Consider the following 57671-nt stretch of genomic DNA (forward strand, 5'->3'; position numbering starts at 1 on the left):
AACAAGACAAAATAATTGATTTGCTTACTTTTTTACAGTAAAATTGGAACAATCGCTAAGTTAATAATGAGTATCACTATTAATTTAGGTCTAATTAATTCGGAAAAATAAATTAGACTGAGACCTTTACTCTTACGATCGATTGGTCTGCTGTCATTAAAGGACCTTAAAGGAGGAATTAAAATGACAAATCTTTATATTTTACTTGTTTTAACAGTATTTTTAGCAATTTTATTCATGTTTTATCGCATGCAAAAAAAACATGTGGCATTTTCAAAACGAGTTTTCTTAGCCTTAGGTGTTGGGGTAATCTTCGGAACAGTGATTCAATTAGTTTTTGAGCGTGAATCAGTTGTAACTACTAAGGCAATTGATTGGATTAATATTGCGGGTAATGGCTATGTCTCATTACTACAAATGTTAATCATGCCGTTAATTTTTGTTTCAATTGTCGGAGCCTTTACTAAACTAGAAGGTACAAAAAATTTAGGTAAAATTAGTGTAACGGTTTTAGCTACATTATTAATTACGACAGCTGCTTCAGCTTTAATTGGTATTTTATCTGTCTTTTTATTTAAGCTTCAAGGAGCGGAATTTACGAAAGGAGCAGCTGAAACAGCCCGTATTGCTGATTTGGCAAGTCGACAAGAACTTATCCAAGATGTTACGATTCCACAACAGATTGTATCGTTCATTCCAACTAATATTTTTGCTGATTTATCAGGTACGCGGGCGACAAGTACCATTGCTGTTGTTGTTTTCTCAACCTTTGTGGGGATGGCATATTTAGGTGTCAAACGTAAAAGTCCACAAGAAGCAGAATTTTTTGCAAAATTAATTGAGAGTTTATATAAAATAACTATGAGAATTGTAACGCTAGTGCTACGTTTAACTCCTTACGGGATTGTGGCACTGATGACGAAGGTTCTTGCAACTAGTAATTTCCAAGCTTTAGTTAACTTAGGTAAATTTGTCTTAGCGTCATACGTGGCGTTAATAGTTGTTTTCCTGATGCATATGGTGATTTTACTATTTGCAAAAGTGAATCCGGCTATTTATTTACAAAAAGTCTTCCCAGTTCTGAGCTTTGCTTTTACTTCACGTTCAAGTGCAGGTGCGTTACCCTTGAATATTGAGACACAGACAAAAGCTTTAGGGGTTGATGAAACAACTGCTAATTTTGCTGGTAGTTTTGGAATTTCAATTGGTCAAAATGGTTGTGCCGGTGTTTATCCAGCTATGTTAGCAGCGATTGTCGCTCCAACTGTTGGGATGGATATTTTCAGTCCAATGTATATTCTAACCATTATGGCTGTTGTAACAATCAGTTCATTTGGTGTGGCAGGCGTTGGTGGTGGTGCCACGTTTGCTTCCTTAATTGTTTTAGGTAGTTTGGATTTACCAGTAGAAATTGTTGGATTAGTTATTTCAGTTGAACCTTTAATTGATATGGCTAGAACAACGGTCAATGTTAATGATAGTATGTTAGCTGGTATTGTAACCAGTCGTCGCATTGGTGAATTAGATGATAGGGTCTTAAATGATCCGAAAGCAGTTGTGTCTTCAAGTCTGTAATAAAAAAGAGTGGTTCTTTTCAAAGAAGAGCCACTCTTTTTTTTATTGGTCTAGTTGAGTTATTAATTTTGATTTGTTAATAAATATCAGTTATAATATGTTCAGACTAATAAAGAAAGCGTTTTTTTAATCATTTTTATTTTTATTGGTATAGATGTATTTCACAAAATCAGAAAAGGGGTTTAGGTATGTTGAAAGGGTTAAACGTTAAGATTTATTCAGATGGTGCCGAGATTGATAAAATGAAACAAGTCTATAATGAAGGGATAGTATCTGGTTTTACGACTAATCCAAGTTTGATGAAGCAGGCAGGTATAACAGATTATGTGGGATTTGCTCGCGAAGCTGTTAAAGAAATTCCTGATATGTCACTTTCATTTGAAGTTTTTGCTGATGATTTTGAAACGATGGAAAAAGAAGCTGAAAAAATAGCTAGTTTCGGTAAAAACGTTGCTATCAAGATTCCTATTATGAATAGTTTAGGGGAGTCAAGCATTCCCTTAATAAAAAAATTATCAGCTCGTGGCTATACCTTAAATGTCACAGCGTTAATGACAATTGAGCAAGTAAGAGAAGCTGTTGAGGCACTTGCTCCAGGAACAAAAAATATTATTTCAGTCTTTGCTGGGAGAGTTGCTGATACCGGTGTTGACCCAACAGAGTTAGTAATCGAATCAGTTGCTGTTTGTCACGAAAAACCAGGAACTGAATTATTATGGGCAAGTACACGGGAAGTATTAAATATTTTCCAAGCAGATAAACTAGGAGCTGACATCATCACGGTTCCGCCAAGCATTATCAAAAAATTAGAGGGTGTAGGTAAAGATTTACTAGACTTATCCCAAGAAACAGTTAAAATTTTTAATCAAGATATTCAGAGTTTAGGTTTTACAATTCTATAATTATAAAGAAAAAGATTCAGCATTTTTGCTGAGTTTTTTTTTCGTTATAAAGTCATTATTTTTTCTTTATATACTTAGTCATAGAAAATATGAAGGGGGAATAAAGGAATGACATATTATATTAACACTAAAAATTTAACGAAGGTTTATGGAGATGAGGCAGTATTAGAAGGAATTGATCTAGCTGTTCGTAATCAAACAATTTATGGTTTATTAGGACCAAATGGTGCAGGTAAAACTACCTTATTAAAAATATTAACTGGCATTATCAAACCTTCGGCAGGTGAAATAAAAATTCAAGGTCAGGTATGGAAAAGAGAGGATTTAGAAGGGATAGGTGCCTTAATTGAACAGCCCGCCATTTATCCTAATCTAACAGCGTATGAAAACTTAAAAGTTCAAGCTATTTTATTAGGAATAGCAGATCAAAGAATTTTAGAAGTTTTAGCACTGGTCAATTTAACCAATACGGGACGTAAAAAATCAGGAAAATTTTCATTAGGCATGAAGCAACGTTTAGGTATTGCAAGTGCTCTTCTAGGCTCACCTAAGTTATTGATTTTAGATGAGCCGACAAACGGGTTAGATCCCTTAGGTATTCAAGAACTACGTGAGTTGATTAAAGATTTACCTTTACAAGGTATCACAGTTATTTTATCAAGCCATATTTTATCGGAAGTTCAACAGATAGCTGATGATATTGGGATCATCAGTCATGGTAAATTAGGGTATCAAGGAGTTAATCACCAAGAAACAGATTTGGAGCAATTATTTTTAGAGGTTGTAACACATCATGCCAAAGAAAGGGGTGAGAGTTAAAATGTTAGTCTATTTGAAAGCGGAGAGATTGAAGAACAAGCGGAGTCTAGTTGAAAAAATGTTATACGGCGTGCCAATCATTTTCGTTTTGTTTTGTTTAGCATTATCAGGTTTAATGTTTGGTGGCACTAAAACGGATTATTTTATGGCGATTGTTTATAATTGGTTTCCAACGACATTTATCCCGATTATTATCGCGCTATTGACAAACCAATTGGTCACTCGTGAAAAGAATAGTGGTTATGCGCTCTTTTTTAAAAGTCATGATATTTCTTTTAGAAAGAGTTGGCTAGCGAAAGTTATCAATACAGTTGCCAATTTGGGGATGATGCTGCTGATTAATTATTTGCTAACTATTTTATTAGAATACTTTTTTTTGCACGAACAAGTTAGTTATTGGCAAATGTTCAAAACATCTGTTGTTATCTGGTTATGTAGTTTGACCTTGATTCCACTTTCATTATATTTGGTAGAAAAGAGTGCGCCGATTATTGTGATTATTTTGAACTTCGTGATGGGAATAGTGGGTGTAGTGGTATCAACAACGGCTTATTGGTGGCTGTGTCCTTGGAGTTGGAGTGCGCGCCTTACTGCACCTTTGATGGGGATTGCACCGAATGGCTTATTTTTGCAACCTAATGATCCATTATGGCGTACAGATGTCATTTTTAGTGGCTTATTAATAGCACTGTTAAGTTTTGTGGGTTTGACCTACCTGACCATGTTTTTATATGACAGGAGAAAGGAGCAAGCTGATGATTAATTACTTTAAGAGTGAGTGTTACCGACAAGTACATAATAAGAGGAATTGGCTATTCATTCCCCTCCCACTGATTTATGTTTGCTTGCTATTTGCTTATATCTGGTGGCGAAAAGTTTCCTTAGGTAATGAGGTTAGTGGGTTAAGTTATACGATTTATTTTGAGTTACTTAATCTAGCCCTTGTAATGATTTCAGGAGTTTTTATAGCAGTAGATATTGAAGATGAGTATGAGGCGACTAAATTTAATCCGATTTTGGGTCACTCTAAAAAAATGAGGATCTTACTCGGAAAAGAGTTTTTTTACTCAGTAGTATTATTACTGACTGTTTTTATCACAAGTTTGATATACATTAGTTTGCATCAAGTATTTTTGCCTTTAGACAAGATATACTTACTATTATTTATTGAAACCAGTTGCTGGTTAGTCATCACAAATGCAAGTTATTTGATACTTTATATCGTTATCAGTTATTCTTTAGGTATTATTGGAACCGTGAGTTCAGCTGTCTTTTTCAGTATTGTCAGCTTGATTTTGGGCGGAACTAACTTGGGAGATTCCTTGTGGCCTTATTTGCCATTTGCTTGGGGAAGTCGTGTAGTTTTATTGATTAATCAAGAAACTGATTATATAATCCGATTAGTATTAATCGTTGGTGTTGGCAGTCTAATTTGTCAGTTAGTGGCACTTACTTGGTTTAGTAAATGGGAAGGAAGAAAACAGTTTTAATTAGAGGTATCAAATTTTGTTAAAAGGAGGAGGCAATCAATGGTGGCTAACATACTTGTAATTGATGATGAACAAGATGTCTTACATCTGATTAAGAGGATATTAGAAAAAGAGGGACATTGTGTGAATGTAAGGGATAGTGCTTTAGCTGTACGACCTGAAGATTTAACAGAAAGTCAGTTGATTATTTTGGATGTGATGATGCCGGGGGTGGACGGCCTAAGTTATTGTCAAAAAATTAGGAGTCAAGTAGCATGCCCAATTATATTTCTGACAGCCAAAGCAAATGAACAGGATTTGTTAGATGGTTTCGCCTCAGGAGGGGATGATTATATAACAAAACCGTTCTCATTAAAAGAATTGATTGCCCGTGTCTCTGGTCATTTGAGGCGGGATCAAAGAAAACAAAGACAAGGGTTAAATGATGGTCCAATTGAACTTCTTTTAGGAAAACAGTTATTTTTAGTAGCTGGTAAAGAGGTGAAGTTAACGCGGTCAGAATTCCATATCTGTCAACTACTATTTAGGCACAAAGAACAAGTTTTTTCTAAAGAGATGATTTATGATAGTTTGTATGGAATAGATGCGTTAGGTGATAGCCAAACAATTATCACAGAGCGAGTTAAGAATATTAGACGGAAATATAAAGAACAAGGTGAACAGCCGATTAAAACAGTCTGGGGGATAGGATACCGATGGGAAAGAGAAGCCTAAAAAGTTTTTTTATCCGAAACCTATTAGCTGTAAGTATTTGGTCAGTTTTTTTTGTCCTAATCATGATTGGGAGTGTCCTCTTGCTGATGTTGACACCGGTTGAAAAAAGTGTGACTAATTCTTTTATTAGACGAGCTGATTATTTGGAGAAAAAGTTACCGGAAGTAATCGCTCAAATAAATGCCAGTACCTCCATTGAAAATATTGAAATACCGGAAGATTATCGCTATTATTTACTCAGTGAAGATAAGAAAAAAGTAATTGGAAACATGACAGACCGTGAAGTGCAATTAGTTGAGGACACTTTAAACAAAAAAACTAAGATGAATCATTTTAACAAGGTAATGGAAAAAAGAGAGACTCGATACGGTACCTTATTTGTCAGTTATTATTTGATGTCAGATTTTAATTCACCTCTTTTAAGAAAGTTCTTACCCCCGGTCGAAGTATTGGAGTTACTGTTATTAATTATTAGTTATATCTCAGGTCTAATGATGATTAGTGGCTATTACTCTAACAAGGTGACGCGCGAATTAAAAAAGATAAGTTATACAACGGCACAAGTCAAAGAGTTAAATTTGGATTTTCAAGATCAAGAGTCTATGATTAAAGAAGTTAACGATATTTTAATGGCTATGGATCAGATGAAAAATAGTTTAAAACAATCTTTAGAAAAACAGTGGCAATCAGAGGAAACACTTAACTTTTCTTTACAAGCACTAAGCCATGATTTAAAGACACCCCTGACGGTCATCAAAGGAAATACTGAGTTGTTGGAGCTAACTGACTTAACAACGGAGCAATCTGAATATTTGGCGTATTTATCACAGCATATCACTAGGGTAGAGACTTATATGGAAGACTTGGAGCACTTGGCATACCCTGTGGAAGAAATTGTCCCACAACCATTGGTTGCAGTTACCACACTAATTGACGAGGTTAACGTATTGGTAACTAGTTTAATGGAGCCAACAACATACGACCTACACTTTCAATTAAATAACGACTGTCAAGTTAAAGATGATTATGTCAGAATAAGTTTGAAATCATTTAACCGAAGTATTCAAAATATTTTAAGTAATGCAATCAGATTTAATTCTGAAGGCAAGGCTATCGTGGTTGAAATTCAGCTTATTGAAAAATTTTTTTCAGTTTCAATCAAAGACAACGGTCCAGGTTTTTCAGCTGAAGGACTAGCAAAAGGGACGCAGCGATTTTATACAGAGGAGACAAGTCGTCGTCAAGGCGTTCATTATGGTTTAGGATTAGCTATTGCCACTCAATTAATACAACAAGCAGGTGGACAATTATCACTTGCTAATTATCAGCGAGCTGATGGAGGAGAATCCGCGAAAGTGACGGTTTGCTTACCTGTAGTGGTAGTAAAAAATATTTAATAATTTCAGGAAAGGAATGATTAAATCCAGATGACGATAGAACAAAGTAGTGATAAAGTTATTATGAGTTGGCCGAGCTTAGTAGAAGAGTATTATTTACCGTTAGGTTTTTCAGTAGATTTTATTCAGTTGGAATCGCAAAATGAGGAGTATGACGGTCTGTGTTTTAAATTAGAAGGCAGAAGTGTGAGGTACCGAACAGCAAAAACCACACCTAAAAAAGTGGGTCAATTTGTGGCTTTCTGGGAAAAAAATGTTGAAAATAAAAATGAAGCATTTAAAGCCGAAGAATCTCCAGATTACCTAATAATCACAGTTTATGACAACCATCAGTGGGGACAATTTATTTTTCCAAAGGAAATTTTAATTAAGAAAAATATCTATCAAACTTTAGGTAATAAGGGTAGGATGGCAATGAGACTCTATCCAGACTGGCTTACAGAGTTAAATGCGACAGCTAAAAAAACTCAAGCTTGGCAAAAAGAATATTTTATCAATCAAACTGGTGGGGTTAATAGTGACAAACTCAAAGAAAGATTACAACGATAATCTAGTGGCAACCTATTTATAAAAAAACAGAGTGCTTACTTTTTATCCATAATATAGTAAAGTAAGAAAATTTGGATAAAGTATCTTATCTCTGGATGGTAGGTATTTAAGGATAAAATTGCTATAATTATTCTTGAAAGAGGAGTGTGATTATTTTGTCTATTTTACAAACCCTAACCAATACTACTGTAAGAATACAAGCTAATACAGGAGCTGTGGCCACTGGTTTCTTTTATATGTTCGTAACAAATGACGAACGTGGGTTTATTCCAACGTTGATAACCAATCGTCGTGCTCTTGTAGGGGCAACTGAACTAGAAGTGGCTCTACAGATAAAAGAGCCCCATGAAATAGAATTCGAAGAAGTTATTTTTGATTTGAATAAATTGGCGCAGAATATTGTGGTTCATCCCGACGAGTCAGTGGATTTAGCTGCTGTACGTATTACGCCAATTATTAAATATATTGAAAAAAATGGCTTGCAATCATCTATTCATTTTTTAGATGAGGGAATTTTACCAACTCCAGAAGATACGTTTAATGCGATGGAGGATGTGGCGGTGATTGCTTATCCAAACTCAGTAAATGAACTGGGAGAGCATGAAGCCTTTATTAGTTGTGGTATGACCACAACAGGTATCGATCAATCTTATCGTGGCGCAGCTAAATTTCTTGTCAATACAACAATGTATCCAGGCTATGCAGGAGGCCCGGTCTTTACATATGATCGTGAAAACTTAGCTAACCAAGATATTTGTTTAGTAGGTATTACGTCTGATGTTTTTCGGTTAACAGAAGCAGGTTTGATGGAAGAACATCCAATTGATACTATGATTCCCGCTACAACAGAAAATCAAAGTAATATGGGCATTATGATTCAAGCAACGAAGATTCGTGATCTGGAAACAATTTTTAAAAATATGTTATAAAATATGCTAAAAAAGAGCCTGAAAAATCAGGGTCTTTTTTTTTAGAGAAAGATGACAAATGAAGAAAGTTAAATAGACAGGTTTGTCTAAAGGGTAGTGACAAGATGTCACAAACAAGAATAATTATTACATAGTAATGCTTTCTTGAAAAAAACCAAATAAAAGAGTATTATAAGATTAATAGTAAGAAATGGGGAGAAGAGATGACGCAATTAAAAGTTGATGAAGCGATTCAACAATTGAAAGAATCTGATATTAGGATCACACCACAACGTTATGCTATCTTAGAGTATCTAATTGAAAGCCATACACATCCAACAGCAGATGATATTTACAAAGCATTGGTTGAAAGATTTCCAAGTATGAGTGTCGCGACTGTTTATAATAATTTACGCTTGTTTACGAAAATTGGATTTGTTCAAGAGATGGCATATGGAGATGCTTCTAGTCGTTTTGATTTTAGCTCACAACGACATTATCATGCAATCTGCGAAACCTGTGGAAAAATAGTTGATACGTATTACCCAGGTCTAGAAGACGTAGAAGCTGCCACAGAACAATTAACAGGATTTAAAATAAATGAGCATAGAATGGAATTATACGGTTTGTGTCCAGATTGCCAAGAGGCAGCTGAAAAAAGCGCTTCGTAGGTATCCTAATGACTCTAATAAAAAGAACCTCAAAATTTGAGGTTCTTTTTATTAGAGTCATTAATTCAAACATAATATAGTAGAAAAAAATTATTTTTGAAAAAATCAGGAAAAAGTGTTAAAAAGACTTGCAATTTTATAAAGCAGTTGGTATATTAATACATGTCCTTAAGAGACACACAAGGACGTTATGATCTTTTTAGATTAATTTAAAAAGATAGTTTGAAAAAATTGTTATATCATTATTTCAAAACTGATAAATTAATTTTGAAAAATAGTTGACAACAACAACTAAGCGTGATATTATGATTAAGTTGCTAAAACAAGTCGCAAGACTTCGTTGAAACAACTCAAAAAAATATTTTAAAAAGTTGTTGACAATGACAACTAAACATGATATTATAAATGAGTTGCTAAAGCGACAAGATTTAGACCTTTGAAAACTGAACAAAGTAAGACGAACCAAACGTGTAGGATGTTATCTTTTAGTAAGATAACAACACAAAAATTTTTATCAGTTTTATATTAAAACTGTATAGTGAAGTAATTCGCTAGCAATCATTAATGAGCTAAAGACTTCGGTCTTAATCATAACTTTTATTGAGAGTTTGATCCTGGCTCAGGACGAACGCTGGCGGCGTGCCTAATACATGCAAGTCGAACGCTTCTTCGAAAGGTGCTTGCACCTTTCATATAAGAAGAGTGGCGGACGGGTGAGTAACACGTGGGTAACCTACCCTTCAGCGGGGGATAACACTTGGAAACAGGTGCTAATACCGCATAATTGGTTTTGCCGCATGGCAGAACTATGAAAGACGCTTTCGGGTGTCACTGAAGGATGGACCCGCGCCGCATTAGTTAGTTGGTGAGGTAATGGCTCACCAAGACGATGATGCGTAGCCGACCTGAGAGGGTGATCGGCCACACTGGGACTGAGACACGGCCCAGACTCCTACGGGAGGCAGCAGTAGGGAATCTTCGGCAATGGACGAAAGTCTGACCGAGCAACGCCGCGTGAGTGAAGAAGGTTTTCGGATCGTAAAACTCTGTTGTTAGAGAAGAACAAGTGGGAGAGTAACTGTTCCCACCTTGACGGTATCTAACCAGAAAGCCACGGCTAACTACGTGCCAGCAGCCGCGGTAATACGTAGGTGGCAAGCGTTGTCCGGATTTATTGGGCGTAAAGCGAGCGCAGGTGGTTCTTTAAGTCTGATGTGAAAGCCCCCGGCTCAACCGGGGAGGGTCATTGGAAACTGGAGAACTTGAGTGCAGAAGAGGAGAGTGGAATTCCATGTGTAGCGGTGAAATGCGTAGATATATGGAGGAACACCAGTGGCGAAGGCGACTCTCTGGTCTGTAACTGACACTGAGGCTCGAAAGCGTGGGGAGCAAACAGGATTAGATACCCTGGTAGTCCACGCCGTAAACGATGAGTGCTAAGTGTTGGAGGGTTTCCGCCCTTCAGTGCTGCAGTTAACGCATTAAGCACTCCGCCTGGGGAGTACGGTCGCAAGACTGAAACTCAAAGGAATTGACGGGGGCCCGCACAAGCGGTGGAGCATGTGGTTTAATTCGAAGCAACGCGAAGAACCTTACCAGGTCTTGACATCCTTTGACCACTCTAGAGATAGAGCTTTCCCTTCGGGGACAAAGTGACAGGTGGTGCATGGTTGTCGTCAGCTCGTGTCGTGAGATGTTGGGTTAAGTCCCGCAACGAGCGCAACCCCTATTGTTAGTTGCCATCATTAAGTTGGGCACTCTAGCGAGACTGCCGGTGATAAACCGGAGGAAGGTGGGGATGACGTCAAATCATCATGCCCCTTATGACCTGGGCTACACACGTGCTACAATGGATGGTACAACGAGTCGCAAGGTCGCGAGGCCAAGCTAATCTCTTAAAGCCATTCTCAGTTCGGATTGTAGGCTGCAACTCGCCTACATGAAGCCGGAATCGCTAGTAATCGCGGATCAGAACGCCGCGGTGAATACGTTCCCGGGCCTTGTACACACCGCCCGTCACACCACGAGAGTTTGTAACACCCGAAGTCGGTGAGGTAACCTTTTGGAGCCAGCCGCCTAAGGTGGGATAGATGATTGGGGTGAAGTCGTAACAAGGTAGCCGTATCGGAAGGTGCGGCTGGATCACCTCCTTTCTAAGGAATATAACGGAATCCTACAGGTAAGTCACTTTGTTCAGTTTTGAGAGGTCTACTCTCAAACTTATTGTTCATTGAAAACTGGATAGTTAAAGATATAATTAATCAAAACAAACCGAGAACACCGCGTTGATGATAAGTACATTAGTACTATTCATAGAGTTTTTAAACAAAGTTCAAAACGCTGTTTAAAGGATTGATGGAGCATGTATCGCTACATGTGGAAGTCAAAAATCTAACATTAATGTTAGTAAATTAGGTTAAGTTAATAAGGGCGCACGGTGGATGCCTTGGCACTAGAAGACGATGAAGGACGGGACTAACTCCGATATGCTTTGGGGAGCTGTAAGTAAGCTATGATCCAGAGATTTCCGAATGGGGAAACCCGGCAGCTGTCATAGGCTGTCATCATATACTGAATACATAGGTATATGAGGTGAGACGCAGAGAACTGAAACATCTAAGTACCTGCAGGAAGAGAAAGAAAATTCGATTACCTTAGTAGCGGCGAGCGAAACGGTAAGAGCCCAAACCAAGAAGCTTGCTTCTTGGGGTTGTAGGACTCAAATATGGTAGTTGTGATGGATAGTCGAATCGACCTGGAAAGGTCAGCCGTAGTGGGTAAAAGCCCCGTAGGCGAAATTGATCACACACCTATGAGTATCCTGAGTACGGCGGAACACGAGAAATTCCGTCGGAATCCGCGGGGACCATCCCGCAAGGCTAAATACTCTCTAGTGACCGATAGTGAACCAGTACCGTGAGGGAAAGGTGAAAAGCACCCCGGGAGGGGAGTGAAATAGATCCTGAAACCGTGTGCCTACAACAAGTCAAAGCCCGTTAATGGGTGATGGCGTGCCTTTTGTAGAATGAACCGGCGAGTTACGATAGCATGCGAGGTTAAGATGAAGAGTCGGAGCCGTAGCGAAAGCGAGTCTGAATAGGGCGCTTGAGTATGTTGTCGTAGACCCGAAACCATGTGATCTACCCATGGCCAGGTTGAAGGTGCGGTAAAACGCACTGGAGGACCGAACCCACGTACGTTGAAAAGTGCGGGGATGAGCTGTGGGTAGCGGAGAAATTCCAATCGAACTTGGAGATAGCTGGTTCTCTCCGAAATAGCTTTAGGGCTAGCCTCGGATTAAGAATGATGGAGGTAGAGCCACTGTTTGGACTAGGGGCCCATCTCGGGTTACCGAATTCAGATAAACTCCGAATGCCATCCATTCATATCCGGGAGTCAGACTGCGAGTGATAAGATCCGTAGTCGAAAGGGAAACAGCCCAGACCACCAGCTAAGGTCCCAAAATATATGTTAAGTGGAAAAGGATGTGGGGTTGCACAGACAACTAGGATGTTGGCTTAGAAGCAGCCACCATTTAAAGAGTGCGTAATAGCTCACTAGTCGAGTGACCCTGCGCCGAAAATGTACCGGGGCTAAACATATTACCGAAGCTGTGGAATGTACTTTTGTACATTGGTAGGAGAGCGTTCTAAGGGCGTTGAAGGTAGATCGTGAGGACTACTGGAGCGCTTAGAAGTGAGAATGCCGGTATGAGTAGCGAAAGACAGGTGAGAATCCTGTCCACCGTATGACTAAGGTTTCCTGGGGAAGGCTCGTCCTCCCAGGGTTAGTCGGGACCTAAGCCGAGGCCGATAGGCGTAGGCGATGGACAACAGGTTGATATTCCTGTACCAGTAGTATTTGTTTGACCAATGGAGGGACGCAGTAGGCTAAGAAATCCACACGACTGGAAGTGTGTGGCCAAGCAACAAGTCTTGATGTGAGTAAAATGCTTACGTCTTTAAGGACAAGTTGTGATGGGGAGGGAAATAAAGTACCGAAGTTTCTGATGTCACACTGCCAAGAAAAGCTTCTAGTTAGAATACAACTGCCCGTACCGCAAACCGACACAGGTAGTCGAGGCGAGTAGCCTAAGGTGAGCGAGCGAACTCTCGTTAAGGAACTCGGCAAAATGACCCCGTAACTTCGGGAGAAGGGGTGCTGGTCTCCGGACCAGCCGCAGTGAATAGGCCCAAGCGACTGTTTATCAAAAACACAGGTCTCTGCAAAATCGAAAGATGACGTATAGGGGCTGACGCCTGCCCGGTGCTGGAAGGTTAAGAGGATGGGTTAGCTTTATGCGAAGCTCAGAATTGAAGCCCCAGTAAACGGCGGCCGTAACTATAACGGTCCTAAGGTAGCGAAATTCCTTGTCGGGTAAGTTCCGACCCGCACGAAAGGCGTAACGATTTGGGCACTGTCTCAACGAGAGACTCGGTGAAATTTTAGTACCTGTGAAGATGCAGGTTACCCGCGACAGGACGGAAAGACCCCATGGAGCTTTACTGTAGTTTGATATTGAATGTTTGTGACACATGTACAGGATAGGTAGGAGCCGTAGAGCTCGGTACGCTAGTATCGAAGGAGGCGTTGGTGGGATACTACCCTTGTGTTATGACCATTCTAACCCGCGCCACTTATCGTGGCGGGAGACAGTGTCAGATGGGCAGTTTGACTGGGGCGGTCGCCTCCTAAAGAGTAACGGAGGCGCTCAAAGGTTCCCTCAGAATGGTTGGAAATCATTCGTAGAGTGCAAAGGCATAAGGGAGCTTGACTGCGAGACCTACAAGTCGAGCAGGGTCGAAAGACGGACTTAGTGATCCGGTGGTTCCGCATGGAAGGGCCATCGCTCAACGGATAAAAGCTACCCTGGGGATAACAGGCTTATCTCCCCCAAGAGTCCACATCGACGGGGAGGTTTGGCACCTCGATGTCGGCTCGTCGCATCCTGGGGCTGTAGTCGGTCCCAAGGGTTGGGCTGTTCGCCCATTAAAGCGGCACGCGAGCTGGGTTCAGAACGTCGTGAGACAGTTCGGTCCCTATCCGTCGCGGGCGTAGGAAATTTGAGAGGAGCTGTCCTTAGTACGAGAGGACCGGGATGGACACACCGCTGGTGTACCAGTTGTTCTGCCAAGGGCATTGCTGGGTAGCTACGTGTGGACGGGATAAACGCTGAAAGCATCTAAGCGTGAAGCCCCCCTCAAGATGAGATTTCCCATTTCTTCGGAAAGTAAGACCCCTGAGAGACGATCAGGTAGATAGGCTAGGAGTGGAAGTACAGTGATGTATGGAGCGGACTAGTACTAATCGGTCGAGGACTTAACCAAGAATTTAAACGTAGGATCAAGGAATGTTTTGATTAAGCTTTAACATCCAGTTTTGAGTGAGCAATTACTCAATTTAATAAATATCTAAGAGTGTGGTGATGATGGCAAGAAGGATACACCTGTTCCCATGCCGAACACAGAAGTTAAGCTTCTTAGCGCCGATGGTAGTTGGGGGTTTCCCCCTGTGAGAGTAGGACGTCGCCACGCTTAGATATTATTCCGGCATAGCTCAGTTGGTAGTAGCGCATGACTGTTAATCATGATGTCGTAGGTTCGAGTCCTACTGCCGGAGTAACTTTAAAATAGATTCAAGGAAAAATCAACCTGGAGAGTTGTCCGAGAGGCCGAAGGAGCACGCTTGGAAAGCGTGTAGGCGGGAAACTGTCTCAAGGGTTCGAATCCCTTACTCTCCGTTTTAAAGTAATAAGTGTCTTAAGGCCCGTTGGTCAAGCGGTTAAGACACCGCCCTTTCACGGCGGTATCACGGGTTCGATTCCCGTACGGGTCATTCAATATTAATTTTAATATTGATGAAAATTATAGTGGTTTGGTAGTTCAGCTGGTTAGAATGCCTGCCTGTCACGCAGGAGGTCGCGGGTTCGAGTCCCGTCCAGACCGCCATTTATATTAAATATGAATATTTATAATTTTCAAATTAGGCTTGATAGCTCAGTTGGTAGAGCACTTGATTGAAGCTCAAGGTGTCGGCAGTTCGATTCTGTCTCAAGCCACCATTTGGAGGAATAGCGAAGTGGCTAAACGCGACGGACTGTAAATCCGTTCCTTAGGGTTCAGTGGTTCGAATCCACTTTCCTCCATTACATGTTAGGGGTATAGTTTAGCGGTAGAACTACGGTCTCCAAAACCGTCAGCGTGGGTTCGATTCCTACTACCCCTGTTTTAAATATTAAATATGGCGGATGTGGTGAAGTGGTTAACACATCGGATTGTGGTTCCGACACGCGTGGGTTCGATTCCCATCATCCGCCCTTTTTTTTAATATTAAATATGGCGGATGTGGTGAAGTGGTTAACACATCGGATTGTGGTTCCGACACGCGTGGGTTCGATTCCCATCATCCGCCTATTTCATTTTGGGCTATCGCCAAGCGGTAAGGCAACAGACTTTGACTCTGTCATTCGTTGGTTCGAATCCAGCTAGCCCAGTTTTATATAAATATGGCGGTATAGCCAAGTGGTAAGGCAGAGGTCTGCAAAACCTTTATCATCGGTTCAAATCCGGTTACCGCCTTTTTTATTAATTAGCCGGTGTGGCGGAATTGGCAGACGCGCTGGACTCAAAATCCTGTGACCGCAAGGTCGTGCCGGTTCGACCCCGGCCACCGGTATAAAAGATACAACAACGTTTTCGGAATGTTGCTGTATCTTTTTTTTGTTTTTCATAATACATTGACTAATAGAAGTAGAGTTGCTAGTATTATATTACTAGGTAGTTTCTTGATGGATAGACAGTTTTGTGTTACCAGAATAGGAGGAGAGTTATCATGAGTAGTAAGCAATTAAATTTAACAATTTTAATTTATGTATCTGTTGTAATAGTTCTTTTATTTCTATCATATTTTTATAATAACTGGAAAATACTTATTAGTGGGACAGGTGTCTTTTCTATTTTGATGTACTATCTTTTCGTTAAGCTAAAAAAACCTGAAAGTAATTAAATTTAATGAACAAATTATTTTTTAATATAATTTAATGAATTGAAAAGAAGTGAGATAGGTTGAATATTTTAAATATTAATAATGTGACTAAAAATTATAAAGGTTCACCAATTTTAAATTCTGTAAATCTCACTATTAAAAAAGGGGATATCACATGGATACAAGTAGAAAATGCCATTAGTAAAACATTGATATCAATATTTTCAAACCAAGAATCTGTTACTAGCGGCGAAATAATAAATGAGTCTTCTAAAACAATTTATATCTATTCTGAAGATAAGTACTATGAAAAATTAAGTGTTAATTGTTTTATTAATTTTTGTGATGAAGTAAATATTGGAGCAAGTTTTAATAAAGAGAAATTATTTAATTTATTTTTTTTATCAGATGTGAGGTATGAAAGAATTAGCAAGCTTAATTTGGGACAAATAAGAAGAGTTCAATTACTAGCTTCATTTATTAGACATGGAGATTTGTTTCTTATACAGAATCCTTTACTAGATCTTACTGTAAATCAAGTTAAAATGTATCTAAATTGTTTAGAAATTTTATCTAGCTATGATATTTCGGTCATTATCTTTTTGCCTACAATAGAAATGTTAGAAGAATTTAAATGTGATAAATTATTACTGCTAAATGAGCAAAGGAAATTTATAGAAATAAAGCAGATACAAAATAAAAATGAGATTACTAAAATATTAAGTAAGAAAAATGGAGTCACTTATTTTATTAATCCGAGTGATATAAATTTCATTGAAGTAATAAATTCAATATGTTATATATATTTAGATGAATCAACATATGAGACAACATATTCAATTTCAGAACTTGAACAAAAACTAGAACATTTTGGTTTTTTTCGTAGTCACCGGTCTTATTTGATTAATTTTCAAAAAGTTATAGAAATGAGAAGTTATACAAAAAATAGTTCTACCTTAGTTTTATCTGACAAAAATAATTCTCAGGTTCCACTTTCAAAAAATAAAATGTCAGTCTTGAAAGAACAATTTAATTGGATATAGTATTTAGTAACATTAATTTAGAATTACTTTAAAAATGTGTTTGAGGCTTAACGTGAAAGTTATGCTTTGAACACATTTTTTATTTTTATGGTGTTAATAACAACATAAAAAATATGATAGAAATATAAAAAAGTATTTTTTGAGAAGTAGTCATCAGATACTGTTTGCTCACTTTTATTCGTATTAATGATCTTTGGAATTGCTAATATGTGAATTTTAATGCTCCTCTTACCTGTAATCTTCCTCTTTTCAAGTGAATAATATCTCTTCCTACGGTTAAATGGTGTACCAAAGGTTAATAAATCAGGTATATTTAAATTGTTAAATGAAAATGAAACGGAGGGAAAGAGTTGATGGATATAATTAAAGTGAAAAATTTATCTGTTAAGTACGGGAAATTTAAAGCATTAAAAAATATTTCATTAGAAATAAAGAGGGGAGAAATATTTGGCTTAATAGGTCCTTCAGGATCAGGAAAATCAACATTCTTAAATTCATTATCAGGATTAATTAATTCTTTTGAAGGTGAAATTCAAATTCTGGATGAATCAGTATTAGAATTAAGTGTAGCAACAAAAAAAAAATTGGTATTCAGAGTAGCTTTTCTGGTTTGTATGAAGATATTACGGTATTTCAAAATCTTATGATGTTTGGAGAGATTTATGGAGTGAAAAAAGAAAAAATTCTTAATTTAATGGATTCTGCTTCACTTTTACCTTATAAAAACAAAAAAATTGGAAGCTTATCAACAGGCATGAAGAAAAGGGTGACTTTTCTTAAATCTATAATTAATTCACCTGAGGTACTTTTTTTAGACGAGCCGACTAGCAGTCTAGATCCAATTACAGCAAAAACAATAGAAAAGATTATTCAAGATTTAAAAAATAAAGGAAGCACAATTATTTTAGCGACCCATAATATGTCTGCTGGATCATTTATTTGCGATCGAATTGGTATGTTAAATGAAGGGAGTTTAATTGAAGTGGGGACGCCCAATGAAATTTGCATTAAACATATGGAACAAAAGGAATATACTGTTACTTTACAAAAAAATGAACAGCTAATATTTAGACAAAATCAATCAGATTTATTAAATTTATGTAATTTAATAAAAGAAAATAAAATTTTAACGATACATTCAAATGAGCCAAATTTGGAATCTGTTTTTGTTAAATTAGTAAAAAAGAAGGAGAGACTTAATGAAATTTAAACTTAAGAAAATATGGGTATTAAGTAAATTAAAATTTGTTTTATTAATGAAAAACTTTCAAGCAATTATTGGTTCCGGAATGGCAATAATTGTAGTTATCACGTTAAAGTATTTGATGGAAGATTCACAAGCTGGAGCAGAAATAAATATTCCAGCTTTTGTATTGAATTTTGGTTTAACATTCAATTCAATTATGTCAGCCATAATGATTACTAGCCTTCCAATAACAGAAGATAAAGAAAAAAACACCTTAAGGTCATTAGTTTCATCAACTTATTCATCAACTGAATATATTATTAGCTCTATCCTTCCAGCGTTTATTATTATTTTCTTGGTCAATCAACTTATTATTCCGTTAAGTGGGGTAAACTTTACTTTCACTAGTTGGCTTCTATACACAGTTTTAGCATCTATAATGGCACTTACTAGCCTTGCAATTGGTAGTGCAGTTGGAATTATATCTAACAAAGTACAAGTTACTTCAATGATTACTGTGCCAATTATGCTTCCGTTAGTGATTATTCCATCGCTAAAAATGGTTAGTCCAGTGGTTAAGAAAGTTTCTCATTTTCTTTATTCTGGAATCATATCAGATAAAGTTGATAGATTAGTTAATAATTATTCCATCAGTTTTTCACTGTTAGATTGGACAGTTGTTTTGGGACAACTATTTTTATGCTTTGGCATTTTTTATGTAGTTTTTAGAAAGAAAGGAATTGAAATTACTAAATAATATTGGAGGCTTATATGGATATAGAAAAACTATCATCAGACAAAATTGGATTGATGAAAAATATAATAGAAATCCCCAACGTATTAGGCGAACCAAAATATAGAATATTTTCATCGATGCTTGGAGATATTAGTCAAATAAACTTGCTAAAAGATCACAATTTTGGGAAACCGATGGTTTTAGGCGGTGCTGGGGGAGATAAAAATGCTGAGATGGCAGTATTAAAAGCTAGTGTAGAAACATTGGAAAGATATTGTAACTGTTTTTATACAGAGTATTATTTGAAATAAGTTAAGTCGTATTAAGGTACACCAAAGTCTTTTAAATCAAAGGATATAGAGTAAAAGCGTTTTAAATAATAGCGATCAAAATCCTGTGACCGCAAGGTCGTGCCAGTTCGACCGACCCCGACCACCAATATAAAAGATACATCATTTTCGTTAAGCTAAAAAAACCTGAAAGTAATTAAATTTAATGAACAAATTATTTTTTAATATAATTTAATGAATGATGACTCACCAATGGTAAGAAATTTTTTCTTTTATTCATTATTCAGTAAAAAAAGTAGGTTACAATTTTATTTTATTTTGAATTAAACGAACGCTCATAGTTATTTAATTCGATAATTCTTTTTTTGAAGAGATAAGAATACAGAAAGCTATAAAAACGTTTTTAATTATTTTGTGATTAAGGCTTTACATTTTAATAGTCATGGGTTATACTAAGAGAGTAATATGTTTGATACAACATATAAGAGTTAACTTCTACATTAATTTGTACTGAAACACCTCTTTTGTAGCATCGACATTTATTGCAATATAAAGCGCTTTGCGCAAAAGGAGATTATACACATGGCTCAAGGAACAGTAAAATGGTTTAACGCAGACAAAGGTTTCGGTTTCATCACTCAAGAAGACGGTTCAGACGTGTTCGCACACTTCTCAGCTATCCAAGGTGAAGGATTCAAAACTTTAGAAGAAGGTCAAGCAGTGACTTTCGACGTAGAAGAAGGTCAACGTGGATTACAAGCGACTAACATCGTTAAAAACTAATCCCATTTATTGATTATTTAACAACTAGGCTTTGGCCTAGTTGTTTTTATTTTGATTGACTATATAAAAAGAAGCCTAGAACTTTTAAAAGTTCTAGGCTTCTTTTTAATTTAAAATTTTCGAACCTGAAAGATATAATTTATTAGTTCTGCTGTCCCCATAAAAATAAGTAGTCCACCAAAAATTCTTAATAAGAGAATAACACTTTTGAAGGGTTAAAGATTAAGATACATCCTGCTAATATCAAGATAATACTATAAGATATGATACTAATTCGATAGCGTGGGTTAACTTCTTTGACTGTAGAGCCACTCCCTAAATGTAATAAACCGTTTAGGACTGTCAATAGTCCCAAAACAATAGGTAAGAAACTAATCAGAGGTTTTGAAAAAACAAACGCGATAATTCCTAAAAGAAGGTACATACAGCCAGTAATGAAATCATAACTTACCCAGCTACTATGATGTTCTTTTAGCGCCTTTAAGATATTGAGAATAGCTAAGACTACTAAATAACCACTAACGATATAAACAAAACTTTTGATCACTAATTGTGGGTTAGCTAATAATAAAACACCTAAGCTAATAAAAAGTATGGTTCGTAGTATGGCAAAGCGTTTGAATTGATTTAAAACATTATTCATAAAAAATCTCCTAACTTTAGTATTTTACTTTATTTTATAGTAAAATGAAGTAGTTGGCTACTCTAAAGAAACTTAAAATTATAGAGTTAGGATAGAAATAAAAAATAAAGTACGTTGTAAGAGTATTTAAAGGAATATATAGAAAATGAGGGTTAAGCAATGAGTAAAAAACAAGCAATTGGTTTTATTGATTCTGGTGTAGGTGGATTAACTGTGGTTAAAGAAGCTTTGAAACAATTACCAAATGAAAAAGTAATTTATTTAGGGGACACGGCACGTTGTCCATATGGACCGCGACCTGTAGAACAAGTAATTGAATTTACTTGGCAAATGACCTCATTTTTATTAAAAAAGAATATTAAAATGTTAGTGATTGCCTGCAATACAGCGACAGCAGTTGCTCTTGAGGAAATAAAAAAAACAATTGATATTCCTGTTGTAGGTGTTATACTGCCTGGTAGCCGTGCGGCTTTAAAACAAACTAAAAATAATCATATTGGGATTATTGGTACAGAAGTGACGGTGAAAAGTCATGCTTATTCTGAGGCGCTACTCAAAAAGGCCTCTCACTTGAGAGTGGATGAATTAGCTTGTCCTAAATTTGTACCAATTGTTGAGAGTAAAAGATATCAATCTTCTTTAGCAAAGATGGTTGTGGCAGAGACTCTAAAACCATTAAAAAAAGAGCAAGTGGATACCTTAGTTTTAGGTTGTACTCATTATCCATTGTTAAAACCATTAATTCAAAATTATATGGGGGATAATGTACAATTGATTGATTCCGGAGCTGAGACAATTGGAGAAGTCAGCATGCTATTGGACTATTTTAATATTGCGGCGGAAGAAGATGAAATCAAACCGCAACATGATTTTTATGCGACAGGATCAGTTGAGATGTTCAAAGATATTAGTGAAGATTGGTTAGATTTATCTGGTATTACAGTTAGTAAGATTACATTAGATAATTAATTAAAAACTTAGAAGTTAAGACCATCAAAAGTAAGTTAGGAGAATTCTCTATGAGACATGATAAAAGAAAAGCGAATCAATTGAGAACAATAAACATTGAAACTAATGTATTAAAGCACCCGGAAGGTTCTGTAATGATTAGTTTTGGTGACACCAAGGTAATTTGTGCAGCAACCTTTGAAGATCGTGTTCCGCGTTTTTTAAAAGGTAAGGGGACAGGCTGGGTTACAGCCGAGTATAGTATGTTACCAAGAGCAACTAATACACGTAATATTCGTGAAAGTGCTAAAGGAAAATTAACAGGTAGAACAATGGAAATTCAACGTTTAATTGGTCGATCATTACGGACAGTTGTTGATTTAGAAGTTTTAGGAGAGCGTTCTTTGATTGTAGATTGTGATGTGATACAGGCAGATGGTGGCACACGAACAGCTAGCATCACAGGGGCTTTTGTTGCTTTAAAATTAGCAGTTGATAAGTTATTAACTGAAGGAAAGTTAACCGAAGATCCTATCAAAGAACATCTTGCTGCTGTTAGTGTGGGTGTGTTACCAACAAAAGAGGTTGTTTTAGATTTGGATTATGTAGAAGATTCAGCAGCAGCTGTTGATATGAACATTGTTATGACCGAATCAGGTGAATTTGTTGAATTACAAGGAACTGGCGAAGAGGCAACATTTAATGCTAAAGAACTAGCTGATATGTTAAGCTATGGACAAGCAGGGATTGAGACGCTAATTAAGCAACAAAAAGAGGCGCTAACTCAGGAAGCGAAATCAATTACAGTAGAAAGTAAAGAAGTTAAAAAAGAAGCACCTAAAACGATTGTGATTGCAACAAAAAATAAAGGAAAAGCGAAAGAGTTCGAAGCATTATTTGAAGCGAAAGGCTTTAAAATAAAAACCCTATTAGACTATCCTGATTTACCAGATGTTGAAGAAACTGGTAAGACGTTTGCTGAAAATGCTTGTTTGAAAGCAGAGACAATTGCTAATACGTTGGAGTGTTTAGTACTAGCAGATGATTCAGGACTAAAAGTAGATGCCTTAGATGGACGACCAGGTATTTATTCCGCGCGCTTTGCTGGGACCGATAAGAGTGATGCTGCCAACAATGCCAAACTGCTGCATGAATTAACAGGTATTCCTAAAGAAGAGCGTCAAGCTCAGTTTCATTGTACTTTAGCTGTAGCAGGACCTGGTAAAGAAACCTTAGTGGTTTCTGGTGAGATTGAAGGTGATATTTTAACAATTCCTCGTGGAGACGAAGGGTTTGGTTATGATCCGTTATTTTATGTTTCTAAGTTGGGCAAAGCAATGGCTGAATTAAGTGGCGATGAAAAAAATAAAATTAGTCACCGAGCAGTCGCTCTAAAAGAACTAGATCAATGCTTTTCTAATTGGTTAGAGGAGGTAAATTAAATGAAATATCTAGTGGTGAGTGATAATCATGGTGACCGTGATTGTTTAGTAGATTTAGCAGATTATTATCGTGGAAAAGTTGATTGTATGTTTCATTGTGGCGATTCGGAACTAGAACCGACTGATTCATTATGGGACGACTTTGTTGTAGTGACAGGAAATTGTGATTATGATGAGCGTTTCCTGAAAGAGCAGCTAGTTAAAACAGATGAAGATAGAATCTTAATGACTCATGGTCATTTGTATAATGTCAGACAGACCTTATCTAATCTGGTTTATCGTGCGCAAGAATTATCTGCTTCAATTGTCTTATTTGGTCACACACATGAGTTGGGGGTTGAAATGATTGAGGAAGTTTTAGTTCTCAACCCAGGTAGTATTTCACTGCCACGCGGTCAGTATATGATTAAAACCTATGCTATTATTGAAAATCTGGCTGATTCTTATCAAGTGAGCTATTATCGTGATAACCATGAAAAATTATCACACTTAACTGTCTCATGTACTAAGTAAATTATAAAGGAATGATTAAGTTAGAGGTTAAATACTTAAAATATTTTGAATTAAGAGTAGAATTACTGATTTTTACCAATATTTTAGGTAGAATTAGGGTGAGTCATAGGAAATTGGAGGAACTCTAAGATGATAAGTGATGCAGTAAAAAAATTGCTTTTAAAAAACGAAGATACTTTTTTAATTCCTGATGAAAAAGTTGCTCATGTCATGAATACTAATCCGCTTAATCACGCTTTACTAGTCCTGACTAAAGTTGGTTATACTAGAATCCCGGTTTTAAATATAGAGGGAAAAATAGTTGGTTTAATCGGATTGGCAGATATTGTACCAACAATGTTTGATTTAGCTGATATTCAACCCGATAATATAGCTGAATTATTAGTAGAAGACGTGATGGTTAAAGAGGTTAAAACTGTTTGTCAACCGTATGATATAGAATATATTTTACATTTATTGGTAGATGATCCTTTTCTTCCCGTAGTCGATTCTCATAACAAGTTTACAGGGATTGTCACGCGCAAAGAGATATTAAAAGCCGTCAATCAAATGGCACATACTATAGAGAACGACTATCAGATTATGCCGTTAGCTGCTATTAAAGTAGCTAGTCAATAAAAAACTTCACCTAATTAATTAGGTGAAGTTTTTTTATTTGCTAGTCATTGGTAATGGGGACTCTGGTAAGTCATAGCCAGCTTTAGTTAGGGCTGCTAAATAAGCAGTTAAAAAATCAGCTTGAATTCGTAGTTGTTCACCATTCAATGTATAGATTACTATTTTTATTGCTAAGTTCCCATTCCCTAAATCGACTAATCCTAAATTTTGAGGTCCTTTTTTTATTTCAGGATAGTTTGGCAGTAAGTGCTGATTAACTTGTTTAATTATAGCTGATATTTCTTGAATATCATGTTCTGGTTTAACCCGTAATTGAATAATTGCACGCATGTTTTCACGAGAAAGGTTACTAACAATTGTAATCTGCCCATTAGGGATATAATGAAGTGTACCATCAAAACCTTTGATCTGAGTTGTTCGTAAACCGATGGACTCAACTGTTCCTTCAATATCATCAATAATTACATGGTTTCCAATATCAATTTGACGTTCTAAAATAATAAAGAAGCCTGTTAAAATGTCACTAATAAAACTTTGCGCACCAAGACCAATCGCAATCCCAGCGATTCCTGCCCCAGCGATCAAAGAGCCAACAGGAACACCTAAAATAGTCAAAACCGTATATAAAATAACAAAATAAAGTGAATATTGAAAAGCATTATTTGCTAGTTTGTATAACGTATCAATACGACGCTCACTATAATGCTCTTTATTTTTATAATTATCAAATCCTCGTTTAATTAAAGTCGTCCCTAATCTTTTTATAATCATGATAATCACGAAGGCTAAAATTAAAACTAATCCTTTAGATAAAACTAATGAAATAATGCTGTCCCAGTCAATTGCTTGCCAAAATCGCATAAATGAATTGGCTTGTTTGGTAGCATCTTCTATAACCAGGTTATCTGATGTTGAGGTAACTGTAGCTAAATAAAACATATGACTCATCCTTTCTTTCTATAACTCACTGTTCTCTAGAGTTATTGTATCAAAGTTTTTAAAATTGTGAAAAGCATATCCTCATTTAGAACTTTTGATTGAGAAAATTAAGACAAGGTGTTATGCTTAATAATATTACAAGCTAATAAGAAAGAAGGGTTATGCTTATGACAGGTGGAGAAATCGCAGCGTTGATTGCTGCTATTGCGTTTGTTATCCTAGTTATTGTTATTGTTATTGGATGCATGATGGTAATTCCTAAAGTAGCTAAGACAATTCAATCTGCTAATGAAGCAGTGGTCAAAGTGACAGCACTGTTAGATGAAACAACATTGACAATTCAAGAAGTAACTAAAGATGTTAATGTCTTAACATATCAAGTTGAAGATTTGTTGAGTAAAAGTAATGATTTACTAGCAGATGTTAATCAAAAAGTTGAAACAATTGATCCATTATTTGAAGCAGTAGCAGATTTAAGCGAAAGTGTATCAGATTTGAATAATTCTAGCCGAAATGTTGCAAGTAAAGTTGGGGTTATTAGTAGCAATGCTGCAAAAGCTACAGCAGCAAGTAAATTAAGTAGAGTCGCAATGAAAATGGTTAAAAATAAAAAATAAAAACAGGAGGTACAACATTATGAGCAAGAAAACAGGCGGTTTTTTATTAGGAACAATTATTGGTGGAGCAGCAGCGGCAGCAGCGGCATTATTACTGGCGCCGAAAGCAGGGAAAGACCTTCGTCAAGATTTAGTTGAACGTACAGATGATTTCAAAAATCGTGCCTATGATTACAATGGTTCAGATTTGAAAGATAAAGCCTCAGGTTTCGCAACTGACGTTAAAGATAAAGCAGTACAAAAATCAGATGAAGCCTTATCTAGTTTAAAAAAACAAACAGCTGACTTATCAACTAAGTTAAAAAAATCAACTGAAAATTTAGTTGAAACTGGAGTGGACAAAGGGTTAGATACAGCGGCCAATGTATTAGAAGGCACTGAAGATATTATTTTAGATATGGCTGATATGGCTGAAGAAATCAAACAAAATAGTCATGAAATTCAAGAGCCAATTGAAGACTTATCAGATGAACCAATTGTAGATGATATAACAGATGTTGATGTCGACTCTTTAGAACAAGATATTCAAGAAGAATTAGAAGAAGCACTTGATCATGTAGTTGAAGAGACTGATGTGAAATAAATAAAAAAAGACAACTTGATTAGTAATTCAAGTTGTCTTTTTTTATTTTAAATTTTTTTAAACGGACATAATGAAAATCACTTATTATTTTCATGAAAATAATCGGTAAAACGCTTGCATTTATAAGGCTTCTTTGTTAATCTTAATATAAAGAAATGTAAACTACTTTTTCTGAAAATGAAATACATGTTTGCCAGTATTTGCTTAGCAAATCAGTTTAAAATAAAAGGAGATAATTAATATGGAAAAACAAACAATTACGATTTATGATGTTGCAAGAGAAGCAAATGTATCAATGGCTACTGTGTCACGTGTTGTCAATGGTAATCCTAATGTAAAACCAGCCACTCGCAAAAAAGTTTTAGAAGTAATCGATCGTCTGGACTATCGTCCAAATGCTGTCGCTCGTGGTCTAGCTAGTAAGAAAACAACAACGGTAGGAGTTATTATACCTGATGTGAGTAATATTTTCTTCTCATCATTAGCTCGTGGAATTGATGATGTGGCAACAATGTATAAATATAATATTATTTTAGCTAATTCAGACGGTAGTGATGATAAAGAAATTAATGTGTTAAATAATTTATTAGCAAAACAAGTAGATGGTGTTATTTTTATGGGGCATCATATTACTGAAGCTATTCGAGGTGAGTTTTCACGCTCAAAAACACCTGTTGTTTTAGCTGGGTCAATTGATCCAGATAATCAAGTAGGCTCAGTTAATATTGATTATCAAGCTGCAGCTAAAGAAGCAACGAATTTATTAGCTGAGAATGGTAATACAAAAATTGCTTTTATTAGTGGGTCATTACTAGATCCAATTAATGGAAAAGAGCGTTTGACAGGTTATAAAGAGGCTTTATCAACCAACAAACTAGATTATAATGAAGGCTTAGTTTTTGAAGCCGAGTATCAATATAAAATGGGTGAAAATTTAGCAGAACGTGTGATGAATAGTGGTGCGACAGCAGCTTACATTGTTGATGACGAATTGGCAATTGGTTTGACAAATGGGTTATTAGATCGTGGGATTAAAATTCCTGAAGAGTTTGAAATTATTACAACGAACAATACCTTGTTAACAGAAGTTGTCCGTCCAAAATTAACAAGTGTGACACAACCGTTATATGATATCGGGGCTGTCTCAATGCGCTTATTAACTAAAATGATGAATAAAGAAGATGTTGAAGAAAAAACAATCGTGTTGCCTCATGGAATTGTTGAAAGAGGGTCAACTAAATAAAAAAAAGCTGATAGACGTCTGTCTATCAGCTTTTTTTATTACCTGACTTCATTTAATAACTTAGCGTTTTTGTTTGGTATCAGAGGTTGGCAGGTTACCGTAAGATTCAGGTGTTTTCCAAATTTCACGATATTGCTCTTCTGTTGCACCAATTCCAAATTCAAATTTAGACTCTTCCGGCCCATTCTTAGCCCAAAGGGATGTTACTTTTTTACCAGGAACTTTTCGTTTGGTACCTTCAATGTCAACTGTTCCCATTTTTTGTCCTGTAAAACTTGAAACGTCTTCTTTTTTCACATCAGAATCCAGTTTGAATTTCTCATTAACTTTAAATATTTCTGGATAAGTACTATAGGCTGCCTCAGCAATCGAGGCCCACATTTCTTTGTTACGGTCATCCCAATTGTCATACATAGGTGTCCCATCATCATAGCCAATCCATGAGCTGAGGGTAATATTAGGTGTTGACGCAATAAACCAATAGTCCTTGGCTTCTTGAGATGTCCCCGTTTTACCAACCCAATCTGCTTTTCCGACTTGTTTATTGAGGTCAGTCAAATAGTCTTTGGCATGTTTACCCGTTCCAGAATTAACCACATCACGCATCATATCATTCATAACTGAGGCTGTTTCTGGAGAATAAACTTGGACAGGTTTGGCTTTGTGTTCATAAATGACTTTTCCGTCATGATCAGTAATTGACTCAATCACATAACCTTTATTAAATTCTCCTTTATTAGCAAGAGTCGCAAAGGCATTTGTTTGTTCAAAGACAGTTGGACCATCATCAGTTCCCCCAACGGGAATTGATTCATAGTTGAATTCTTTGGCTTTCATTTTCATGTCCATCTTGTCGTAATAGTCTTTTTTAGGATCAATTTCTTCAAGTAGTTTTTGATAAAGTTCTACAACAGGAACGTTGTCTGATTCTTTTAAGGCTTCACGAACTGTTTTAAAACCACTACTCTCTAAGCCGCCATAGTTTCTTAAGACATCACCTTCACGATAATCACGTGAGTAGTTAGATAGTTTTGATTCGCTACCAATCAAGCCAATATCAATCGCAGGAGCATAAGCTAAAAGAGGTTTAATGGTAGAGCCTGGTGAACGTCTGGTCTGAAAGGCATGGTTATTTTGATTAATATTGTAATCACGTCCACCAATGAAACCTAATACTCGTCCAGTAGAATTTTCCATAAGGACGCTGCCATTTTCAATCATTCGTTCGCGTCCATCATCTAGACGCCAGCCAACATTTTGTTCAGCAGCCTGCATTTCATTGTAAATATCTTTATCGATAGTTGTTTTTACTGTCAACCCATTTAAGCGTAATTCACGCTCAGTAATCTCACTATATTTATTATAAAGGCTGTTATTTTCGCTGATTTCTTTTTTAGACAAACCATCTTTTTCATAAAAATAAGGCATTAATAAATCAATTGTTTCTTGGTGAACAGTTTGATAAAGAAAATCATTTCTGATGTTTTCAACGGCTTCTGTTGTTTTGAAGTCTTGTGTTAAATCGTAATTGATCGCTTCTTCATATTTTTTCTTCTTGATGTATCCCTCGCGATACATATTGAAGAGTACTTGATTTTTTCTCTTTAAGCCTAAACTTTGATCTTCTTTAATTTCCCCAGTGTTAGTATAGGGGCTGTAAATGATAGGACTTTGAGGTAAACCTGCAATAAATGCTGCTTGAGGTAAAGTTAAATCGGATGCCGTAGTATTGAAAATACCTTGAGCGGCTTCCTCAACTCCAGCAATATTTTGTCCTTTATTGTTTCGACCAAAAGGGGAGACATTTAGATAAGCTGAAATAATTTCATCTTTTGAGAAAAATTTTTCTAATCGTAAAGCTAATAATATTTCATTTGCTTTTCGCTTAAACGTTGTTTCACTAGTTAAAACTTGTTGTTTAACTAATTGTTGCGTAATAGTTGAGCCACCAGAGGCGCCGCCTAAACCTGTTGCATCAGCAATTAGGGCACGAGCAACAGCTTTTGGAACGACTCCGTTATGTTTTTTGAAGTTTTCATCTTCTGTTGAGATTAGAGCTTTTTTTACTAAGGGCGACATCTTATCACTAGCAATACTGGTTCTTAAAATATCTGAGCGTATCTCAGCAATATTATCACCATTGTTGAAGGTGATATTAGAAATTAGAGAAACGTCATGTATTTTGTCGCTCAACTCTGCTTTATTCGGGACAGGGGTATCAGATACTAAGAAGGCAAAGTAACCTAAACCCATTCCGACTCCTAGGGAACCGAGTAACATTAAAACGACAATGAAAAAATAAAAAAGCGATTTAATGACGCTAAAACTTGTATTAAAAGCAAAGATGCCTTTAGTGGTAAGTTCTTGGTGATTATTTTTTTCTGTTTTTGTATCAGGTTCTTTATTTTTATTAAATAATTTCAATCAAAATTCACCTCAAATTATTGGTATTATATCGGTTAATTATAGCAAAGAAAGAGAAAACTGCCTAGTAGTCCTGCTGTGAAAGATTAAGTTTAGACATTCTTTAATAAAATTAAGCATTTCCAACTTAAAATAGAGCGGAAAATAAAGAGTTTGGAGCAATAAGGTTGCTGTCACGATGAAAACAGCTTACAATTTAAAGAGTCTATAAGTGAACAAGTCGTTCTAGTCCATCGAGACGACTTCTTTTCAAATAAGATAATGACAGAAAAGCAGTTATATATATTAGGAGGAAATAAAGATGTTAATAGGATCACATGTTAGTATGAGTGGTAAAAAAATGTTGTTGGGTGCTGCAACTGAAGCTGCGAATTATGAAGCGAGTACCTTAATGATTTATACCGGAGCACCACAAAATACGCGACGTAAAAAAGTTGAAGAAATGAACATTCCTGCAGGACAAGCGTATATGATAGAGCATGGCATTAGTGATATGGTTGTTCACGCTCCTTATATTATTAATTTAGGAAATACTATTAAAACTGAGAACTTTCCATTTGCAACGCAATTTTTAAGAGAGGAAATTGCACGAGCTGAAGCCTTAGGTGCAACTCAAATCACAATGCATCCAGGTGCTCATGTCGGAGCTGGCGCAGAAGCGGGTATCGCTCAAATCGTGAAGGGATTAAATGAAGTTTTAACAGAAGAGCAAATCCCTCAAATTGCTTTAGAAACAATGGCTGGAAAAGGAACAGAAATTGGTAGAACGTTTGAAGAGCTGGCAGCAATTATTGAAGGGGTAACATTGAAAGATAAATTATCAGTGACACTTGATACATGTCATATTCATGATGCTGGCTATGACTTAAATGATTTTGATGGGGTACTGGAAGAGTTCGATCGTGTGATTGGTTTAGATAGATTAAAAGTGATTCATGTTAATGATTCTAAAAATCCTCGTGGGGCTCATAAAGATCGCCATGCTAATATAGGATTTGGTGAAATTGGGTTTGAGGCATTAAATAAAGTCGTCCATCATCCAGCTTTGAAGGAACTTCCTAAGATTCTGGAAACACCTTATGTTGGTGAAGATAAAAAAACAGCAAAAGCGCCCTATAAACATGAGATTGCGATGTTAAAATCAGGTACTTTTAATGAAAACTTATTAGAAGAAATTGCTAACAGTTAAGAAATTCAAGAGATTATCAGAAATCCCGAGATTTCAATTAAATATCTAGCAAAATATGCTTTTTTAACTTTCCATTTTCAAATTTTTTTAGTACAATTGATTAGTATGATTACTAGTTAAGAGGAAGGAGAGATGAATGATGAGCACTGGATTAGTAGTTTTATTCGTAATTATTGCCTTGATTTTAGGAGCAGTAGGCGGATTCTTCCTTGCACGTAAATATATGGAAGATTATTTGAAAAAAAACCCACCAATTAATGAGGATATGTTACGTATGATGATGATGCAAATGGGTCAAAAACCTTCTGAGAAAAAAATCCGTCAAATGGTTCAAAATATGAAGGCCCAAGCTGGAAAACCAGATAAGAAATAACAACTATCAGAATCAATCAAAAACGAGTAGCTTAAGGCTACTTGTTTTTTCTTTTATAGAAACAGATAAAGTTAGTAAGGTTTAGAGCTCAATCATGCAAGATTGAGCTTTATTTGTTATGATTAATCTGTGGTATATAAAGCGTTATCAGGAGGCGTATGATGATGAAAGATTATCAAGAAATTTTAGATTTTTGGTTTAAAGAAGCCACACCAGAACAGTGGTTTAAACAAGATGATACATTTGATACTATTATTGCTAACAGATATGCTGAAACGCATCGTAAGGTTGTTCAAGGTGAGTATGCACATTGGCGCAATACTATTCAAGGGCGTCTAGCAGAAATTATCGTGATTGATCAGTTTTCTCGTAATTTATATCGTCACGATCCTAAAGCGTATCGTTATGATGAGATGGCTTTAGTTCTAACTCAAGAAGCTCTGAAAGTTCTAGATATACACAATTTGTCAAAGGTTGAATGCTCATTTTTGTACATGCCGTTAATGCATTCAGAATCCTTAGTTATCCATGAAGAGGCTCTTAGTTTGTTTGAAAAATTAGGTTTAGAAACTAATTACGAGTTTGAAAAACAACACCAACAAATCATTGCGCGTTTCGGTCGTTATCCTCATCGGAATAAAGTATTAGGTCGTCAATCAACGGCTGAAGAGATTGCTTTTTTAAAAGAACCAAACTCATCTTTTTAAACAAAATAAAAAACTGCTAAACAAGTAATATCTTAGCAGTTTTTTATTTTGTTTATGTAAATGTGTTTTTATTACGCCAAACACCAGAGCGCCAGCGATAGATCATCAACATGCTCCGTAAAATTTCATCAATTGCATATGCTAACCAAACACCTACTAAACCTAATTGCAGGTAAATTGCCAATCCATAAGAAAATGGGAGACTAATGACCCATAACACAATCAAACTGCAAATAAGAGGGTATTTAACATCACCTGAGGCGTTCAAAGCGCTAACCATCACCATATTAATAGCACGTGCAGATTCTAAGAAAATATCTACAATAAAGACGACTTTGGCAATTTCGATTACCTCGCGATTAGTTGTGAAGATACTCATGATTGGTTCGATAAATATCAAAGTTAAGGTACTAATGATGACAGTAAAGCAAACCGCAATGACAATGGTTCTAATGCCACGATTGTACGCACGGTCATACTCTTTAGCACCAACATTTCGCCCAACCATTATTTGGTTTCCTTGCGCCAGAGAGGCAGCTACCAAATAGACAAATTGAGTGATAGCTGTAACATAAGATTTAGCGATTAGAACACTTTGTCCAAGAGAGGCGACAATCATTGTTACTACAACTTGTGAGGCTTGGTAGGACAATGATTCTCCAGAAGATGGCAAACCTAAAGTTAAAATTTGTTTTAAACTAGTACTAGAAAATCGCTTGAAAGATAGTTTTAAAATATTAAAATCTAGGTAGTGATAGAGTAGACGGCTTGCAATAATTAAGCCAAGCGAGTTCCCAATCACGCTAGCCATCGCCAAGCCATTAACACCAAGGTTTGGCAAACCAAAAGGACTATATAAAGCGAAATAATTGCCAATAACTGCTGTGATACTAGCTACCATAGGAATCATTAGTGCCGGACGTGTCAGACCATGACTTCTAAGGACTGCAATAATACTAGCAGTAATAGATGAGATGAACAAACTTCCACCATAAATTTGGATATATCCTTTCCCGATGGTTACAAGTGTGTCATCTAGGTTCATAAAACGTAATAATTGTGTTGGGAAAAATATAAAGGTCAAACTGAGGGTCAAGCCAATAAAGACCGCACCAAAAATAGCCGTTGTAATAATTTTTGGTATCTTATCTTTTTGTTTGGCACCAATTAGTTGGGCAATAATAATTTGCGTTCCAACTGTAATAAAACCGTAAATAAAAACAGATAGGTTGAGTAATTGATTGGCGGCTCCTACAGAAGCAACTGCCGGTTCAGAATAATTTGAAATCATAAAGACATTGATATTTCCAATAATCACTCTTAGAAATAATTCTACAAAAATGGGCCAGCTTAAGAAAAATAGCTCACGATCAGATAATGTAACTTTAGGTGAAAAACGCATAGAAAACCTCCTTATATATTTTTGTAAAAATAACGTTAATTATAGCATAAGAACTATGATAAACCTATTACTAAATTAAGTAAGAACCTACTAGAAACAGGTAGCTATGTTGTAGAGAACCGTTTAGAAGCCTCAGGTGATCGGTTATAAATACAAGACGATGAGTTGACGAATCATTTAATAGAAAAGCTTAAACAGAACGGTGGACAATTCATTAGGGAAAAGGTAAAGTAATAATAGATATTTAATAGAAAGAGGTTGTGAAATCATGCGTGATGTAATTATTATTGGAGCAGGACCGGGAGGTATGACAGCGGCGCTGTATGCTTCTAGAGCTGACCTATCTGTATTAGTGTTAGAAGGGGGCTTACCCGGAGGTCAAATGAACAATACGGCTGAAATTGAAAACTATCCAGGTGTTGGTATCATGCAGGGACCAGATTTGGCAGCAAAAATGTTAGAAGATTCGAGTAATTTTGGCGCGGAACATGCCTATGGCTTTGTTACAGGGATTGAAGATCACGGAGACTACAAAACAGTTTTAACAGATGATGGCAATTATGATGCGAAAGCTGTGATTATTGCAGTCGGCTCAGAGCATCGTAAAGTAGGTGTTCCAGGTGAGGAACAATACAGCGGACGTGGTGTTTCTTACTGTGCCGTTTGTGATGGTCCGTTTTTCCGTAATAAACACCTAGTTGTGATTGGTGGCGGAGATTCTGCAGTTGAAGAAGGTAGTTATTTAACCCAGGTTGCTGAAAAAGTGACCGTTATTCACCGCCGTGATAAATTAAGAGCGCAAAAAATATTGCAAGATCGTGCCTTTAAAAATGAAAAAATGTCATTTATTTGGAATAAAACAGTGAAAGAAATTGTCGGAGATGATAACAAGGTGACCGGATTACAGTTAGTAGATACGGTAACAGGAGAGGAATCAAGTATTGAGGCAGATGGTGTTTTCATTTATGTTGGCTTAGATCCTTTAAGTGCTCCTTTTAAAAATTTGACTATCACAGATGAAGAAGGTTGGATTGTCACAGATGAAACCATGGCAACCAAAGTTCCTGGTATTTTTGCGATTGGTGATGTTCGTGCAACAGTCTTAAGACAAGTGGCAACGGCAGTTGGTGATGGAAGTATAGCTGGACAAGAAGCGTATAAATATATCGAAGCACTAAAAGATTAATAAAAGAAAGTAAAAAAATAGGAAGAGAAATCTTCCTATTTTTTTTTATTTGACATACAATAGAAACGATTAAGTCAAAGAGAGTACGTTTGAAAGGAAGAATGTTCAATGAAAAGTTGTGGCGTAATAGTTGAGTACAACCCATTTCACAATGGTCATCGTTATCATTTAGAGCAGGCACGACAAAAGAGTCAAGCAGATGTTGTCATTGCTATAATGAGTGGGAACTTTTTACAAAGAGGTGAGCCGGCTATTTTAGATAAATGGACGAGAGCCGAGCAAGCTCTTGTAAATGGAGCGGATTTGATCATTGAATTGCCTGTGTGTTACGCTATTCAATCTGCTGATTATTTTGCTAAGGGTGGGATAAAGTTATTACATAGTCTAGGTGTGACTGATCTATGTTTTGGAACAGATAGTGCAAGTGAGTTAGATTATGAAGCCTTTGCTAAGTTCAACAGCGATAATGAAGAAATAATTTCAAAAACATTTTCATTGTTAACTGATAAAGGTATGAGTTATCCACAACAAATGACAGAGGTTTATCGCCAAGTTTATCCGGAATGGCCTTTGGACTTTAACTCTCCCAATCATATTTTAGGAATGAGTTATGCAAAAGAAAATCAGAAATACCCAAAGCAGATGACCTTGCATCCACTCAAAAGAGTTGTATCAAATTACCATGATAAAGAAATCATATCGCAACAGTTTGCTAGTGCGACAGCGATTCGTGAAGCCGCTCTAAACGATAAATTAATAGAAGCTAAAGAAGTAATGCCAAATGTTACTTACAGGGATTTGGAGCAGGTACCTCTTGTTGACTGGAATAGAGCATGGCCTTATCTTAAATATCAATTATTAACTAAAACACCTGAGGACTTGGCAGCTATCTATCAAATGGTTGAAGGGATTGAATACCGTTTGATAGAATGTGTCAAAAAAGCGACTTCTTTTGCTAACTTTGTGAATCAGGTCAAAAGCAAACGTTTTACTTGGGCGAGAATTCAGAGATTATGTGTATATGTTTTTTTAAATATAACTGAAAAAGAAATGATGGCGGCATGGGATGCGCCTTATCTTAGAATTTTAGGATTTAATGATAAGGGGCGGAAATTTCTAAATGATAGACGGAAAACAGCTACGCTACCTTTGATAACAAAAGTTTGTCGTGATAATGAAAAGCAACTAGAATTAGATATTAAAGCAGGGAAACTTTATCAATTATTAACTAATGAATCAAAAGACCAAGATTTTGCTAGGCGACCTATTTATTTAAAAATGACTAACTCTTTCAAAATTTGATGTTCTCTTCTGTTTTAAATGAACGTTTAAATAACAGCTGATCCTGATTTTAATGGATAAACTACGTAAAGGACACCAAAAAAAGCTTAACAAATTAAGGAATAATCAGTATAATAAGTAGGTATGAAAAAATGAATGAGAAAAGAGATGAAGGCAATGGGCCGTAAATGGGAAAATATTAAAGAAAAAAAAGCTGGTAAAGACTCAGCCAATAGTAAAATTTACGCAAAATTTGGTGTTGAAATCTATGTGGCAGCAAAACAAGGTGAGCCAGATCCAGCCTTAAACCAAAAATTACAATCGGTTATTGACCGAGCAAAAACTTACAGTGTACCAAAGCATATTATTGATCGTGCGATTGATAAAGCAAAAGGGTCAAGTGATGAGACGTTTTCTGAGTTACGTTATGAAGGATTTGGGCCTAATGGGTCAATGATCATCGTAGATGCCTTGACAAACAATGTAAACCGTACAGCATCTGATGTTCGTGCAGCATATGGTAAAAATGGTGGGAATATGGGTGTTAGTGGAGCAGTTGCTTATATGTTTGATAATACTGCCGTTTTTGCTTATGAGGGTGAGAACGCTGATGAAATGTTCGAAATTTTACTGGAAGCTGACATTGAAGTTCGCGACGTTCTGGCAGAAGCTGGTCAAGTTATTATTTATGGTGAGCCAGAGGACTTTAATAAGTTACGTGAAGCTTTAAAAAATAACGGTGTAGAAGAATTTACTGTTGCAGAATTAGAAATGATTGCTCAAAATGAAGTCACTTTAGAAGGCGATGATTTAGCTAATTTTGAGAAATTAGTTGATGCCTTAGAAGATCTAGATGATGTCCAAAAAGTTCATCATAATGTGTCACTTTAATTGAGATTAAATAAAAAGAGGGGAACATTCATATGTTTCCCTCTTTTTAACAAAGTGTAATAGATGATTGTTTGAGGAATCACTAACAAAAAAAGACAGTCTTGTGCATATTAGTAATTAGTGTATAATGACCGAGAACGTATTATCTGAGAAATGAGGAGAAATAGACTATGAAGTATTTACCAAATTGTTTGACTTTAGCCAACTTAATAAGTGGCTTGATGTCGATTTATTGTACAATGAATGGTCAATTGGATTTAGCAGCAGTATTTATTTTTTTAGGAGCCTCTTTTGATTCTGTTGATGGTCGGGCAGCTAGAAGAGTCGGAAACTCATCAGAATTCGGAAAAGAATTGGATTCTTTAGCGGACATGGTAACATTTGGCACAGCACCAATGGTGATGCTTTTAACAACAGAAGGAAGTAAAGCTATCAAATTAATAGCAGCGATGATTTTCTTAGCTTGCGCAGCTATTCGCTTAGCACGTTTCAATTCTGAACAAAGCAGTTTAAATGTTTTTATCGGAATTCCGGTACCAGCAGCAGCCTTGTTAAGCTTATTAGCATTCTTTATGATAAATCGTGTGATTGTTTATTATATTTTAGTGATAGGTTTAGGCTTTTTAATGATTAGTAGTATTCGCTTACCTAATTTTAAAAACCATCCAGACCAGAAGGAGAGTTAACTTGTTTAAATTGAAACAATGGTTTTACTTGGGATGGACTAAAGTTTTGAAAAGCCCTTTGTTCGGTAAAATCATAAAAAAATTAACAGAATCAAAAATGAGTAAAAAAATGATTCCCTATTTTATTAAATACTATGGTGTCCAATCACAATCAATTATGAGACCTGTTGAGGACTATCAGTCCATTCATGACTTTTTCACACGTGATATTGCAATTTTAGAGGGACAGTTTGGTCAAACTAGTAACGAATATGATAGTCCTGTAGAAGCGCGAGTGAAATCGTTTGGTGAAATAAAACCTGAGATGACATTCAATATCAAAGATAAGTTTTATTCAGCAGAAGAGTTAATTGGGAAAGAAGACATCGACTTTAGTAATAGCCATTATATTATTTTATATTTAAGTCCGAGTAACTATCATCGTTTTCATGCACCAATCAAAGGGCAGTATCGTAAATTATATAATTTAGGAACGACTTCTTACCCGGTAAATGATGATGCGACAACCTATGTTGAAGGGTTGTTTACAAAAAATTACCGAGCGGTATATCAAATGAATCAAGATTATTATATACCAGTAGGTGCCTTAAATATTAATTCAATTACCGAAACCTTTGAACAAGATTCAGAACTAGAGGCCGGTGCAGAACTAGGTTATTTCAGTTTTGGATCGACAGTTATCTTATTTCTAATGAATAAAAATATTGAGTGGTGTGAGCACATCAAGATTGATCAAGCAATTTCTCTGGGGGAAACTATTGCAAAAATAAAAAGCTAACAGGAGTAGTTGGATGACGATTGAAACACTAGAGTATTACATCTTACATTATGGTTATATAACAATTTTTTTATCGCTTGTATTGGGCTTAGTGGGATTACCGATTCCAGATGAAGTGTTGATGAGTGTTATCGGCTTTTATACAAAAGAAGGGTATCTAACCTTTTCTAAAGCACTTATGGTAGCAATTTTTGGAACATTATTTGGAATGACACTTAGTTATTATATTGGTAAGTTTATTGGTGACAAGGCGCTTGGTGGGATTTTAAAATGGGCAGGCGTGAAAAAAAATAAACTCGAAAAAGTTGAAATATGGATGAATAAATATGGATTTTTAACTATCATCATGGGTTTTTTCATTCCAGGGTTTCGCCATATGACGTTTTACTTTTGTGGAATGACCAACTATCCTTTAAAAAAATATTTGAGTATAGGATTGATATCAGCTTTTTTATGGACACTATTTTATTTATCAATTGGCCGTTTTATTGGCATTATTCATTAAAAGAGAAAAAGACTTGCTTAAAAGCAAGTCTTTTTTTTTAGAAACAAGTTACTTTTCTTTTTACCACAGATGTTTTAAACTGTGAGAAAAGAGGTGATAGTATGGAACATTTAAAAAGTGTGGCTGCTGTTAAAGAAGTGATTCAAAGTGAATCGCTGACTTTTCTCTATATTGGACAAGAGAATTGTAGTGTTTGCCATGGGTTAAAACCTCAAATCAGCAAAATAATGTCTGCCTATCCAGAAGTGAGACTTGTTGAGTTAGATGCTTTGGAGGTTCCTGATGTGGCAGAAGCTTTCCGAGTATTGACAGTGCCGGTATTGATATTATTTGTCGAAGGTAAGGAATATTTACGAAAAGCACGTATCGTCAATACAATGAATTTCAAACAAGATGTTCATAAAATTATTACAGGTTACCAGCAAATGAGGATAGTAAATGAGGAAGAAAAAACTGCTGATTGATAGTAAATCAGCAGTTTTTTCTTGTCCTATTGGGGAATTATTAGGATGTTAAAACTAGCGAAAGTATGTTCGGTATGGTAAAATTGATTCATTGATTTCCCTAGTTGTTTTTGACTTATTGGGGGCAAGATGGGTGCTAGAAGGAGGAAGATAAATGATTGAAAGAGAAATTTCTGGTCAGTTTGATTTAGTCTCAAAATATGAACCAAGTGGCGACCAACCTGAAGCAATTAAACAACTGGTCGAAGGGTTAAAAGAAGAAAAAAAAGCGCAAATATTATTAGGTGCTACAGGGACTGGAAAGACTTTTACGATTTCAAATGTTATTAAAGAAGTGAATAAACCGACGTTAGTGATTGCGCATAATAAAACCTTAGCTGGGCAGTTGTATAGTGAGCTAAAAGAATTTTTCCCTCACAATGCTGTGGAGTATTTTGTTAGTTACTATGATTATTATCAACCAGAAGCGTATGTCCCTTCTAGTGATACTTATATCGAGAAAGATGCCAGTATTAATGATGAGATAGATAAATTACGTCACTCAGCAACTAGTTCATTGTTGGAGCGAAATGATGTAATTGTAGTAGCTTCAGTATCATGTATTTATGGCTTAGGAAACCCTAACGAGTATCAAAATCAAGTATTATCCCTTCGTGAAGGCATGGAGATGGATCGTAATAAATTGTTACAGGAACTGGTCGCCATCCAATTTGAACGAAATGATATTGATTTTCAACGTGGTCGTTTTCGAGTAAGAGGCGATGTAGTTGAGATCTTTCCAGCTTCTAGAGACGAACATGCGATGAGAATAGAATTTTTTGGCGATGAAATTGACCGGATTAGAGAAATTGATACCTTAACGGGTGAAATTGTCGCTGAACGTGAGCATGTTGCTATTTTCCCCGCTAAACATTTTGTAACTAATGATGAGAAAATGGCGGTAGCTATTGAGTCTATTCAACAAGAATTAGAAAAGAGACTAAAAGAACTACGTGCAGAGGATAACCTCCTAGAAGCACAGCGACTGGAACAACGAACCAATTATGACATTGAGATGATGCGTGAAATGGGTTATTGTTCAGGAATTGAAAATTACTCAAGACATATGGATGGTCGTCAACCAGGAGATGCTCCTTACACATTACTTGACTTTTTCCCAGAAGATTTTTTAATTGTAGCAGATGAATCTCACGTATCATTGCCACAAATTCGTGGAATGTATAATGGAGATAGGGCTAGGAAGCAAATGCTAGTCGATCATGGTTTTAGATTGCCAAGCGCCCTTGACAATCGACCATTAAGATTAGAAGAATTTGAAAAACATGTGAACCAAATTATTTATGTTTCAGCAACACCAGGGCCTTATGAGCAAGAGCAGACAGAAACTATTATTGAACAAATTATTCGCCCTACAGGTTTATTAGATCCCGTTATTGACGTTCGTCCAACGATGGGACAGATCGATGATCTGGTCGGGGAAATAAATACACGTATTAGTAAAAATCAACGTGTATTTATTACAACCCTGACTAAAAAAATGTCTGAAGACTTAACTGATTATTTAAAAGAATTAGGTATAAAGGTTCAATATTTGCATAGTGATGTTAAAACAATGGAGAGAACGGAAATCATTCGTGACTTACGTTTAGGCAAGTATGATGTCTTAATTGGGATTAATTTATTGAGAGAAGGATTAGATGTACCAGAAGTATCCTTAGTAGCCATTCTCGATGCTGATAAGGAAGGGTTTTTAAGAAGTGAACGCTCACTTGTTCAAACAATTGGACGAGCGGCCCGTAATTCTGAAGGAGAAGTTATTTTGTATGCAGATAAGGTAACGGATTCTATGGCCAAAGCAATGAGCGAAACAGCCAGACGCCGTGAGATCCAAGAAAATTATAATGAAAAACATGGTATCATTCCAACTACCATTATTAAAGAGGTTCGAGACTTAATTAGCATAACAAAAGTAACAGATAAAAAAGCGGAAAAACAATCGTTAACCGAGCAATATGAAGAGTTAAACAAGGCTGAACAAGCTGATGTGATAATGAAATTAGAACAAGAGATGAAAGATGCTGCTAGAAGTCTTGATTTTGAACGAGCAGCTACTTTAAGAGATACAGTATTGGAGCTTAAGGCTGGCAAATAATGGAGGGATTAATTTGGCAAATGATAAAATTGTGATACATGGAGCACGAGCTCATAATTTGAAAGATGTAGATGTTACGATTCCTAGAGATAAATTTGTGGTTGTGACTGGGTTATCTGGTTCCGGAAAAAGCTCTTTAGCTTTTGATACCTTATATGCAGAAGGGCAACGTCGATATGTTGAAAGTTTATCAGCCTACGCTCGTCAATTTTTAGGGCAAATGGATAAACCTGATGTTGATAGTATTGATGGCTTGAGTCCAGCTATCTCTATTGATCAAAAAACAACTAGTAAAAATCCTCGTTCGACGGTCGGAACCGTAACAGAAATTAATGATTATTTGCGGTTGCTTTTTGCAAGGATAGGACATCCTATTTGTCCAAATGATGGGACAGAAATTTCAAGTCAATCTGTTGAACAGATGGTTGATCGGGTCTTAGAGCTACCTGAAAAGAGTAAATTACAACTGCTAGCTCCCTTAGTTTCAGGGAAAAAAGGACAACATAAAAAGGTCTTTGAAGGTATTAAACGGGAGGGGTATGTCAGAGTAAGAGTAGATGGTGAACTATATGATATTTCTGAGGTCCCTGAATTAGAGAAAAATAAAAAGCATTCGATTGAGATAGTTATTGACCGTATTGTGTTAAAAGAGGGCATTCGTTCACGTTTATTTGATTCTTTTGAAGCAGCTTTACGTCTAGCAGATGGTTATGCTATTGTCGATATTATAGGTGATGAGGAACTATTATTTAGTGAGCACTATTCGTGTCCCTATTGCGGATTTTCAGTTGGAGAGTTAGAGCCGAGACTATTTTCTTTTAATGCCCCTTACGGCGCATGTTCTGATTGTGATGGTTTGAGTATGAAACTAGAAGTAGATGAAGAGTTAGTAGTTCCTGATCCAAGTTTAACTCTTAGAGAAGGCGCATTTGCACCGTGGAATCCAATTAGCTCTAATTACTACCCACAGATGTTGGAGCAAGCATGTCAGAGTTTTAAAATTGATTTTGATACGCCATACAGCGATTTAAAATTAGAACAAAAACAACTTTTATTACACGGTTCAGATGGCAAAACCTTTCACTTTCATTATGAAAATGATTTTGGTGGTATTCGTGATGCAGACATCCCTTTTGAAGGAGTTATTTCAAATATTCAACGACGCTACCATGAAACCAATAGTGATTACACTCGCGAACAAATGCGCCTGTATATGACAGAGTTACCATGTCAAAGTTGCCAGGGATACCGCTTGAATCCCCAAGCGTTATCTGTCAAAGTCGCTGGGCAACACATTGGTCAAGTCAGTGAGTATGCTATCACTAATGCGCTTAACTTCTTTAATGAGTTAGATTTAAGCGAGCAAGAATTTATGATAGCGAGACCAATCCTCAAAGAGGTTAAAGATAGATTAAGTTTTCTTCAAAATGTCGGTCTGGATTATTTAACATTGAGTCGCTCTTCAGGCACATTGTCTGGTGGTGAAGCACAGCGCATTAGATTAGCCACGCAGATAGGTTCAAATCTTTCAGGTGTTTTATATATTTTAGATGAGCCATCAATAGGATTACATCAGCGTGATAATGATCGTTTGATAGCCTCGTTGAAAAAAATGAGAGATTTAGGAAATACGTTAATTGTTGTTGAACATGATGAAGACACCATGCGTGCGGCTGATTATTTGATTGATATCGGTCCTGGAGCCGGTGAAAGAGGTGGCGAAATTGTTGCCGCGGGAACACCTAGAGAAGTCGAAGCTAACCCGAATTCGTTAACAGGTCAATATTTATCTGGTAAGAAAAATATTATTGTGCCATCAGAGCGTCGTAAAGGCAATGGTGAGGCCATTCGCATAACAGGTGCAACTGAAAATAATTTGAAAAATATTTCTGTAGATTTCCCTTTGGGCCAATTTGTGGCAGTTACAGGTGTTTCTGGTTCGGGTAAAAGTACCTTGGTCAATCAGATATTGAAAAAAGCTTTGGCTCAAAAACTTAATCGAAATTCTAATAAACCTGGCAAATTCAAAAAAATGGTAGGTTATGAGTCTGTAGACAAGATGATTAGCATTGACCAAAGTCCAATAGGACGAACACCAAGAAGTAATCCAGCAACGTATACAAGTGTCTTTGATGATATTCGTGATTTATTTGCGCAAACGAATGAAGCAAAAATACGTGGTTATAAAAAAGGACGCTTTAGCTTTAATGTTAAAGGGGGACGGTGTGAAGCTTGTCGGGGCGATGGAATTATTAAAATTGAGATGCACTTTTTACCAGATGTGTATGTTCCGTGTGAGGTTTGTCATGGAAAAAGATACAATTCTGAAACATTAGAAGTCCATTATAAAGGAAAGTCTATCGCTGATATTTTGGAAATGACCTGTGAAGAAGCCGTCGTCTTTTTTGAAGCTATTCCGAAGATTAAACGCAAAATTCAAACGATTGTTGATGTGGGCTTAGGCTACGTGACGTTAGGACAGCCAGCAACAACCCTTTCTGGTGGGGAAGCACAAAGAATGAAACTCGCTAGTGAGCTTCACAAACGTTCAACAGGTAACAGTTTTTATATTCTAGATGAACCAACAACAGGCTTACATACGGATGATATTGCTCGCTTGTTAGAAGTTTTACAGAGATTAGTTGATGCAGGTAATACGGTCTTAGTCATTGAGCATAACTTAGATGTGATTAAAACAGCGGATCACTTAATTGACTTGGGTCCTGAAGGCGGTGAAGGTGGCGGAACTATTTTGGCAACGGGCACACCTGAGTTTCTTGCTGAAGTTCCTGAAAGCTATACAGGTCACTATTTAAAAAAAGTGTTATCTAAATAAGTCAATAATAAAAAGTGCTATGGCAATCCCTAGAAGGATACCATGGTACTTTTTATTTAAGTTAGAGTCGATACGCCCGGAAAAGTTGACATGATACGCCCGGGTGTGTTAAGCTTATTTGGAAAATTGGAAGGAGCACGATTATGGTAGATACATTACAGTTAGTTATTATTACAGGAATGAGTGGAGCAGGTAAAACAGTTGCTATGCAAAGTTTTGAAGATATGGGGTTCTTTTGTATTGATAATTTACCACCACGTCTTATTCCTAAATTTTGGGAGTTAATTAAAGAGTCAGGTAAAGTGACTAAAATAGCCTTAGTAATAGATTTACGTTCGCGTACGTTTTTTGAAGAAATTCAAGATATGTTAGTAGAGATTGAAAATACTAAGATGATTGATACAAATGTCTTATTTTTAGATTCGACTGATGAAGAACTTGTCTCAAGATATAAAGAAACACGTCGGACACATCCGCTTGCAATGGACGGTTTAGTTACAGAGGGAATTAGAAAAGAACGAGGGTTATTGGAAGAAATCAAAGGGGATGCACAATTAGTGGTAGATACTACTGATTTAAGTCCAAGACAGCTTCGTGAAATTTTAATTAAAGAGTTTCGTAGTCATGATACTAAGATGTTTAGAGTAGAGATGGTCTCTTTTGGTTTTAAATATGGCCTGCCCATTGACGCTGATATTGTGATGGACGTTCGTTTTCTACCTAATCCTCATTATATTGATGAATTGCGACCTTTAACAGGCTTAGATAGCAATGTTTATGACTATGTGATGTCATTTGATGAGACTGAGGATTTTTATGGTAAATTTGAAGAACTAGTCGTATCAATTTTACCTGGTTATAAAAAAGAAGGAAAAACAAGTCTAACGATTGCGATTGGCTGTACAGGTGGTCAACATCGTTCAGTCGCTTTAACTAAACGTTTAGGAGACGCACTATTAAAAGCGGATTATCCTGTAAATGTGACTCATCGTGATAAAGATAAACGTAAAGAGACGGTGAATCGTTCATGAAGACTTACCGAATCAGAAAACCAAAAATTGTTGTAATTGGCGGTGGGACTGGTTTGCCTGTTATTCTGAAAGGGTTAAGAAGTGAAAGTGCTGATATTACAGCGATTGTAACGGTGGCAGATGATGGTGGGAGTAGTGGGACGCTAAGATCATCTGTCAATATTGCACCGCCTGGTGATTTGAGAAATGTTTTAGTAGCATTATCAGATATGCCTCAGTTATATGAAGATCTTTTTCAATACCGTTTTAGAGAAGAGGATGAGTTCTTAGCGAATCATTCAGTGGGAAATTTGATCATAGCTGCCTTGTCTGAAATGAAAGGAAGCACATATGACGCTATTCGCTTACTTTCAACTTTTATGCATGTTGAAGGTAATATTTATCCTGCTTCAGAAGAACCGTTGACGTTACACGCCTTATTTGAAGATGGTATGACAGTTTCAGGTGAGTCCAAAATTGCTAAGACCCGTAAAAAAATTAATCATGTTTATGTAACAAATACTAATAATACCGATAAACCTAAAGCGGCACGTAAGGTCATAAAAGCGATTGAAGAGGCCGATATGATTGTTTTAGGACCTGGTAGTTTATATACAAGTATTTTACCTAATTTGATGGTTCAAGAGATTGGTGAGGCCGTATCTAAAACAGAGGCCGAGGTTGTTTATATCTGCAATATTATGACTCAAAAAGGGGAGACCGAACATTTTTCAGATGCTAATCATATCCAAGTGTTACACCAACATCTAAAAACTAAATTTATAGATACGGTTTTAGTTAATACTGAAAAAGTCCCTGAAAATTATATGGATACAAAAACATATGATGAGTATTTGGTGCAAGTTATTCATGACTTTAAAGGGCTCCGTGATGAGGGATGTCGGGTTATTTCAGCTGATTTTCTTGAATTACGCAATGGTGGTGTTTTTCATGATGGTGAAAAAGTGGTCGAAGAATTATTTAGACTAGTATTTGGAGCGAAATATTAAAAAAGAAAGAGGTGATAAGGTTTATGTCATTTGCATTTGATGTAAAAAAAGAGTTAACTACTTTAGAAGTTCATCGAGAGCATGCTAAAGCTGAGTTAGCCGCACTAATTCGGATGAACGGTGCCTTATCCCTAGCTAATCGACATTTTGTATTAAATGTACAGACAGAAAATGCGGCAACAGCTAGAAGAATTTATACCTTATTACGTGAGCATTACAATGTCCAAAGTGAATTGTTGGTTCGTCGTAAAATGAAACTTAAAAAAAATAATATTTATATAGTAAGATTAAAACAAGATACACAAAGAGTATTGACGGATCTAGATATCGTTGAAAATTCGATGTTTACCGATACTGTTTCTAACTCTATTATGGGAAATGCTCAAAAGATGAGATCTTATTTAAGAGGTGCTTTTTTAGCAGGTGGTTCAGTAAATAATCCAGAAACAAGTCGTTATCATTTAGAAATATATTCACTATATGAACAGCACAGTAAAGATATTTGTGACATGATGACGTATTATAAGCTCAACGCACGTACATTAGAGAGACGAAACGGTTATATAACTTATCTAAAAGGGGCGGAAGATATTTCTGATTTTTTAACCTTGATTGGTGCTACAACCAACATGTTAAAATTTGAAGATGTTAGAATTGTGCGAGATATGCGTAACTCGGTTAATCGTATGGTAAATTGTGAAACAGCTAATTTAAGTAAAACCATTGATGCTGCTTCTCAACAAATAGAAAATATAAAATATATAGATCAAATGGTTGGCTTAAATCACTTGCCTGAAAGGTTAAGAGAAATAGCGGTATTGCGTCTGGAGCATCCTGAAGTAAGTCTAAAAGAATTAGGCGCACTGGTTCCCTCAGGTGCTATTTCCAAATCTGGGATTAATCACCGTATTCGTAAAATAAATGAGTACGCAGAAAAATTAAGAAATTAAAAAAGCTTGAGAAGTTAATCTCAAGCTTTTTTTTATTTTTCAATCAGTGTTTTTAGAGCCTCAAGGGTGATTTTTTGATCGAAAATCGTATCGTTGATAATCATGGTTGGAATAAAAGGAATATTGGCTTTTGTCGCTTCATTGGTAATTATTTCTACCATTTCAGGCTGATAATCTTCAGAAAGAGCCAATCTTTCTTCGGCAAATTCAGCAATATCAGTCAAGTCCGCTAAGTTTCCCCACTCATCTTGTGTCTCGTAGATACTATTTAACTGTGTGATAGCTAATAAACCATCTTGTTTAGAAATATAGCGGTGCATGACATTACCTGGTTTTAATCCTGGTTTTTCTTTATCAAAAAGTTTAATTGTACGGCACAATTTACCATCAGTGACATAGGTCATGAGTAGGTCATTGGTTTCTTCGAACCATTGGCGACAAAAAGGACAACGAACGTTGATTAATTCAATAAGTTGAACAGGTGCATTTGAATCACCAACTTGAATCCCAGTTGACGTTTTTAAAAATTCAGCTTTCATTTGACTTGTATCCATTTAAAACACATCCTTTAGACAATTTAATAGGTTTATTATAACTTAAGTCAAGCTAGATACCAAAAGAAAACCACTAAAGTCATAACTTTAGTGGTTTTCTTTTTATTTTAGAGCTTTGCTGTTGACCATCACTTCATCGATCAAACCATAGGCTTTAGCTTCTTCAGCTGACATGAAATTATCACGATCTGTGTCTTGTGCGATAGTTTCGATAGATTGACCTGTACGCTCAGCTAAAATTTTATTTAAACGTTCGCGTGTGTTTAAGATATGGCGTGCTGCAATTTCAATTTCAGTTGCTTGACCTTGAGCGCCACCTAAAGGCTGGTGAATCATAATTTCTGCATTCGGTAAAGCAAAACGTTTACCTTTCGTACCGGCTGTTAATAAGAAACTTCCCATTGAAGCTGCCATACCCAGTACAATTGTTTGAACATCGGCTTTAACAAAATTCATCGTATCATAAATCGCTAATCCAGCAGAGACACTTCCACCGGGGGAGTTAATGTAGATAAAGATATCTTTATCAGCATCTTGTGCATCCAAAAATAGTAATTGAGCAATAACTGAATTAGAGACATTATCATCAATAGGACCACTTAACATGATAATACGGTCTTTTAATAAGCGTGAGTAGATATCGTAAGATCTTTCTCCACGAGAAGATTGTTCGATAACTGTTGGGATTAAATTCATAATAGTTCCTCCTGTATATGTGAATTAAAATATCTTTATCATTCTAACATAAAAGGCGTTTGATGCCTACTTATTAAGTATACTTCAAAGGTCAGTTAAGGTCAAATTAAGTGTATTAATTTTTTGTTTTTTTTCGTCTAAAAGAAATTTTAATAAAAGGAAATTGCTAGTGGGCTAAAATTTGCTAGATAATTATTTAATTTTTGCAAAAATGTTATTATTATTATTTTTTTTTTAGACTTTTAGTAAAAAACCACTATTAATTGCACAACAAATTAGGTAAACTGTAGAGAGGGATTGGAGGGACGAGGATTGAATTATTTAGGGATTTTATTAAAGAGGTTATGTATCTTTATTTTTTTTAGTATTACATTATTTGTAAGTTATAGACATCTTACATTAGGGACAGAGACATCTGTCTTGTTATTAATAGCTTTAATAGTAATCGCTGTATTAGGAATGATTCACGCAATTAATCCTTACGTCTTAAAGAAAATTAGTAATGGCTTGTTACATTTTTCGACCAATTTTTTAATTATGATTGCTTGTTTAGGATTGTTAATGACTGGTGATTTATCAAATATTGTCACACAAGCAGAGGCACTTCTAAAAGGAGAGAAAGCTAGCTTAAAATTCAATGAGAAGGCTTCTTCGGATAAAAGTATGGATCTAACAGAGACATCTGGTGAGGATGCCCCAAGTCATCTAGCGCCTCAAGAGAAAGAAAAAAAGAAAAAAACACCACCTAAGTCTGATATTGATTTATCTTCTTTAGATCCTGTGGTACTTTTACAAAAACAACAAGAGAAACAAGCTAAATTATATAAGAAACTAGATACATCCTTGGAAAAATTAGACAAAGTAGTAGATTCAGGTAATATAGTTTATTATTATAACAGTTACTTGGAAAATGAGCATGAAAGTAATCAGGTTTTTCCATATATAAGTAGTATCGGTAAGCCACCAGACAGTATGCATATGAATATTTGGTTAAGATTTTCTTATGCTGGTGAGAAAGAAATAAATCTGAAAGAAATTACGATAGAAACTGACCAGGAACATTATGAATTAGTAGCCAGTCAGCCCAAGATTGATCGAGATGAGAATGTTTGGGAGTGGGTAGATGTTTCGCCAAATGAAGCTAAGATAACAATGTTACGTGATATGGCAGAGTCAAAAAAAGTAAAGATTATTTTACAGGGGAAAGAAAATGACAGTGAACGGACAATGACTAAGGCAGAACGGGATGCTTTGAAAGAAATATTAGCCGTTTACGATCTAAATAAAAAAGCGAAATCAACTTAAAAAAGTGTGACACGCCTAGGCGTGTCACACTTTTTATCTACAAACGACTAATTAGATGCGCCCTAAGGGAATCGAACCCCTGTCTCAAGAACCGGAATCTTGTGTGATATCCACTACACTAAGGGCGCATTACACTCAATAGTTTATCTAAAATAGAATTAAATAGCAAGTATAAATTTAATAAGTTAGTCTTAATTTTAATTATGAGAGAACGTCACGCTCATATTAAGTAAGGTTTTATATGTTATAATAATACTATCATTTCAACAATATGGTTAAGGGGTGAGCGCAATGAAATTGAATCAAGGCTTTACACAACAACAAACACAAGTTCAAAAAATGGCTATGACACAGCAATTACAACAGTCCATTCAAATTTTGCAATTTAATACTGATGAATTACAAATATTTATTCAGAATAAAGCATTAGAAAATCCGCTGTTGGAAGTCAATGTCTCAACTGATTATATGTTATCGAATTCGAGTGCTGTATTCAATACATATGATAGCAAGGAAGATACTAATTATTTAAATCAAATACCTAATAATGGCACATCATTATTTGAATCATTATTAGATCAAATTCATTTAAATTATCGTGATACTTATCTAAGACAATTGATTATCTATTTGACTGAGTATATTGATGTTAACGGTTACTTAACAGTTACCTTGGAAGAAGCTATGACACAAACCGGTGCTAGTTATATCCAACTATTGGACGCTTTAACGTTACTTCAACAGTTGGACCCAGCAGGAGTAGGGGCACGAGACTTACAAGAATGTCTATTGTTACAGATAGAAAGGGATGATTTGGCACCTGACTTGGCTTATTTAATAGTCGAAGAAACCTTTGAAGAGTTTGCCAATCGTAAATGGAAAGAAATTGCTAAACGATATGATATTAGTTTAGGAATGGTTCAAGAAGTCCATGACTATGTACAATTGCTTAGGCCAACACCGGGGACTGTTTTTGGTGAGATATCTGATCAGTACATAAGACCCGATTTAGTTGTGAAGATTTCAAAAGATGATCTCACTGTTCTATCGACTAAAAGTGGTGCGCCTAGCATCATTTTTCAGCAAGCCTACTTTAATAAAATGTCTCAAGTTGAGGATCAAGATGTAGCTGCCTATTTAAAAGAAAAAAAAGCCGAATTTGATTGGATTCAAAAAAGTATCATACAGCGAGGTGATACGATTTTAAGAGTAGGAAAAGAGATAGTTACAAGGCAAAAAGACTTTTTCTTGAAGCCGGAACGACCTTTAAATCCTATGACGTTAAGAGAGATAGCAGAAACTTTAGAAGTGCATGAGTCAACAGTGAGTCGGACTGTCAATGGAAAATACTTGGAAACTAGTTTTGGCGTTTTTGAACTTAGGACGTTCTTTTCGACAGCTTTAGTCCAGTCAGGCGGAGAGGACGATGTTTCGGCCTCAACTGTCCAAGCTAAAATAAAACAAGTAATTGCGCAAGAAAATAAGCAAAAACCTTTATCCGATCAAAAAATTGTCGAATTATTGGCCAGTGAAAAGGTTGATATTTCACGGCGAACAGTCGCAAAATATCGCGATATTTTAGGAATTCCTTCTTCAAGTAAAAGAAAAAGATTTGATTAAAAACATAAGGTAATGACTCTTTTCAAGGAGAGAGTTACCTTATGTTTTTTAGATAACAGGAGCAAGTTTATGGTATTCACAATTAAAAATTAGTTATTTAAACTTGCTAAAAAAAGAAAAGGATGGTAAGATAAATTCGTAAGTTGATAGAGCATAACAAACGTTGCTAGATTTAATTTATCTTTTTTTTACACTACATGGGTCGTGAAACGACGCACTGGGTCAAAAAACGTCCAACATTAATAAAGGAGTTCAGCGATGGAAAACCAATTAGAATTGATTGAAGCAATTGCTCCAGACCTCATTAAGGTAGTTCAAGAGCGCTTTACTATTCTAAGAGCAATCGATTGGATGGCTCCAGTAGGTCGCAGAACATTAGCTGTTAAGATGGGGATGACCGAGCGAGTATTGCGGACAGAAACAGATTTATTAAAAAGCTTACATTTGATTGATGCCTCAAAAAGTGGCATGACGATTACTTCAACTGGTAAAACGGTATTAGTAGGGTTAGAGTCATTAATGGGACATTATTCAGGAATGCAACAAAAAGAACGGCAATTGGCGGATTATTACAATGTTGAACGTTGTATCATTGTAGCTGGTAACAGCGATGATGAAAATAAAGTATTAGCTAGTTTTGGTTCTGTTGTATCACAGTCGTTAAGAACGCTTTTGCCAGATAAAGAAAATGTGATCGCTGTAATGGGTGGCACAACAATGGCAGCTGTGGCGGAGAATATGACTGATTTAGATAGCAATATTAGAAACAATATTTTTGTGCCAGCACGTGGAGGAATTGGTGAAACAATTGGGATCCAAGCTAACTCAGTTAGTGCAATGATGGCGAGTAAGACCGGAGGCACAACACGTCCCTTATATGTACCAGAGCGTGTGAGTCATGAGACATATCAATCACTTTTACAAGAGCCTTTTGTTCAACAGGTATTAGGATTGATTGATGAATCAACTTGTGTGATTCATAGTATCGGTCGCGCTTTACACATGGCAGCAAGAAGAGGCATGACAGATGTAGAATTAGTTATGTTGAAAGATAAAGGCGCAGTCTCTGAATCATTTGGTTATTTCTTTGATAAAGATGGCCAAGTTGTTCACAAAATACCTCGTATTGGGTTACAGTTAAAAGATTTGGAAAAAATTCCTTACATTTTAGCAGTAGCAGGAGGCAAATCAAAAGCGCAAGCAATTGATGCTTACATGAAACATGCACCTAAACAAACATGGTTAATAACAGATGAAAGTGCCGCAAATGAGATTTTAAAAGAGGAAACTCTTTAAAAATAAAATAATTTTCGATTTTCTAAAGGAGGAAATCTCACATGACAGTAAAAGTAGGGATTAATGGATTTGGACGTATCGGACGCTTAGCTTTCCGTCGTATTCAAGAAGTAGAAGGTATTGAAGTAGTAGCAATTAACGACTTAACTGATGCTAACCAATTAGCTCACTTATTAAAATATGACACAACTCAAGGCCGTTTCAACGGTGAAGTAGAAGTGAAAGAAGATCATTTCTTAGTTAACGGAAAAGAAGTTAAAACATTAGCTAACGCTAACCCAGCAGAATTACCATGGGGCGAGTTAGGTGTTGATATCGTTTTAGAATGTACTGGATTCTTTACTTCTAAAGAAAAAGCTGAAGCTCACTTAAAAGGTGGAGCTAAACGTGTTGTTATCTCAGCACCAGGCGGAAACGACGTACCAACAGTAGTATTTAACACTAACCATGATATCTTAACAGGTGACGAAACAGTTATCTCAGGTGCTTCATGTACTACTAACTGTTTAGCTCCTATGGCTGACGTTTTAAACAAAGAATTTGGTGTTGTTGAAGGTTTAATGACAACTATCCACGCTTACACAGGTGACCAAAATACTTTAGATGCTCCTCACAAAGGCGGAGACTTACGTCGTGCCCGTGCAGCAGCAGAAAACATCATCCCTAATACAACTGGTGCCGCTAAAGCTATTGGCTTAGTAATCCCAGACTTAAACGGTAAATTAGATGGAGCAGCTCAACGTGTTCCTGTAGCGACTGGTTCATTAACTGAATTAGTAACTATCTTAGACAAAAAAGTAACAGTTGAAGAAGTTAATGCAGCAATGAAAGCAGCATCAAACGAATCTTACGGTTACACAGCTGACCCAATCGTTTCTTCAGATATCGTAGGCATGACTTACGGATCATTATTTGATGAAACACAAACTAAAGTTATGACTGTTGGCGATCAACAATTAGTTAAAACTGTTGCTTGGTATGATAACGAAATGTCATACACTGCACAATTAGTTCGTACTTTAGAATACTTTGCTAAATTAGGTTAATTCACTGTTCTAACGAATTGTAATTAATTTACTACATAAGGCGGGGAAGCATCGCGCTTCCTCGTTTTTTTATTTCAATGATAGACATGAGGAGGAACACAACTATGGCAAAATTAACTGTCAAAGATTTAGCCTTAAAAGGTAAAAAAGTTTTAGTTCGTGTGGACTTTAATGTACCTTTAAAAGATGGCGTAATCACAAATGATAACCGTATTTCAGCAGCACTTCCAACAATTAAACACATCACTACTGAGGGTGGGAAAGCTATTTTATTCTCACATTTAGGTCGTGTTAAAGAAGAAGCTGACAAAGAAGGTAAATCACTTGCCCCCGTTGCTAAAGCACTATCTGATAAATTAGGTCAAGAAGTTGTTTTTGTACCAGGTGTAACTCGTGGAGAAGCTTTAGAAACAGCAATCAATAACTTACCAGAAGGCGGTGTTTTATTAGTTGAAAACACACGTTTTGAAGATGTTGATGGTAAAAAAGAATCTAAAAATGATCCTGAATTAGGAAAATACTGGGCAGCTTTAGGCGATGACATCTTTGTCAATGACGCTTTCGGAACAGCTCATCGTGCTCACGCGTCAAACGTTGGTATCTCATCAAACGTTTCTCAAGCAGCAGCAGGTTTCTTAATGGAAAATGAAATCAAATTTATCAAAGAAGCTGTGGAAGCCCCAGTTCGCCCATTCGTAGCAATCTTAGGTGGTTCAAAAGTATCAGATAAAATTGGTGTTATTGAAAACTTAATCGAAAAAGCTGATAAAGTTATCGTTGGTGGTGGCATGACTTATACGTTCTTTGCTGCTAAAGGGATTGAAATTGGCGATTCATTAGTTGAATTAGATAAAGTTGAATTGGCTAAATCATTAATTGAAAAAGCTGGTGACAAATTAGTCTTACCAGTAGATTCAATCGAAGCTAATGCTTTTGCTGGGTATACTGAAATGAAAGCGACTGAAGGGGAAGCAGTTGATAAAGGCTTCCTAGGATTAGATATTGGTCCTAAATCTATCGAATTGTTTGAAAAAACAATTGAAGGTGCTAAGACAGTTGTTTGGAATGGTCCAATGGGCGTATTCGAAAATGAAGATTTTGCTAAAGGAACTATCTCAGTTATGGATGCTATTGCAGCCCAAGAAGGCGCAACATCAATCATTGGTGGAGGCGATTCAGCAGCTGCTGCAATCAACTTAGGTCGTGCTGATAAATTCTCATGGATTTCAACTGGTGGTGGAGCTTCTCTAGAATTATTAGAAGGTAAAGAATTACCAGGTTTAACTGCGTTAACTGAAAAGTAAACGAGACTAAATAAAAGCTAGTTGTCCTATAGGCTATTTCAACTTATAGGATGACTACTATCTAAAGGGAGATCATATAAATGCGTAAACCAATTATTGCCGGAAACTGGAAAATGAACAAAACTGCTTCAGAAGCAATTTCTTTTGTTGAAGCGGTTAAAAATAACATCCCTGCTAACTCAGCAGTTGATTCAGTAGTAGGGTCACCTGCTTTATTCTTACAAAGTTTAGCTGAAGCAGCTAAAGGAACTGAATTAAAAGTTTCAGCTCAAAATTGCTATTTTGAAAATGCTGGCGCCTTCACTGGTGAAAATTCACCGGCAGCTATCGCTGATTTAGGTGTACAATACGTTATTATTGGACATTCAGAACGTCGTGAGTACTTCCACGAAACTGACGAAGATATTAATAAAAAAGCTAAAGCGATCATTGCTAATGATATGACACCAATCGTTTGCTGTGGTGAAACATTAGAGCAACGTGAAGCTGGCGAAACAGCTTCATGGATTAAAGGTCAAGTTGAAAATGCTTTAGACGGTTTAACTAACGAGCAAGTAGCTAACTTAGTGGTTGCTTATGAACCAATCTGGGCTATCGGTACTGGTAAATCATCATCAGCAGCGGATGCTAATGAAACATGTGGCGTTGTTCGTGAAACAATTGCTAACAAATTTGGTCAAGAAGTTGCCGATAAAGTACGTATCCAATACGGCGGTAGCGTAAAACCTGAAAATATTAAAGAGTATATGGCTGAAGAACATATTGATGGAGCTTTAGTAGGTGGGGCGGCTTTAGAAGCTGATTCATTCTTAGCTTTATTGGAGGCTGTTAAATAGTATGAGTAAAGCACCTGTAGCAATCATCATTCTTGATGGTTTTGGTCTACGTGACGAAACTGTTGGGAATGCTGTGGCACAAGCCAATAAACCAAACTTCGACCGTTACTGGAATGAATTTCCAACCAGCTCGCTTAAAGCGGCTGGTTTAGACGTAGGTCTGCCAGAAGGCCAAATGGGTAATTCTGAAGTAGGTCATTCAAATATTGGGGCTGGTCGTATTGTTTATCAAAGCTTAACAAGAATTGATAAATCAATCGCTGACGGAGAGTTTCCTAAAAATGAAGCCTTAATTAATGCTATGGATCATGCAATTAAAAATGACTCTGCTCTTCATTTATTCGGGTTATTATCTGACGGTGGCGTTCACAGTCACCAAAATCATCTTTATGCTTTACTTGAAACAGCTAAAGCAAAAGGTGTTAAGAAAACATACGTACACGCCTTCTTAGACGGACGTGATGTTGCACCAACATCTGGTTTAGATTTCATGAAAGCACTAGTTGCTAAAATGGAAGAATTAAACTACGGTGAGATTGCAACTGTCTCAGGTCGTTTCTATGCAATGGACCGTGACAAACGTTGGGAACGTGTTGAAAAAGCTTACAACGCTTTAGTATTAGGTGAAGGTAATCAAGCAACTGATCCAGTGGCTGCTATCGAAGCGTCATACGCTGAAGGCGTTAATGACGAATTCTTCGTACCAACTGTTATTGTTAAAGACGGAGAGCCTGTGGCGAAAGTTAGCGATAATGACGCTGTGATCTTCTTTAACTTCCGTCCTGATCGTGCGATTCAATTATCAAATGCCTTCACTGACGTTGAATGGGATAACTTCGAGCGTAAAAATCATTTAGCTAACCTTAAGCTAGTAACGTTTACCTTATACAATCCAAGCATTGTAGCTGAAGTTGCTTACCCACCAATGGAAATGAAAAATGTTATTGGCGAAGTCTTATCTAACAATGGTTTAAAACAATTACGTATTGCTGAAACTGAAAAATACCCACACGTTACTTTCTTTATGAATGGTGGACGTAATGAGGAATTTGAAGGGGAAAGCCGTACACTAATTAACTCGCCTAAAGTTGAAACCTATGATTTGAAACCTGAGATGAGCGCTTATGAAGTAACAGATTCATTAGTTGCCGATATCGAAAACGATAAATTCGATGCGATTATCTTAAACTTCGCTAACCCTGATATGGTGGGTCACTCTGGTATGCTAGAGCCGACTATCAAAGCCATTGAAGCGGTTGACGAAAATTTAGGTCGTGTTGTAGATGGTATCTTAGCTAAAGATGGTTATGCAATTATCTTTGCTGACCACGGAAACTCTGAAACAATGTCCACACCAGAAGGTAACCCACATACTGCTCATACAACTGTGCCAGTACCAGTGATTGTTACTAAAAAAGGTGTTGAATTACGTACAGATGGTCGTTTAGCTGACGTAGCCCCAACAATGTTAGACTTATTAGGTGTGGCTAAACCAGTTGAAATGACTGGTGAAACGCTAATTAAAAAATAACTTACAATAAAATCAAGTGAAACACGGTTGAAAAATTGCAAGTTTG

52 protein-coding genes, 13 tRNA genes and 3 rRNA genes are annotated in these 57671 nt (G+C 36.3%); 61 read left to right on the forward strand and 7 right to left on the reverse strand.

Annotated features, from left to right (window positions below; translation table 11 throughout):
- Positions 1-183 precede the first annotated feature (183 nt).
- From OL234_RS03665 to OL234_RS03820, 32 genes are all read left to right on the forward strand, one after another.
- Positions 184-1575, forward strand: coding sequence for an L-cystine transporter (locus tag OL234_RS03665; RefSeq protein ID WP_275469819.1), 1392 nt, complete (start codon positions 184-186; stop codon positions 1573-1575).
- A 188-nt stretch (positions 1576-1763) separates the two neighbouring features.
- The gene (locus OL234_RS03670; protein WP_275469820.1) at positions 1764-2477 is read left to right on the forward strand and encodes a transaldolase; all 714 of its coding nucleotides are present in this window, start codon (positions 1764-1766) and stop codon (positions 2475-2477) included.
- A gap of 108 nt (positions 2478-2585) precedes the next feature.
- A complete protein-coding gene (locus OL234_RS03675; RefSeq protein ID WP_275469821.1) occupies positions 2586-3296 on the forward strand; it encodes a lantibiotic protection ABC transporter ATP-binding protein in 711 nt (236 codons plus the stop codon).
- Between the two features lies 1 nt (position 3297).
- Complete coding sequence (locus tag OL234_RS03680; protein WP_275469822.1) at positions 3298-4059, forward strand: lantibiotic immunity ABC transporter MutE/EpiE family permease subunit; 762 nt, start codon at positions 3298-3300, stop codon at positions 4057-4059.
- Entirely contained in the window at positions 4052-4786 is a 735-nt protein-coding gene (locus OL234_RS03685) for an ABC-2 family transporter permease (RefSeq protein ID WP_275469823.1), read from the forward strand. The genes OL234_RS03680 and OL234_RS03685 overlap by 8 nt, the downstream gene beginning before the upstream one ends.
- 42 nt (positions 4787-4828) lie before the next feature.
- Positions 4829-5500: a response regulator transcription factor gene (locus OL234_RS03690; RefSeq protein ID WP_275469824.1), complete on the forward strand. Its 672-nt coding sequence runs from the start codon at positions 4829-4831 to the stop codon at positions 5498-5500.
- Positions 5501-5586: 86 nt separating this feature from the next.
- On the forward strand, positions 5587-6897 hold the full coding sequence (locus OL234_RS03695) for a sensor histidine kinase (protein ID WP_275470109.1): 1311 nt from the start codon (positions 5587-5589) through the stop codon (positions 6895-6897).
- A gap of 30 nt (positions 6898-6927) precedes the next feature.
- A complete protein-coding gene (locus OL234_RS03700; protein WP_275469825.1) occupies positions 6928-7446 on the forward strand; it encodes a MepB family protein in 519 nt (172 codons plus the stop codon).
- A gap of 155 nt (positions 7447-7601) precedes the next feature.
- Positions 7602-8375: a trypsin-like peptidase domain-containing protein gene (locus tag OL234_RS03705; protein ID WP_275469826.1), complete on the forward strand. Its 774-nt coding sequence runs from the start codon at positions 7602-7604 to the stop codon at positions 8373-8375.
- A gap of 203 nt (positions 8376-8578) precedes the next feature.
- On the forward strand, positions 8579-9025 hold the full coding sequence (locus OL234_RS03710; protein ID WP_275469827.1) for a Fur family transcriptional regulator: 447 nt from the start codon (positions 8579-8581) through the stop codon (positions 9023-9025).
- A 596-nt stretch (positions 9026-9621) separates the two neighbouring features.
- Positions 9622-11178 (forward strand): 16S ribosomal RNA (locus OL234_RS03715).
- A gap of 261 nt (positions 11179-11439) precedes the next feature.
- Positions 11440-14352: ribosomal RNA gene (locus OL234_RS03720) — 23S ribosomal RNA — on the forward strand.
- A gap of 91 nt (positions 14353-14443) precedes the next feature.
- Positions 14444-14559: ribosomal RNA gene (gene rrf, locus OL234_RS03725) — 5S ribosomal RNA — on the forward strand.
- Together the 16S, 23S and 5S rRNA genes with 12 tRNA genes alongside form the textbook arrangement of a ribosomal RNA operon.
- Before the next feature lie 11 nt (positions 14560-14570).
- Positions 14571-14644: transfer RNA gene (locus OL234_RS03730), tRNA-Asn, on the forward strand.
- A 34-nt stretch (positions 14645-14678) separates the two neighbouring features.
- Positions 14679-14765 (forward strand) — tRNA-Ser (locus tag OL234_RS03735).
- Positions 14766-14788: 23 nt separating this feature from the next.
- Positions 14789-14860, forward strand: a tRNA-Glu gene (locus OL234_RS03740).
- A 36-nt stretch (positions 14861-14896) separates the two neighbouring features.
- A tRNA-Asp gene (locus tag OL234_RS03745) sits at positions 14897-14973 on the forward strand.
- Positions 14974-15010: 37 nt separating this feature from the next.
- A tRNA-Phe gene (locus OL234_RS03750) sits at positions 15011-15086 on the forward strand.
- Between the two features lie 3 nt (positions 15087-15089).
- Positions 15090-15170, forward strand: a tRNA-Tyr gene (locus OL234_RS03755).
- Between the two features lie 9 nt (positions 15171-15179).
- Positions 15180-15250 (forward strand) — tRNA-Trp (locus tag OL234_RS03760).
- Positions 15251-15268: 18 nt separating this feature from the next.
- A tRNA-His gene (locus OL234_RS03765) sits at positions 15269-15341 on the forward strand.
- A gap of 22 nt (positions 15342-15363) precedes the next feature.
- Positions 15364-15436, forward strand: a tRNA-His gene (locus OL234_RS03770).
- Between the two features lie 10 nt (positions 15437-15446).
- Positions 15447-15518, forward strand: a tRNA-Gln gene (locus OL234_RS03775).
- Between the two features lie 14 nt (positions 15519-15532).
- Positions 15533-15603, forward strand: a tRNA-Cys gene (locus OL234_RS03780).
- A 13-nt stretch (positions 15604-15616) separates the two neighbouring features.
- Positions 15617-15700: transfer RNA gene (locus OL234_RS03785), tRNA-Leu, on the forward strand.
- Positions 15701-15856: 156 nt separating this feature from the next.
- Positions 15857-16030 carry a hypothetical protein gene (locus OL234_RS03790; protein ID WP_275469828.1) on the forward strand — a complete coding sequence of 58 codons (174 nt, stop codon included), beginning with the start codon at positions 15857-15859 and terminating at the stop codon, positions 16028-16030.
- A 59-nt stretch (positions 16031-16089) separates the two neighbouring features.
- Positions 16090-17052 (forward strand): LytTR family transcriptional regulator DNA-binding domain-containing protein, encoded by a 963-nt coding sequence (locus tag OL234_RS03795; protein ID WP_275469829.1) that lies wholly within the window; start codon positions 16090-16092, stop codon positions 17050-17052.
- Between the two features lie 353 nt (positions 17053-17405).
- Entirely contained in the window at positions 17406-17699 is a 294-nt protein-coding gene (locus OL234_RS11035; RefSeq protein ID WP_275469830.1) for an ATP-binding cassette domain-containing protein, read from the forward strand.
- Positions 17663-18262 (forward strand): ATP-binding cassette domain-containing protein, encoded by a 600-nt coding sequence (locus OL234_RS03805; RefSeq protein WP_275469831.1) that lies wholly within the window; start codon positions 17663-17665, stop codon positions 18260-18262. The genes OL234_RS11035 and OL234_RS03805 overlap by 37 nt, the downstream gene beginning before the upstream one ends.
- Positions 18252-18995, forward strand: coding sequence for an ABC transporter permease (locus OL234_RS03810; RefSeq protein ID WP_275469832.1), 744 nt, complete (start codon positions 18252-18254; stop codon positions 18993-18995). The genes OL234_RS03805 and OL234_RS03810 overlap by 11 nt, the downstream gene beginning before the upstream one ends.
- A 14-nt stretch (positions 18996-19009) precedes the next feature.
- Positions 19010-19285, forward strand: coding sequence for a hypothetical protein (locus OL234_RS03815; protein ID WP_275469833.1), 276 nt, complete (start codon positions 19010-19012; stop codon positions 19283-19285).
- Between the two features lie 561 nt (positions 19286-19846).
- Entirely contained in the window at positions 19847-20047 is a 201-nt protein-coding gene (locus OL234_RS03820) for a cold-shock protein (protein ID WP_275469834.1), read from the forward strand.
- Between the two features lie 187 nt (positions 20048-20234).
- Here OL234_RS03820 and OL234_RS03825 read toward each other — a convergent pair whose 3' ends face one another.
- A complete protein-coding gene (locus OL234_RS03825) occupies positions 20235-20690 on the reverse strand; it encodes a DUF308 domain-containing protein (protein WP_275469835.1) in 456 nt (151 codons plus the stop codon).
- A 159-nt stretch (positions 20691-20849) separates the two neighbouring features.
- Here OL234_RS03825 and racE point away from each other — a divergent pair, with 159 nt between their 5' ends.
- The 4 genes from racE to cbpB all read left to right on the forward strand — a co-directional run bounded on the left by racE (position 20850) and on the right by cbpB (position 24211).
- The gene (racE, locus tag OL234_RS03830; RefSeq protein WP_275469836.1) at positions 20850-21659 is read left to right on the forward strand and encodes a glutamate racemase; all 810 of its coding nucleotides are present in this window, start codon (positions 20850-20852) and stop codon (positions 21657-21659) included.
- A gap of 50 nt (positions 21660-21709) precedes the next feature.
- Positions 21710-23080 (forward strand): ribonuclease PH, encoded by a 1371-nt coding sequence (gene rph, locus OL234_RS03835; protein ID WP_275469837.1) that lies wholly within the window; start codon positions 21710-21712, stop codon positions 23078-23080.
- Positions 23081-23593: a metallophosphoesterase gene (locus OL234_RS03840; protein ID WP_275469838.1), complete on the forward strand. Its 513-nt coding sequence runs from the start codon at positions 23081-23083 to the stop codon at positions 23591-23593. It abuts the gene before it with no gap.
- Between the two features lie 129 nt (positions 23594-23722).
- The gene (gene cbpB, locus OL234_RS03845; RefSeq protein WP_275469839.1) at positions 23723-24211 is read left to right on the forward strand and encodes a cyclic-di-AMP-binding protein CbpB; all 489 of its coding nucleotides are present in this window, start codon (positions 23723-23725) and stop codon (positions 24209-24211) included.
- Positions 24212-24244: 33 nt separating this feature from the next.
- On the opposite strand, the gene OL234_RS03850 is transcribed toward cbpB, so the two are convergent.
- Positions 24245-25150, reverse strand: coding sequence for a mechanosensitive ion channel family protein (locus tag OL234_RS03850; RefSeq protein WP_275469840.1), 906 nt, complete (start codon positions 25148-25150; stop codon positions 24245-24247).
- Positions 25151-25317: 167 nt separating this feature from the next.
- On the opposite strand from OL234_RS03850, the gene OL234_RS03855 reads away from it, so the two are divergent.
- From OL234_RS03855 to ccpA, 3 genes are all read left to right on the forward strand, one after another.
- Complete coding sequence (locus tag OL234_RS03855; RefSeq protein ID WP_275469841.1) at positions 25318-25767, forward strand: DUF948 domain-containing protein; 450 nt, start codon at positions 25318-25320, stop codon at positions 25765-25767.
- 19 nt (positions 25768-25786) lie between these two features.
- On the forward strand, positions 25787-26350 hold the full coding sequence (locus tag OL234_RS03860) for a YtxH domain-containing protein (protein WP_275469842.1): 564 nt from the start codon (positions 25787-25789) through the stop codon (positions 26348-26350).
- A 241-nt stretch (positions 26351-26591) separates the two neighbouring features.
- A complete protein-coding gene (ccpA, locus tag OL234_RS03865) occupies positions 26592-27593 on the forward strand; it encodes a catabolite control protein A (RefSeq protein WP_275469843.1) in 1002 nt (333 codons plus the stop codon).
- A 60-nt stretch (positions 27594-27653) separates the two neighbouring features.
- Here the strand turns inward: ccpA and OL234_RS03870 are convergent, their stop codons facing one another.
- Positions 27654-30017 carry a transglycosylase domain-containing protein gene (locus OL234_RS03870; protein ID WP_275469844.1) on the reverse strand — a complete coding sequence of 788 codons (2364 nt, stop codon included), beginning with the start codon at positions 30015-30017 and terminating at the stop codon, positions 27654-27656.
- Between the two features lie 301 nt (positions 30018-30318).
- Here OL234_RS03870 and OL234_RS03875 point away from each other — a divergent pair, with 301 nt between their 5' ends.
- The 3 genes from OL234_RS03875 to OL234_RS03885 all read left to right on the forward strand — a co-directional run bounded on the left by OL234_RS03875 (position 30319) and on the right by OL234_RS03885 (position 32286).
- Positions 30319-31206: a deoxyribonuclease IV gene (locus OL234_RS03875; protein WP_275469845.1), complete on the forward strand. Its 888-nt coding sequence runs from the start codon at positions 30319-30321 to the stop codon at positions 31204-31206.
- 136 nt (positions 31207-31342) lie between these two features.
- Positions 31343-31579, forward strand: coding sequence for a YneF family protein (locus OL234_RS03880; RefSeq protein ID WP_275469846.1), 237 nt, complete (start codon positions 31343-31345; stop codon positions 31577-31579).
- A 161-nt stretch (positions 31580-31740) separates the two neighbouring features.
- Complete coding sequence (locus OL234_RS03885) at positions 31741-32286, forward strand: DUF924 family protein (RefSeq protein WP_275469847.1); 546 nt, start codon at positions 31741-31743, stop codon at positions 32284-32286.
- A gap of 52 nt (positions 32287-32338) precedes the next feature.
- Here OL234_RS03885 and OL234_RS03890 read toward each other — a convergent pair whose 3' ends face one another.
- Positions 32339-33688: an MATE family efflux transporter gene (locus OL234_RS03890; RefSeq protein ID WP_275469848.1), complete on the reverse strand. Its 1350-nt coding sequence runs from the start codon at positions 33686-33688 to the stop codon at positions 32339-32341.
- A 268-nt stretch (positions 33689-33956) separates the two neighbouring features.
- Between OL234_RS03890 and trxB the strand changes: the two genes are divergently transcribed.
- The 12 genes from trxB to whiA all read left to right on the forward strand — a co-directional run bounded on the left by trxB (position 33957) and on the right by whiA (position 47437).
- Entirely contained in the window at positions 33957-34874 is a 918-nt protein-coding gene (gene trxB, locus OL234_RS03895; protein ID WP_275469849.1) for a thioredoxin-disulfide reductase, read from the forward strand.
- 108 nt (positions 34875-34982) lie between these two features.
- Positions 34983-36176, forward strand: a complete 1194-nt coding sequence (locus OL234_RS03900) for a nucleotidyltransferase (RefSeq protein WP_275469850.1) — start codon at positions 34983-34985, stop codon at positions 36174-36176.
- Between the two features lie 156 nt (positions 36177-36332).
- A complete protein-coding gene (locus OL234_RS03905) occupies positions 36333-37046 on the forward strand; it encodes a YebC/PmpR family DNA-binding transcriptional regulator (protein ID WP_275469851.1) in 714 nt (237 codons plus the stop codon).
- 170 nt (positions 37047-37216) lie between these two features.
- A complete protein-coding gene (gene pssA / locus OL234_RS03910) occupies positions 37217-37732 on the forward strand; it encodes a CDP-diacylglycerol--serine O-phosphatidyltransferase (RefSeq protein WP_275469852.1) in 516 nt (171 codons plus the stop codon).
- Position 37733: 1 nt separating this feature from the next.
- The gene (gene asd, locus OL234_RS03915; RefSeq protein WP_275469853.1) at positions 37734-38510 is read left to right on the forward strand and encodes an archaetidylserine decarboxylase; all 777 of its coding nucleotides are present in this window, start codon (positions 37734-37736) and stop codon (positions 38508-38510) included.
- A 13-nt stretch (positions 38511-38523) separates the two neighbouring features.
- Positions 38524-39015, forward strand: a complete 492-nt coding sequence (locus OL234_RS03920) for a DedA family protein (RefSeq protein WP_275469854.1) — start codon at positions 38524-38526, stop codon at positions 39013-39015.
- Between the two features lie 101 nt (positions 39016-39116).
- Complete coding sequence (locus OL234_RS03925; protein ID WP_275469855.1) at positions 39117-39479, forward strand: thioredoxin family protein; 363 nt, start codon at positions 39117-39119, stop codon at positions 39477-39479.
- 154 nt (positions 39480-39633) lie between these two features.
- Positions 39634-41631, forward strand: a complete 1998-nt coding sequence (uvrB, locus tag OL234_RS03930) for an excinuclease ABC subunit UvrB (protein WP_275469856.1) — start codon at positions 39634-39636, stop codon at positions 41629-41631.
- Between the two features lie 13 nt (positions 41632-41644).
- Positions 41645-44467 (forward strand): excinuclease ABC subunit UvrA, encoded by a 2823-nt coding sequence (gene uvrA, locus OL234_RS03935; protein ID WP_275469857.1) that lies wholly within the window; start codon positions 41645-41647, stop codon positions 44465-44467.
- Positions 44468-44610: 143 nt separating this feature from the next.
- On the forward strand, positions 44611-45498 hold the full coding sequence (gene rapZ / locus OL234_RS03940; RefSeq protein ID WP_275469858.1) for an RNase adapter RapZ: 888 nt from the start codon (positions 44611-44613) through the stop codon (positions 45496-45498).
- A complete protein-coding gene (locus OL234_RS03945; protein WP_275469859.1) occupies positions 45495-46487 on the forward strand; it encodes a gluconeogenesis factor YvcK family protein in 993 nt (330 codons plus the stop codon). Before rapZ ends, OL234_RS03945 begins: the two co-directional genes overlap by 4 nt.
- 23 nt (positions 46488-46510) lie before the next feature.
- Positions 46511-47437, forward strand: coding sequence for a DNA-binding protein WhiA (whiA, locus tag OL234_RS03950; protein ID WP_275469860.1), 927 nt, complete (start codon positions 46511-46513; stop codon positions 47435-47437).
- 32 nt (positions 47438-47469) lie between these two features.
- Here the strand turns inward: whiA and OL234_RS03955 are convergent, their stop codons facing one another.
- Together OL234_RS03955 and clpP are read right to left on the reverse strand one after the other, a co-directional pair.
- Entirely contained in the window at positions 47470-47991 is a 522-nt protein-coding gene (locus OL234_RS03955) for a thioredoxin domain-containing protein (protein WP_275469861.1), read from the reverse strand.
- A 102-nt stretch (positions 47992-48093) separates the two neighbouring features.
- On the reverse strand, positions 48094-48687 hold the full coding sequence (gene clpP, locus OL234_RS03960; RefSeq protein ID WP_275469862.1) for an ATP-dependent Clp endopeptidase proteolytic subunit ClpP: 594 nt from the start codon (positions 48685-48687) through the stop codon (positions 48094-48096).
- 312 nt (positions 48688-48999) lie between these two features.
- Between clpP and OL234_RS03965 the strand changes: the two genes are divergently transcribed.
- Positions 49000-49992 carry a hypothetical protein gene (locus OL234_RS03965; protein WP_275469863.1) on the forward strand — a complete coding sequence of 331 codons (993 nt, stop codon included), beginning with the start codon at positions 49000-49002 and terminating at the stop codon, positions 49990-49992.
- A 56-nt stretch (positions 49993-50048) separates the two neighbouring features.
- On the opposite strand, the gene OL234_RS03970 is transcribed toward OL234_RS03965, so the two are convergent.
- Positions 50049-50120 (reverse strand) — tRNA-Arg (locus tag OL234_RS03970).
- A gap of 163 nt (positions 50121-50283) precedes the next feature.
- On the opposite strand from OL234_RS03970, the gene rpoN reads away from it, so the two are divergent.
- The 6 genes from rpoN (at position 50284) to gpmI (ending at position 57625) form a co-directional block, all read left to right on the forward strand.
- Positions 50284-51612, forward strand: coding sequence for an RNA polymerase factor sigma-54 (rpoN, locus tag OL234_RS03975; protein WP_275469864.1), 1329 nt, complete (start codon positions 50284-50286; stop codon positions 51610-51612).
- 258 nt (positions 51613-51870) lie between these two features.
- A complete protein-coding gene (locus tag OL234_RS03980) occupies positions 51871-52908 on the forward strand; it encodes a sugar-binding transcriptional regulator (RefSeq protein ID WP_275469865.1) in 1038 nt (345 codons plus the stop codon).
- A gap of 41 nt (positions 52909-52949) precedes the next feature.
- Positions 52950-53954 (forward strand): type I glyceraldehyde-3-phosphate dehydrogenase, encoded by a 1005-nt coding sequence (gap, locus tag OL234_RS03985; RefSeq protein ID WP_275469866.1) that lies wholly within the window; start codon positions 52950-52952, stop codon positions 53952-53954.
- 104 nt (positions 53955-54058) lie between these two features.
- Entirely contained in the window at positions 54059-55258 is a 1200-nt protein-coding gene (locus OL234_RS03990) for a phosphoglycerate kinase (protein WP_275469867.1), read from the forward strand.
- Between the two features lie 80 nt (positions 55259-55338).
- A complete protein-coding gene (tpiA, locus tag OL234_RS03995) occupies positions 55339-56094 on the forward strand; it encodes a triose-phosphate isomerase (RefSeq protein ID WP_275469868.1) in 756 nt (251 codons plus the stop codon).
- Position 56095: 1 nt separating this feature from the next.
- Positions 56096-57625, forward strand: coding sequence for a 2,3-bisphosphoglycerate-independent phosphoglycerate mutase (gene gpmI, locus OL234_RS04000; RefSeq protein WP_275469869.1), 1530 nt, complete (start codon positions 56096-56098; stop codon positions 57623-57625).
- Positions 57626-57671: the final 46 nt, after the last annotated feature.

It is taken from the genome of Vagococcus intermedius (assembly GCF_029144185.1).
GTDB lineage: Bacteria > Bacillota > Bacilli > Lactobacillales > Vagococcaceae > Vagococcus_D > Vagococcus_D intermedius.

Coding starts and splice junctions, on each gene's coding strand:
- OL234_RS03665 (WP_275469819.1), top strand. CDS start 184: ATGACAAATCTTTATATTTTACTTGTTTTAACAGTATTTTTAGCAATT.
- OL234_RS03670 (WP_275469820.1), top strand. CDS start 1,764: ATGTTGAAAGGGTTAAACGTTAAGATTTATTCAGATGGTGCCGAGATT.
- OL234_RS03675 (WP_275469821.1), top strand. CDS start 2,586: ATGACATATTATATTAACACTAAAAATTTAACGAAGGTTTATGGAGAT.
- OL234_RS03680 (WP_275469822.1), top strand. CDS start 3,298: ATGTTAGTCTATTTGAAAGCGGAGAGATTGAAGAACAAGCGGAGTCTA.
- OL234_RS03685 (WP_275469823.1), top strand. CDS start 4,052: ATGATTAATTACTTTAAGAGTGAGTGTTACCGACAAGTACATAATAAG.
- OL234_RS03695 (WP_275470109.1), top strand. CDS start 5,587: ATGTTGACACCGGTTGAAAAAAGTGTGACTAATTCTTTTATTAGACGA.
- OL234_RS03700 (WP_275469825.1), top strand. CDS start 6,928: ATGACGATAGAACAAAGTAGTGATAAAGTTATTATGAGTTGGCCGAGC.
- OL234_RS03710 (WP_275469827.1), top strand. CDS start 8,579: ATGACGCAATTAAAAGTTGATGAAGCGATTCAACAATTGAAAGAATCT.
- OL234_RS03790 (WP_275469828.1), top strand. CDS start 15,857: ATGAGTAGTAAGCAATTAAATTTAACAATTTTAATTTATGTATCTGTT.
- OL234_RS11035 (WP_275469830.1), top strand. CDS start 17,406: ATGGATATAATTAAAGTGAAAAATTTATCTGTTAAGTACGGGAAATTT.
- OL234_RS03810 (WP_275469832.1), top strand. CDS start 18,252: ATGAAATTTAAACTTAAGAAAATATGGGTATTAAGTAAATTAAAATTT.
- OL234_RS03815 (WP_275469833.1), top strand. CDS start 19,010: ATGGATATAGAAAAACTATCATCAGACAAAATTGGATTGATGAAAAAT.
- OL234_RS03820 (WP_275469834.1), top strand. CDS start 19,847: ATGGCTCAAGGAACAGTAAAATGGTTTAACGCAGACAAAGGTTTCGGT.
- OL234_RS03825 (WP_275469835.1), bottom strand. CDS start 20,690: ATGAATAATGTTTTAAATCAATTCAAACGCTTTGCCATACTACGAACC.
- racE (WP_275469836.1), top strand. CDS start 20,850: ATGAGTAAAAAACAAGCAATTGGTTTTATTGATTCTGGTGTAGGTGGA.
- rph (WP_275469837.1), top strand. CDS start 21,710: ATGAGACATGATAAAAGAAAAGCGAATCAATTGAGAACAATAAACATT.
- OL234_RS03840 (WP_275469838.1), top strand. CDS start 23,081: ATGAAATATCTAGTGGTGAGTGATAATCATGGTGACCGTGATTGTTTA.
- cbpB (WP_275469839.1), top strand. CDS start 23,723: ATGATAAGTGATGCAGTAAAAAAATTGCTTTTAAAAAACGAAGATACT.
- OL234_RS03850 (WP_275469840.1), bottom strand. CDS start 25,150: ATGTTTTATTTAGCTACAGTTACCTCAACATCAGATAACCTGGTTATA.
- OL234_RS03855 (WP_275469841.1), top strand. CDS start 25,318: ATGACAGGTGGAGAAATCGCAGCGTTGATTGCTGCTATTGCGTTTGTT.
- OL234_RS03860 (WP_275469842.1), top strand. CDS start 25,787: ATGAGCAAGAAAACAGGCGGTTTTTTATTAGGAACAATTATTGGTGGA.
- ccpA (WP_275469843.1), top strand. CDS start 26,592: ATGGAAAAACAAACAATTACGATTTATGATGTTGCAAGAGAAGCAAAT.
- OL234_RS03875 (WP_275469845.1), top strand. CDS start 30,319: ATGTTAATAGGATCACATGTTAGTATGAGTGGTAAAAAAATGTTGTTG.
- OL234_RS03880 (WP_275469846.1), top strand. CDS start 31,343: ATGATGAGCACTGGATTAGTAGTTTTATTCGTAATTATTGCCTTGATT.
- OL234_RS03885 (WP_275469847.1), top strand. CDS start 31,741: ATGATGAAAGATTATCAAGAAATTTTAGATTTTTGGTTTAAAGAAGCC.
- OL234_RS03890 (WP_275469848.1), bottom strand. CDS start 33,688: ATGCGTTTTTCACCTAAAGTTACATTATCTGATCGTGAGCTATTTTTC.
- trxB (WP_275469849.1), top strand. CDS start 33,957: ATGCGTGATGTAATTATTATTGGAGCAGGACCGGGAGGTATGACAGCG.
- OL234_RS03900 (WP_275469850.1), top strand. CDS start 34,983: ATGAAAAGTTGTGGCGTAATAGTTGAGTACAACCCATTTCACAATGGT.
- OL234_RS03905 (WP_275469851.1), top strand. CDS start 36,333: ATGGGCCGTAAATGGGAAAATATTAAAGAAAAAAAAGCTGGTAAAGAC.
- pssA (WP_275469852.1), top strand. CDS start 37,217: ATGAAGTATTTACCAAATTGTTTGACTTTAGCCAACTTAATAAGTGGC.
- OL234_RS03920 (WP_275469854.1), top strand. CDS start 38,524: ATGACGATTGAAACACTAGAGTATTACATCTTACATTATGGTTATATA.
- OL234_RS03925 (WP_275469855.1), top strand. CDS start 39,117: ATGGAACATTTAAAAAGTGTGGCTGCTGTTAAAGAAGTGATTCAAAGT.
- uvrB (WP_275469856.1), top strand. CDS start 39,634: ATGATTGAAAGAGAAATTTCTGGTCAGTTTGATTTAGTCTCAAAATAT.
- rapZ (WP_275469858.1), top strand. CDS start 44,611: ATGGTAGATACATTACAGTTAGTTATTATTACAGGAATGAGTGGAGCA.
- OL234_RS03945 (WP_275469859.1), top strand. CDS start 45,495: ATGAAGACTTACCGAATCAGAAAACCAAAAATTGTTGTAATTGGCGGT.
- whiA (WP_275469860.1), top strand. CDS start 46,511: ATGTCATTTGCATTTGATGTAAAAAAAGAGTTAACTACTTTAGAAGTT.
- OL234_RS03955 (WP_275469861.1), bottom strand. CDS start 47,991: ATGGATACAAGTCAAATGAAAGCTGAATTTTTAAAAACGTCAACTGGG.
- clpP (WP_275469862.1), bottom strand. CDS start 48,687: ATGAATTTAATCCCAACAGTTATCGAACAATCTTCTCGTGGAGAAAGA.
- rpoN (WP_275469864.1), top strand. CDS start 50,284: ATGAAATTGAATCAAGGCTTTACACAACAACAAACACAAGTTCAAAAA.
- OL234_RS03980 (WP_275469865.1), top strand. CDS start 51,871: ATGGAAAACCAATTAGAATTGATTGAAGCAATTGCTCCAGACCTCATT.
- gap (WP_275469866.1), top strand. CDS start 52,950: ATGACAGTAAAAGTAGGGATTAATGGATTTGGACGTATCGGACGCTTA.
- OL234_RS03990 (WP_275469867.1), top strand. CDS start 54,059: ATGGCAAAATTAACTGTCAAAGATTTAGCCTTAAAAGGTAAAAAAGTT.
- tpiA (WP_275469868.1), top strand. CDS start 55,339: ATGCGTAAACCAATTATTGCCGGAAACTGGAAAATGAACAAAACTGCT.
- gpmI (WP_275469869.1), top strand. CDS start 56,096: ATGAGTAAAGCACCTGTAGCAATCATCATTCTTGATGGTTTTGGTCTA.